This is a genomic window from Brasilonema angustatum (genome assembly GCF_059505445.1).
Map to the genome: position 1 here is coordinate 1 of NZ_JCACKO010000049.1, position 41,513 is coordinate 41,513.

Below are 41,513 nucleotides of genomic sequence, written 5' to 3' on the forward strand. Positions count from 1 at the left end.
TCGAGGTTTTGGGATTGAGATATTTATCCTCTTTTTTTGGCGAAGGTATTGCTATTTAGAGGCAGTTCTATATGCTGTCAACGCATTTGCTGTCCCTGCCATCTTGCAAAGACTACAAGACAAACAACTCCTAAGCCTCAGGGGTTCAAAGAGGGCTTGAGTGAACCTTTGGTTATTGCACCAATAGATTTTAAATACCACTGATAGTTTATGGCTACTAAAACACCACTCAAACAGAGTACCTATCGCTTAAAGCCAAGTTGCCTTTCCGTTGAAGAAGTCCTTGCACAGTCTTTTGTCAACTATCCCAGCGTCTAACCTGATGGCAGCACTTTCTGGCTATGGCACCTGCCTCAGTTTTTTTATCGGTTTGATTGGACTGGTGTTTGTCAGTATGGCAATGTGTTTCCTTACTTAATATTTGCTGTACCTTTTCGTGATCTGTGATTGGTTTATGAGAAAAAGAACGCGTTCGGCAGAGGACTGAAAGTAAATCCTAAATTTCAGCCTCTGCTTTCCTGGCAGATTTGGAACTTGACATCCTCTGTAACTTGCCGGAATGTGTGTCAATTTTTGTATCCCTGTTTTCATATCTTTTTTTTATCATTTTCCAAAGTAATAATATTTGATTAACTTTTAAAAATAATTTATTTTTAAAATTATCGGAAATAAAAAACTGAAATAGTAATTCTCTAATGGAGTCATTACTAACAAAAAATAAAAAAAGCCAATACATAAAAAATGATATACCCTCAAAATGAATTGCTGAAAAATAACTCTTTTTGGACTAAATGTCTTTTCATTTTTTTTAGAAAACTACCAAGTCTAGTAGTCCAACTGTTCAATTTTATCAAGTCAAATTTCACTATTTGATGAACTTATAAGCCTTCAAAATAAGTAAATTATTTAGTAATTGTTGACCTATAAAACCAAAGAAGGCGAACCAACGTAACAAGGATTATTAAAATGGGACATGCATTCTCCTCACTGTTATTAGCACTATCAGCTAATGTAGATAACCTGGCTGTTGGGGTAGCCTACGGAGTAAAAAGACTGAGAATCAGCTTTTTGGCTAACCTACTTATTGCTGTGGTTTCTGCTACTGGTACAGTACTTTCGATGTCAGCGGGAGCAGCGATCACGAAGTTTGTGTCGGCTGATATTGCTAATGCTATAGGCAGTGGTGCTTTAATTACCATTGGTGCTTGGGGTCTTTGGGGAACCTTCAAAGCACAGAGACAACAAAGCAATAACAAAGATAAATCCTCTGGTGATGAACTTTCCTACACGACATATGTTGACGATCCCAGCCGTATTGATACAGATCGTTCTCGTCGGGTGGAACTAAGAGAGGCATGGGTTTTAGCGTTTGCTTTAACTGTTAATAATTTGGCAAGCGGTATTGGTGCGGGAATGTCTGGATTAAATATTCCTCTGACAACAACTTTCACTTATGGCATGAGTTTACTGGCAATTACATGGGGATATTGGATTGGAGATCGTTTGACCTTTAGACTTTCTGGTCCTTGGTTAGAAGTCCTTTCTGGAGTATTAATGATTATTTTAGGCATCTATGAGTATTTGGCTTCTTAATTTTCTTATAGAAGCGATTATCCAATTTTGATTTCATTGTACTCAGATACAGGAGAAACAAAATGTTAGAGCAGTTTACTGCACATTTAAGTACGGACTTTTCGCTAAAAACTTTTGGAATTTTACTCGTACTAGTTACATTAGAAACCGTTCTCTCTGCCGACAATGCAGTTGCCTTAGCAGCGATCGCTCAAGATATTCCAGATCCACAACAACAACGCCGGGCGTTAAATTGGGGATTAATCATTGCTTTTGTGTTGCGGATTTCGTTACTTTTTACAGCAACATGGGTGATTCAGTTTTGGCAGTTTGAGTTGGGAGGCGCACTTTACCTTTTGTGGCTGTCAGGAAAGCACTTTTGGAACTATTTTTTCCCAGACACAGCACAAGAAGAACAAATTGCTGACTCTCCAAAAGATACAAATTGTGCATTTTGGCAAATTATTCTTTTGATTGCGTTTACGGATTTAGCATTTTCTCTCGATAGCGTTACAGCCGCCGTTGCAGTCTCAAGTCAAACATGGTTAGTTTTGACTGGTTGCATCATTGGTATTATCACCTTGCGATTTATGGCTGGTTTATTTGTACGCTGGCTTTCCGAGTTTACTTATTTACTTCATGCTGCTTATTTAACTGTGTTTGGTGTCGGTGTCAGATTGATGTTTAAAGCATTAATTCCAGACCATGTACCGCCTCAATGGATGATGTTGACGCTGATCGTAGTTCTATTTACCTGGGGATTTTCTCAGCGGGTTGTGCCAGGTGTTAACCCTGATGCAATATTACAAACCTATGAAAACGAAAGGAAATGATTTGAAGACAGTACAGATATTTCACTGTTTTAGAGGATGAAATTGTGAATGTATAATTTATGACGAACAGAGAAGGATCAAGTTCAACAAAAAAGCCAAAAAAAGATATTCAGGCGATTGTTATAATTGTTTTATTACTGTTAGCTTTGACTATCATATGTAGCTTTTTTCGATTGTCAATGCTAGAGAACGGGGAGTAGGGTTTCTTGTTATTAAGCCAGAAAAACAAGCAAAGGCGAAAGTGAATTTAGCTAAAGGTGAAGCCGAAGCACATCGATTAATCATGGAGTCGCTCACACCGCCAATTTTACAACGACAGGCGATCGCCAAGTGGGATGGTAGAATGCCTTGGATATCAGCAGGTGGTGGTGATAATACAAGACTCTTTCAATTAGAGTTAGATGAAATTGTCAAAGCAGCTCAGAAAAACCCTCAGCAAGAAAGAGTAGAATCTCGGACTGAATTGACTTCTGCACTTCTTAAAGAGAAAGAGTAAGAACTAAAATGGATGACTTCATCGGTGTCCTTTCAACTGGATTTGCTGCTTTCGCTGCCACAAATTTGGATGATATTGTCGTTCTGCTATTGTTTTTCTCGCAGGTGAATGCAACTTTCCGGCATCAGCACATTATTGTAGGACAGTATCTCGGTTTTACAGCTTTGGTGCTTGCCAGTTTATCCAGTTTCTTTGGTAGAAGGAATTACGGTGATTGGGTTGCAAAAATAGGGCGGAATGGTAAACGAAAAAACTCATTCCTCCTTAACAATTCGATTTTTCATAACTTGTATTTATCGTTTTGAGAAAAAATAAGATTTGCTTTCATTTAGTTGAAAGCCATAATATTGAACCCATGCGCTGTCAAGGTACCTGGCTGTTAAAAAAAATCACCAATTTGATTGACAATTGAACAATTTCCTGCACTGCCCTCACCTTTGAGAAGCAGAGAAGGACAAGGAAGAACAGCATTGAATCATAGTGAATAACGATTATGACTTGGCTAATTAGTACATTAATTATTGGGATCTCTGCCGCTTTTGCAACCACTTTTGACGACAATTTATACTTGACAGCTTTCTTCGGAAAAGTCAATCGCACCTTTCGTCCCAAGCATATTGTTCTGGGTGAATTTCTTGGATTCACTGCATTAGTGTTTGCAAGTCTCCCTGGTTTCTTTGGCGGTTTAGTCCTTCCAGAGACTTGGATTGGATTGCTGGGCTTGCTTCCGATTGCTATTGGTATCAGTAATCTCATGAGTCGAGAAGCCCAAGAAGAGGTCGTATTGGAGACAGTGTCAGTTGACTTCGGCTCTCCTGGCAAATCTAAGTACCATAAGAAATCACTACTGGAAACTTTACGCGATCCCCAAACTTACCGTGTTTCCGCAGTCACCATTGCAAATGGAGGAAACAACATTGGGATTTATGTGCCGTTGTTTGCCAGTAGTAATCTCCCAAGTTTGGGGGTGATACTGTGTGTTTGCTATTTCACAGTTGGGGTATGGTGCTGTCTGTCTTACTTCATGACTCGTAATCCTCTCATGGCTCCCCTTCTGACTCGTTATGGTCGAAAAATCTTCCCATTTGTCTTAATCTGGTTGGGATTCTCTATCCTGATCAAAAGTGAAAGCTATCGACTTTTTATCCCGTCTTGAGCCGTTTTCCAGTTGGGCAATTGCGCAAAGCCCACTGCTCAAATGCTCATCGCGCCTTAGCTGAAAACTTGCTACCTTTACCAAAAGGAGAGAAATTACATCAGTGAACAGTGAACAGTAAACAGTAAACAGTAAATAATGAACAGTGATAACTGATAACTGATAACTGATAACTGTTGAAAGTTTTAACTATTCTATGTCTACTATTTGTGTTGAAATTGAAACTATATTGAAACTATTTATTCTGACGATGCGCTATATCTAATTGATATCTGGAACCGTACAGTCACCAGGGTTCGCTAATACTGAGACAGTCTTTGCACCGGATGCGAAAAATGCCTTTTTACGTAACACCAACGTGAGTTCCGATGACATACCCCAGTATTTCTTAGATGCAAATAACCTACAGCAACTCCGCTCAGTACCGTTTCCAGGTGTACCTACCAATCCAAACACAGATCAAAATCTCAAATTCTGGTTTACTGTCGATCCACAGATGTTTGCCAAAGCTCGTCAAATTAATGTCGAGATCCTGAACTGTGCACCAGTCGATACGAGCGGTAAGTGTAACACTAAACCACTCGATCCCGCTCCTCGTCTAGATTGTGGGTGGAAACGGACTTAGTGGCCCTACTTTTGTCGATAATGCTGCCTATCGCAAATACGTCGCGACAAATTTAAACTTCGATGAACGCGGTAACAAGAACAACAATACTCAGGTGTTGGTTGCGGATATGGAAACCACAGCTTCGGCGATGGTGGCTTTTTCCAATCGCGTACCCTTTATTGCAGTACGGAGTGTCTCGGATCTTGCGGGCGGTGGTGAGGAATCAGCAGCAGCACAACTACAAACTTTTTTTGCAGTAGCGGCTGAAAACCAAGCGCGTGTCGTGTTGAAGCTGGTAGAGTTGCTGTAGGAGGAGTAATACCGTTTCACTTTAAGGTTTATACAAATAGGGAGCTCTGAGTTCTTAGCAGAGAGAAAGAATTACAGACCAATCATTTGTATCAGGCTTGATCGTGAAATGGTATAACTGCAACAAAGGTATCAACACAATGATTGATTTATTAGCGTGAGCTTGAGAGTTGTTTTTATTTACAAGCGCACCCTAAGTTCTACTCGCACCTTGGCATTGCGGCGTTGTATATTTGCTAAAGGAAGACCATAAAGTTGTGATATCGTGTCCGGCAAAATACTTGTGATATGTCATTGCGAGTGGAACGGAGTGAAACGTAGACGCGTTAGCTCCGGCCCCCTTAGGGGCTAGCGGCTTCCCGATAGCCCTCCGGGGAGAACCTTCGGTTCCGCTTCGCTAACGCCAGTCGCCTGACGCCACATTCTTCAACGGGGGGAACCCCCGCACAGAAGTGGCTCCGGAGGGAGACCGTCCCGCAGCGCTGGACTCACCGTAAGGCGTGGCGTCAGCCATAGGGTAGCAATCTCAAAGATTTAGCGTGAGGGGGAGATTGCTTCACTCCGCTATCGCTGCGTATGCCCTCCGGGCACGCTACGCTAACGCAATGACAACTATTCAACCGGACATGATATGACAAGGGTAGAACAAGAAATTTATCTCCTTGGGGGAAGGCGATCGCCTAGCGCTTTGCTCACATATCTTGCACCTGGAAATTTGAAGCGGAGACAGGCTTTGTTAACATAGCAGCACACAAAGAGATTTTTGTCATTTTTTATATGATTTTGCTGTTCTCAATACAGAGGGCATCCTACTTGGCGTGGCTAATCCTGGTTGTCCGCACTCAATGCTTGTGATACTTTTTGCCGTCGTTCCTGAAGTTTATTTTCAATCAGTTTGGCAAGAAGCCAGGAGATAGAGCGTTCTTGCTCTTGTGCCCATGCCTCCAATTCTGCTTTCAGTTCCGGGGAAATGTACGTTGTTACACCAGACAATAGAGTTTTGCCGCCCATTTCAAAATTTATGTATTGCGTAGATAGTACTTATCGTAGCACCTTACAACAGCTTTTGCTGTCTTAGCTTTTGCTAGCCTAAGCTATAGTATGCTAAAGTAGCAGTATTGAAATTTTATCTCTTTGTGTATGAATATTCCTAGCCTCTTCACCCAGCCCGTTGCTCAACGGCAAAGTCGTGGTGTTAGCGTCAAGTCTCAACGTGAAATTGAAATCATGCGTCAAGCAGCTTTAATTGTTGCAACTGTGTTAAAAGAGATTGCTCAAATAGTGCAACCTGGAATGACGACTGGTGACTTAGATGTTTACGCAGAGAAACGCATCCGAGAAATGAGCGCAACACCCAGTTTCAAGGGATACCACGGATTTCCTGGCTCTATCTGCGCTTCGATTAATCATGAAGCCGTGCATGGCATCCCCAGTCCTCAACGGGTGATTCGACGTGGAGATGTTTTGAAGGTTGATACAGCAGCTTGTTATCAGAACTTTCACGGTGATTCTTGTATCACTATTGCTGTGGGTAAGGTACACCCAAAGACAGAAAAGTTGATTCAGGTTGCTGAAGAGGCACTCTACAAGGGAATTGAGCAAGTCAAAGCAGGAGCGTATCTGATGGATATTGCGGGTGCTGTTCAAGACTGTATAGAGGCACACGGCTTCAGTGTTCTTGAAAACTACACTGGGCACGGGATTGGTCGCAACATGCACGAAGAACCTTCAGTGTTCAACTTTCGTACTCGTGAAATGCCAAATGTGAAACTCCGGGCTGGAATGACATTGACAATCGAACCGATTGTGACTGCTGGTTCTAAACAGACCCGTACTCTATCAGACCGTTGGACCGTAGTCACATTAGACAAATCCCTAGCTGCTCAGTTTGAACATACATTGCTTGTGACTGACAATGGATATGAAATCTTAACTGACCGCACAAAGGTTTAGTAATTCGTCAAACCAAGCAGATAGTTAATTGAGTTGGGGTGTAAGGGCATAAGGGTATAAGAGTGTAGGGAATAAAACTGTAGCAAAGGCCGGTTACTGCAACAGAGTGGCTCACGATTTCCTCAACTTACCCAGCCTACCGAACACGGGTTTTGTCCATTTCCCACCCAGCAAATCGTGCAGCAGAATGTAAAAACAGGGGATGAGAAACAGCGTCAACATTGTGGCGATCGCCATCCCAAAAAACACGACAATCCCCAATGGCTGCAAAAACTCCGAACCTTCGCCAATACCCAAAGCTAAGGGGAACAGCCCTAAGATAGTCGTGACTGTAGTCATCATAATCGGACGCAAACGTTGAGGAGCAGCTTTGAGAATGGCAGTGCGTCGATCGCAACCTTCCTCTTCTCGAATTTGGTTTGCCAGTTCTACCATGAGAATTCCCGCGTTCACCACAATACCCACCAACAGCACCGCACCGACTATCACCGTTGCACCAATAGCTGTTTTAGTGACGTAAAGTCCAAAAATCCCTCCAGCTAAAGCTAGTGGTACAGTCAACATAATAATTAAAGGGTCAATCAGCGAGTTGTATTGCACAGCCATGACGACGAAAATTAAGAACGTTGCTAGTGCGCCCATAGTTTTCAAAGAGTTTTGCAACTGCTGATTCGTTTCCTGTGCGGAACTTGGTATAAGCGTTACGCCGTCAGGTAACTTAATGCTCTTAACGACTTCATTTACTTGTGCGATCGCGTCACCTAAACTAGCTCCCTCGCTTAAGTTCCCTGCAATAACGAAAACTTGACGTTGGTTAATTCGCTGAACCTCTCCTGGTGCTTGACCCTCCTCAATACGGGCAACATCCAAAAGGCGGACTTGTTGGTTATTTTGCGTAAATAGCGGTAATCTTTCTAACTGAGAAGGACGCTCAATTGCTTCTTGATTTAACTCTACGCGCACATCAACTAAGCGGTTACCGCGTTGAATTTGCGTGGGAACTGAACCTTCAATAGCTGTTTGAATCGTTTCGCCAATTTGTTGCGCTGTCAGTCCCAAAGCTGCAACTCTTTCCCAATCAGGACGAATTTGTACTTCTGGTTGACGGGGGTCAGCATCTGGTCGGAATCTAGCGAGTGTAGCCTTTTCTTCTAAAGCTTGCAGCAGTTGCCTACCTGCTTGCTGTAATTTTTGTTCATCGTTACCTTGCAGAATAACGTCAACTTCTGAACCTTGAGATGGGGTATTACTCAAGATTAAACCCCGTACCTGACCAGGACTCAAGCGCAGCAAAATTCCTGCTAAATTGAGTTTATTAAATTCCCGATTCACCTTTTGGACAAACTTCTCAACATCTTTACCCTGTTTAAGATTGATAGTACTGCTGGCGCGCAAAGGATTTTCTGTTGTGTTGCTACCAAAGAGAAAACCACCTACGGTTGAGAAAACATAGTCAGTTTCTGGTTGCTTGATCAAGATATCATCTACAACCTGCATCACTTTCTGAGAAGTTGCTAAAGGTGTACCGGGAGGAAACTGCACTCTTAAATTGGCTTGTCCTGTATTGATGCGCGGTAAGATTTCTTGAGAGATTTGACCTGCCATGAATAAGGTGCCACCGCCTAAAATCAGAAAAACGATAGTGACGGCTATTATTCGATAACGTATAACGTTCTTTAACAACTTACCGTATAAGATTGTTGCATCTTCAAAACGATGATTAAACTGACGCAGTAGCCAAAACTCTCTGATACGACTAGACCAAGGAATTGCCAAAAGTCGAGAACACAGCATCGGTACGACTGTGACAGCGACAACCAAAGAAGCGGCGACTGCAAAGCCAATCGTCAGAATCATCTCATTAAATAGCAGTGAGATAAAGCCGCCAATGAGCAAGAATGGGACTACAGAAACCAAGTTGGCAGCAGTCGCAGCGATTAATGCAGATTCGACTTCTTGGGAAGCTGCAATTGTAGTCTCGATAAAGAATTTTGAATTGGGTTTTTTCCCCATTTCCTTATCTGCCAATTTCTCCGTCTCCTTTTGATTGGGAGTCATGGCTGTTTTTTCTGCAACGTTCTCCAAAATGACGACTGAGGTATCAATCGCTTGACCAATTCCTAAGGTAAGACCTGCTAAACTGAATACATTCAACGTCAAGCCGAATAGTTTCATTAAGGCGATCGCCGCCAAAGTACACAGCGGAATTGCCAAACTAATAATAAATGTTTGCCGTATTGATCCCAAAAATAACAGCACTGCTAGTGCTGCTAACAACGCCCCAGAAACTGCTGAGGTGATCACATCATTCAACGAATTACGAATGAAGCGAGATTCATCTGTTGTCGGGGTCAAAACCATATCAGATCGAATCAAGCCAGAACCTCGTAATTGCTCAATCCGTTTCTTAACGCCATCTACAACATTGATTGTATTGGCATCAGGCTGCTTCTGAATTGAAACTTTCACCGCTGGCTGACGGTTTAAATAAACAAAGATTCGCTGTTCTTCTGTACCGTCACTGACTTCAGCAAAGTCTCGTAGATAAACGCGGCGGGGAGGAGATGAGGTGGATGATGTGGATGAAGAGGATGAGGTGGATGAGGTGGATGAGGTAGATGAGGGGGACGAGGTGGATGAGGAGACTTGAAAAGAGAGATTGCTGATTTCATCTGCGTTTTTGAATCGTCCCACTGTACGAGTTAATGGTTCAGAATTTTTGCCTAAAATTCGACCACCAGATATATCTTGGTTTCTGGCTGTGAGTTGATTGAGTACATCAGTTAACCCAACACCCAAAGCTTGCAAACGGTTTAAGTCAACAAGTACTCGTACTTCTTCTTCAGCAGCACCAGAAATATCAACAGAAGCAACTCCTTGTACAACACTGAGTTCGCGAGACAGTTCCTCATCTGCAAATACCCGCAAATCTTTACCTTGTAAAGACTCAGATGTTAGCGCCAATTCGTAGATTGGTTGTTGGGAAGGGTCAAATTTAAATATACGCGGTTCTTCAATCGTATCTGGCAGTTGTCCTCTACCTCGGTTAAAAGCAGCAGTCGCATCATTTAGCGCCTGATCGATATCGCCTCCTGGCTGGAAAAATAAATCGAGGCTAACCTGTCCCTCACGAGTACGGGAAAAAACTTGCACGACATTCTCTGTAGCGGATAAAGTTTCTTCCAAAGGTCTAGTGATTTCATCTACTGCCACTTCGGGCGAGATACCAGGTGCTTCCAGCCGCACACCAATTCGCGGATAAGTAATTGATGGTAGTAAATCAACTTGGATGGTTGTCAGAAAAAATATCCCAACAACAATCACTGCTACGGTGAGCATAAGTGTGCCTATATGCTGGCGAATTGAAATGGCGCTAATACTAAATCCGCTAGTCTGGTTTACCTGCTGCATGATACTAAGTGGTGAGTACTGCTTTATGATTGTTGCTCAGAAAGAATAGAAAGACGTACAATACTGCGGTCTTTCAACGGTTTGCCACTACGAGTTACAAATCTTTCTCCTGGTTGCAAGCCAGATAAAATTTCTACATTGCCATCAGATCTTTCCCCAAGCGTTACGGCTCTCGCTGTCACCATTGCTTTATCACCTGTTTGAGTTACAACAAATACCGTCCCTTGACGATTGGAATTTGGAGATTGGGCAGAAGAGGAAGAAGCTGTTGTGTTCTGTTTTTGTTGATTTGCGCCTGTCCCCCCATCTCTTCCTTGAAGCGCTGTCTCAGGTATGATGACTCGCGCTTGTGTCTGGCTTTCAAAATTGATTCTTGCCAACAAACCACTACCAATTTTTCTATCGCTGTTAGGAATGACGACTTCAACTGGTATCAAACGAGCAGTTGTGTCCGCAGCTGGGGAAATGCGTGTGACTTGCCCAGTGTATGTTTGATTGCCAAAGGCATCTAAGCGCACTTTGACTGATTGTCCTAAGCGGATTTTCCCCAGTTCTAATTCTGAAACTTGAACTACGACTTTGACACGGCTAAAATCACCAAGTCTTAGGACTTCATTTCCTGCTTGTAGGAAATTTCCCGGTTCTGTCACTTTTTCTAAGACGACTCCAGTCACGGCTGATGTTAGCTTTGAATAAGAACGGCGTTCTTTTGCTTCCGCAACGACGGCTTGTTGAGCAACAACTCGACCTTTTGCAGCTGCGAGGGCTTGCTGTTCTGTGCGCACTGTCTGTTGTGCAGCACGAAGTGATTGGGCAGCAGTGAGGCTTTCAGTGCGTGCTTGTTCGGCTGTTTGTTGTGCGATCGCCCCCTCTTTCACAAGTTGCTGCTGTCTTTGTGAGTCTGCTTGTGCTTGCACCAGTTGTGCTCGCGCTTTTTCTACCTCAGCACGAGCATTGCTAATTCTGGCTTCTTCCCGTGCGACTTCTGACTTGAGTGCTGCCAGTTCTGCTTCTGCTTGATTTTGAGTAGTTCTCAGTAAGGCATCATCTATCTGTGCAATAATTTGCCCTTGCTTAACAGCATCACCTACATCCACATTCAACGCCAAAAGCTGCCCTTCGACTCGCGATCGCAGTGATACGGTGCGCAATGGTGTGGTCGTACCTGTATATTCTGGCTCTTTTTGCAACATACCACTACGGGCAATGGATGCATCCACAGGAACTGCACTATCGGACTCTTCCTTACCCTCACGACGCTGTGATTCAGCTTCTGCTGATTCGTTTGGAAGCGAACCGCAACCTGCACTCAGTAGTCCTATGCTTAGTACAGAAGTAATTAAAATGTTCTTTCTATTAGCTTGCATTTTTTTTGATGTTGGCTGTCTCAAAAAACAGTCTCTGTCTTTCTGCCTTTGGCTACGTGTGAATTTGTGTGGTACTTTGCGCTGCTGATTTGCTTACTTAATCATCTATACAGGCTCCTATCAGGCAGTATTGGGTTAGACCAATCGTTTAATTCTCTAAAATTTCATACTAATAAAAGACAAACACCTTATTTACCCCCTGCAATTTTGCTGGACATAGCGTTCTTTATGTTACTAATACAAATTTTATTAAGGTTACTATAACTTTTTTTAATTTTTCTTGACTCTGCCTAAGGGTTAGCTCTTTTATCCAGTTACCAGTTATCAGTGTCGTGTTCGGTTGGGGGGAGCAGCTTTCGGGTAAGAAGTAACAACCCGAAACGTGCCTTTCTAAAACTCCAACAACTACAAATTGCTAGTTTCAGTTGGGGTTCAATCCCCCTATGTAACTTATTCACTGTTCACTGCTTGAATTGGTCTCAAAGAAAAACTTTACAAATTTGAACAACTAAAAGAGGCTTATCAAAGGATTGTCAGCAGGACAAAAACTCATGTCTGCGGAAGCAAACCGTATTGCTATATAGACGATATTTTCTATCTATAAGTTTCAACAACTATAAAATATTTTTTAAATCATCAAAATTTTTATTTTCACTTTCTTACTTCAGATAGGTGTCGAAAAAATAAAAATCTTTTTTGTTTCCAACGTAGCAAAACTCGTTAGTCATTCTCGTAAGATCAAGATAATCTTAAGAAAAGTAAAGAAGTCTGGAGTTTAGGACACAGATAGTGTATCTATCTTGAGCAAATTGTAAATTTACTTTAAGCGAGGAACGATAACGGTGACATCACAGATCAAACTGACACAGACTGCTGACGAATCTCTACTGGCAGAGTTTTTTCAAGAATCAGTTGGTAAGTGGCGTTCAGAACGGCGCTACTACACACTACCAGATGGAGAAATTAAGGAAATGGTGAGTATGATCACCATTCGGTTTTTAACGCAGGGATGCGATGAATTGCAAAAGCTGGCTCAGATGCACGACCTAGCTGATACAGTTAGTTTGATTTGTGGTAGCCAAGTGATTTGGGAAAGTGAGAATTCTGTGACGGGAAAGAAAGAGTCTCAGGGTTCAACAATATTTGGTGCATTGGGGAATGTGTTGTATCGCGATCGCGGTTTTGCCACAACCAAACCTATCAGCGCCCAGTATTACTTCCCCAACCCGAAAACATTGTGTTTGCGAACTGAATACAACAATTCAGTGTTTGACGAAGAGTTAAAGCTAATTGGCAGCAAATACCGCACACGCCAATCTATTATGTCTCGTGCTGGAGAACAGGTGATGATTGGTCAATATTTGGAGAAGAGAGTGGAGAGTTAGAAAGAATTTCTCATGTTATTTGTAACTCAAACCCTGGCAAAACTTCTTCCCCAGAAAGGAGTGCTGGGGTTTGAACGACTTCTACAGCTAACCGGGATCGGTAAATCTCTACCTGCTCATCTTGAGGATTGATAAGCCAACCTAAGGGTAAACCATTTTCTAAATACTCCTGCATTTTATCTTGCAGAGGTTTGAGGCGGTCAGTCTCTGATCTTAGTTCAATCACAAAGTCAGGCATCAGTGGGGGGAATTTTTTACGCTGCTCAGCAGTTAGTGCTTCCCATCGTTCCAATTTTACCCACGCAGCATCAGGCGATCGTTGTGCCCCATTTGGAAGTCTAAAGATAGTAGAGGAGCTAAAAACTTTTCCCAATTTTGTTTGGCGGTTCCAAATTTCCAAGTCCGTAATCAGCCCTGCTTCCTGAGTTCCACTTTCTCCTCCTACTGGTGGCACAATAATTAATTCTCCTTTTGGATTCAGTTCTAGGTTCAAATCCCGGTTTGCCATGCAGAGTTGATAAAACTGCTCATCGGTTAAGTGAACAACTGGCTCCAGATTTAGCACAACTGTATTCATCGAACTGCTGCCTTTTGAAAGTTGATAATCTATATATATAGTTACAGACCACAAGCCATCTCCCGCTTTTATCATCCCACGAGCGATCGCTATATGCTAGGGCGTCTCCAAGGATGGGTGCACCGTTTTCGGTTGGCTGGGTTTTCACTCCTTCAAAACGATCAGCACCAAGGGCGAAACGTTTGAGGAAGTGCTTCATCAATTTTTGATATTTACCTTCTTCCAAGACATTTAGGACAAATTTATCACCCACTTGCATGAGTGATTCAATCGCCCTATCTTTAGCAACAGCTATGGATATTCCTATAGGTTTGAAGCTGGCTTGAGAAACCCAAGAGGCTAACATAGCACTGGATACATCACCTTGTGTTTGCGAACTGAATACAACAATTCAGTGTTTGACGAAGAGTTAAAGCTAATTGGCAGCAAATACCGCACACGCCAATCTATCATGTCTCGTGCTGGGGAACAGGTGATGATTGGTCAATATTAGGAGAAGAGAGTGGAGAGTTATACCAATTCTCTATGACTTTGCACTTTATTCGCCCTCAGTCTAGAAGACTGGGGCTATACAAACAAAGCCTGCCTACGCAGGCTATTAAATGCATCTTCATGGAGAAATGGTATTAGAAAGAATTTCTCATGTTATTTGTAACTCAAACCCTGGCAAAACTTCTTCCCCAGAAAGGAGTGCTGGGGTTTGAACGACTTCTACAGCGAACCGGGATCGGTAAATCTCTACCTGCTGATCTTGAGGATTAATCAGCCAACCCAAATGAAAATCCCAAAAATTAAACCGCCAAAAACCTTTGAATCACATCTTGACTAAGTTCATCAGTTGAACCAGAGGCAACAATAGCGCCTTTTTGCATAGCGTAATAGTAATCGGCCTGACGGACAAAGTGTAAGTGTTGTTCTACCAGTAAAACAGAAATACCTGTGGTTTCAACGATGCGACGGACTGCCGCTTCAATTTCGAGGATAATTGAGGGTTGAATTCCTTCGGTGGGTTCATCTAATACAAGTAATTGAGGTTGTCCCATTAAAGCACGAGCGATTGCCAGTTGTTGTTGCTGTCCACCACTTAAATCACCACCCATCCGCGACAACATGGTTTTCAACACAGGAAATAAGCTAAAAATTTCTTCAGGAATTTCAGCTTTTTTAACCTGTATCTGCCTAGCTTCTAACCCCAGTAGCAAATTTTCTTTGACTGTCAAACGGGGAATAATTTCTCGTCCTTGGGGAACATAACCAATTCCCATCTTCGCCCTTTGATCTGGAGATTTGGAGTTGATTAAATGACCAGATAAGTTCATTGTGCCACTGCGGGGTTTGAGTAAACCCATAATTGTTTTGAGTAAGGTTGTTTTACCTACGCCATTGCGTCCAATTAGGCATACCATTTGCCCATTTGGTACATTCAAATCTACGTTGCGCAGAATATGGCTTTCACCGTAGTAAACGTTAATGTTAGAGATGTTTAGCATTGGTCAACAAACTAGGGGTGTAAGGGTATAAGGGTGTAAAGGTGTAGGGGATCCCATCAATGAATTGAGGGGTTTACCCTGAGCGCAGTCGAGGGGCTTGAATCAAGGATACAGATCTTCTATTTCTCCATGAAGAAATTAAGGGGTTCACCCTCTTCCTCCTATACCCCAACACCCTTAGTTCCAGTCAATAGTCATTGGTTTTCGCCTTGTCCCCCCTATCTATTTTTGCTGTTGTCCTAGATATACTTCAACAACACGGGGGTCATTTTGGACTTCTCCTAAATTGCCTTCGCAGAGTACCGAACCTTCATGTAGGACTGTGACTTTGTTGGCAATTTGACGGACAAATTCCATATCATGTTCAATCACTAAAATTGAATGATTCTGAGCTAATGTTAAAATTAGTTCGCCGATGTTATAGGTTTCTTCATCGGTTAAACCTGCAACTGGTTCATCTACAAGTAATAAGTCTGGAGATTGTCCTACTAACATCCCAATTTCTAAACGTTGCTTTTCTCCGTGGGATAATAAAGCGGCGGGGATGTCTGCTTTAGAAGTTAAGCCAATGGTTTCTAATAAACCTTTTATAGTATTTTTTTCAGTACTATGAGAACGCCCAAACAATGTAAAAAAAACATTTTTCTTGCGGTTGCTGGTAATTTCTAAATTTTCCCGTGGTGTTAGGTTGAGATAAACTCTAGGTGTTTGGAATTTGCGCCCAATTCCCCGCCGTGCAATTTGATGTTCAGGCAGAGAACGTAGGTTTTTTCCTTTGAATAGTACTCGTCCTATAGTGGGTTGCACTTTACCTGTAATCACATCAAGAAATGTAGTCTTACCAGCACCATTTGGCCCAATTACTACTCGCAATTCACCCACTTCCATACTAAAATTTAGTTGGTTGAGTGCTTTAAAACCATCAAAACTAACAGTGACGTTTTCAGTTTCCAAGATTTTGGTGTTCATGTTGCACTTCTGTGTCTTCTTCCAAGCTGGGATATGTAGAAATTTGTTGAGGGCGTTTGAAAAGAGGAATGTTTTGACTACGCAACCATCCTACTAAGCCGTCAGGAAGGACTGTCACGACAATTAAAAATAGTGCGCCTTGGAAAAATAGCCAAATTTCGGCAAATTGTTCACTCAAAAAAGCACGGGCATAATTGACTAACAAAGTTCCCACAATTGCCCCGATTAATGTAGCACGTCCCCCCACGGCTACCCAAATTACCATTTCAATAGAAAAAGCAATATCCATTGCTCTGGGTGATACAGAACCACTTTGCAGGGTGTAAAATGCTCCTGCTACGCCTGCGATCGCACCCGATACTGTAAACACTAATGTTTTAAAATCTGTGGGGTCATAACCAGAAAATCTTACCCGATTTTCGTCATCCCGAATAGCTATCAAAAGTCGTCCAAAACGTCCACTTGTCAGGCAGCGACAAACTCCGTAGGTAGCGGCGAGAAACAATACTGTGAGAGTATAGAAAACAAATTTTGTTTTAGGATCACTGACGGTTGCACCAAACAAAGTTGTAAAATCTATCAGCCCATTAGTACCGTTGAAAAATTGTTGTTGACCATTAAAAAAATTGAAAAATACAATAGTTGCGGCTTGGGTCAAAATCGAAAAATAAACTCCCTTAATGCGATTGCGGAATACTAAATATCCCAATAATCCCGCCAGCAAACCTGGAAGTATCACCACAGCCGCTATTGCTATCGGGAAAGAATAAAAAGGTCGCCAAAACCAGGGAAGTTCGGTGATGCCATACAGCCCCATAAAATCAGGTAACTCACCAACAGGGACTTGCAGTTTCAGGTACATAGCGATCCCATATCCACCCAAACCAAAGAAAATACCATGTCCCAAACTTAGTAAGCCAGTATAACCCCAAATCAAATCAATAGCTAAAGCCACAATTGCCAGTGACAAAAATCGCCCCAACAAATTCAAGCGAAATTCTGATAGCACCACTGGCATAATTAAGATGAGGATGAGTGCAATCACCATCACCATCCCAACTTCAATTAATATTAACCTTCCTCCCTTCTTCATCCTCTGTGTCCTTCACGTCTATGTGTGAAATTAAACATCAACACTACGACCTTTTTGTGGAAAAATCCCCCCAGGCTTCCACTGTAAAAATAAAATAATCAGCATAAATACCATCACCTTGGCCATACTTGTGGTAGCAAAAAATGTCAATAAATCTGCCAAAGGCTTAATAGGAGTTAACAACAAAGCTAGAGTCCCAGAACCAATTAAAAAGTTAGCTGTGCCAATTCCCAAAGCAGCTACAATAGTACCTACTAAATTACCCACACCGCCAACAACCACAACCATAAAAGTGTCGATAATATAATTTTGTCCAGTATTTGGACCTACAGAACCGAGTAAACTAATCGCACAACCAGCCACCCCAGCTAAACCAGAACCCAAAGCAAAAGTGATTGCATCAACTTTTTGAGTTGGGATACCTAAACAAGCACTCATACTCCGGTTTTGTGTCACAGCCCGAATTCTTAATCCCCAGCTAGAACGTTGTAAGAATAGATAAATTCCTACTACACAAATTATTGTCAAAGCAATAATAAATAATCTGGCAAATGGTAATTGTACACCACCTAAAGATATGCCAGTTTGTAACCAAGTCGGTGCTGTTACATCTACATTTTGTGCGCCAAACCAAGGTTTAGTTACTGCTAGCTGATATGTTTGACTCAATAAATTACAAATTACTGTTGTTATCCCCAGCGATAGCAATAGTACTACCCACACAACCCAGTTACGAATTCTCTCTAAATTTGTGCGGGAATTTAAAAACCATAACCCACCAAAAAACAATAGAGAAAACAATACTAAGCCAATTACTAAGACCAAATTCGCACTACGGACAAACTGCTGAAAAATTAAACTTACTCCCCAAGTTGCTAGCAGAGTCTCTAGGGGTCGTCCATAGAGGTAACGAATCACACCTCTTTCAAGAATTAATCCGATAAATGCTGTGAAAATGAAAGCGATAATTAACGCCAAAAATATATAAATTTCAAACCAAAAACCGCCTAATTGTTTACAGCCATTCTGCACAACAAATGTTGTATAAGCCCCAAACATCATCAATTCACCATGCGCCATATTAATGACACCCATCAAGCCAAATATAATGGCTAATCCCAAGGCGGCAATTAATAACACAGAACCGATGCTAATACCATTAAATACAGCATCTAAGAAACCTGTTAACACTTATTTTTCTCCACCAGCTATAAGCTTGTTTTCTAGTAATGGGTCAATAGTCAAGAGTTAAAATTTTAACTATTAACTATTAACTATTAACTATTGACTAATTAGGCTTTTTTGTACTTACCGCCCTTAGCTGGATCTGACCAATCACAAGCAAATCCCTTAGTCTCTTTCACAAATTGATTCCAAGGAACTGGCTCAACTGGTGCAGGTGTAGCATAGATAATATTAAATAAACCATCATCTCTAACTTGACCAATCCGCACAACTTTGGATATGTGATGATTAGCATTTACTGTCACTTTTCCTTCAGGTGCATCTATAGTTTGACCATAAGCCGCAGCACGAACTTTAGCTAAATCAGGACTACCCGCTTTTTCTACTGCTTGCTTCCACAAATAAACGGCGATATATGCGGCTTCCATTGGGTCATTTGTTACCCGGTCTGCACCATATTCTTGTTTAAATGCTGCGACAAATTTCTTATTAGCAGGAGTGTCTACAGTTTGGAAGTAATTCCAAGCAGCGTAGTGACCTTTGAGATACTCAACACCAATTGCCTTAACTTCTTCTTCGGCAATACTTACAGACATAGAAGGGTATTTGTCTGGTGTTAATCCAGCACCTTTTAACTGTTTGAATAAAGCTACATTACTATCACCATTTAAGGTGTTATAAATTACTCCACCGTTGGGCAAAACTTGCTTAATTTTAGTAATGATAGGTGTAACTTCGTTGTTACCTAATGGTAAGTAATCTTCACCAACTATTTTTCCGCCTAGAGCTTCTAATTGGGCTTTAATAATGGTGTTAGCAGTACGAGGAAAAACGTAGTCTGAGCCTACTAAAAAGAATTCTTTGCCTTTATTTTTTAACAACCAATCAACAGATGGTTCAATTTGTTGATTTGGCGCTGCACCTGTGTAAAAAATGTTTTTAGAACACTCTTGACCTTCATACTGCACGGGATACCACAGCATATGGTCTTTACTTTCAAAGACTGGTTTAACATTTTTACGGCTAGCTGAAGTCCAACAACCAAAAACTACAGCTACTTTATCTTGATCAATGAGCTTAGTTGCTTTTTCTCTAAAAGTATCCCAGTTAGAAGCACCATCTTCAACAATGGCTTCAATTGGTTTACCTAAGATACCACCAGCCGCGTTAATTTCTTTGATGGCTAATTTCTCAGCATCGACGACACTTTTTTCACTAATAGCCATTGTGCCACTAAGGGAGTGTAGAACACCTACCTTGATGGTTTCACTATTAGCCGCAGCTACAGGAGAAGCATTGCTAGAGGTGGCTGGACTGTTCGTAGCGGTTGGGGTGTTATTAGCGCAAGCCTTCACAAAGATGCTGCTACCAATAGTTGCAGAACTGTAAATCAAAAACCTACGTCGATTAAATCGTCTACTCATATCTTGGTTAATTTCCCCTCAACGAATCAGCTAGCTCCCTGAAAGTTCACAAGCTCAAGCTTCAAACTGTGATATTAGTTTAATGTTTAATATTTAATCATTAAATTGTTATTTATAAAATGACTTTTTGTAAAATATAAAGACGTAGCACGCTACGTCTCTACATTGCTTACAATTCAAAATCACCGTAAGCGCAGAGCGCACGCCAAGAGCGAACGCGCAGCTTGTCCGTAAGGACTTAGGGCATAGTTCTAATCGCCGGCTTCCGGCGATCAGACTTCTCTCAGACTCAAAATTAATAATGATTCCCCGACTTACGATGATGCACAGCAGTAATTCCCTTAGCGTCTAGTACTTTCCCATTATCCACGGTTGCATAAACAAGCCAATGGTCACCTACTTCCATCCGGTTTTTTACGGAGCATTCTAAATAAGCTAAGGCATCATTCAGAACAGGAGATCCATGTTCACCTTCTTCACTTGCGACACCGTCAAATCGGTTTTGTCCTGGACCAAAAGGTTTGAGGAAGTGCTTCATTAAGCCGATGTGATTTCCTTCTTTCAAGACATTTAAGGCAAATTTACTACCAGAGTGTGTCAGTGATTCCACTGCTCGATCTTTTGCTACAGCAATTGTTAAACCAGGAGGATTAAAGCTTGCCTGCGATACCCAAGAGGCTAACATTGCACTGGATATATCGCCTTGTTTTGCTGTGAGGATACACAGTGAACCAACAACGCGCCCGACTGCTTGTTCTGTAGTTGTGGCGCTTTGGCTTGGAGTGCGCACTTTTTTAGCTTTCTTGAGTGCTTGAGCAAAGTCGGTTCCTGCTTCTTCACACATTTGTAGGGTGGGGTCATCAGGTTTAAACTTTACCCTGATGGTATCAAAACCAAATCGATAGCCAGCGTCTTTGAGTTTACCCTCGATAATATCAACTGCTTCGCCACTCCAGCCGAAAGAACCAAAGACACCAGCAAGTTTGTTGTTCGTCGCAGTGGAAAGCACAATACCCAAAGCGACTTGCACGGGAGTCGGTGCATGACCTCCAAGTGTAGGAGAACCAATGATAAAGCCAGACGCTTTTTCAACAGCAGCGCGGATTTCTTCTGGTTCAGCAAATTCGCAGTTAATTGATTCTACAGCAACCCCCGCTTTTGTCATACCACGAGCGATCGCTTGGGCAAGAGTCGCCGTACTTCCATACGCAGAAGCATAAATCAAGGCGACAGATGTCTCTTGCGATGCTTGCTCCTGACACCATTGGCGATAAAATTCTGTTAGTTCGATTAAGCTGTAGCGTACCAGAGCTCCATGTCCAGTCGCATACATCCTCACGGATAAGTCGCTAAGTTTATCAAGTGCTGTTTCGACTTGACGAGCATGGGGAGCGATGATGCAATCAAAATAATAGCGTCTATCTTCGTTAAAGATTTCCCAGCCTTCATCAAAAACTTGGTCGCCACAGATATGTGCGGCAAAAAGTTTATCTGTGTAGAGAATTTCTGTTTGGGGATCGTAAGTGCAAAGTAGATCTGGGTATCGAGGATTAGGAGTGGGGATAAACTCTAGATCATGACCTTTGCCCAAATCTAAAGTTTCTTCCCCGCGCATCACCATCACTGATAATTCTGGGTTTTCCAGTACGCCACGCAAATTTTTTGCTCCTGGGTTAGAACAAACAAAGGTGATTTGCGGTGCAAGTTCCAGCAAAGCTTTGAGAGTTGCGGCGCGATTGGGATTAATGTGACCAAGAATGACGTAATCAATTTCTTTGACATCAAAGCGTTGCTGTAACGCTTCCAGGAAAATTTCTGTAAATGTTTCTCCTGGAGGGTCAATCAGAGCGATTTTATCTCCTTTGATGATATAAGAATTTGCTGTTGTCCCTTTTGCCAAAGCGTATTCTATTTCAAATCTTAGGCGTGTCCAACTGCGGGAACGAAGCACAGTTGTGCCTGTAGCTATGGGGTAAACTTGAACGTCACGAGGTTTAGTTTCTGGCATAGGTCATATTTAATAAGGTTTAATATTGAACTGTGTGCCTTATGTAGAGGCGACTTTAGCTAGCATACCGGCGAGCTGAACAGGATGAGATAACATTGGGCTATGCCCGCTTCGAGGTAACTCAATTGCATCAACTCCAAGACGTTTGCGTGCAGCGTATCGACACCATGCGGGAGAAAGGCAACGATCTTCACCGCAGACGATATATGTACACTTTACATCTGGCCAAGCTTGTAGAGGACTAACCTCACTCATATATAAAAACTGCTGATTGCGCAACTTTGGAAATGCCCAATGCGCCACATCTGAGGTGCAGTCGTGAAAGAGAAATTCTCTGGCGACAGCCTCGTCTTGTAAAGAGGTTATCCTCAGTGCTGCCGGATTGAACATCTCTGGCTCATCGCGGAACTGCTCGAACTTCTCAGCTTCTGGCAGCTCATAGCCTATTGTTTTGAGGACATTGGGATCTACCTCGTCATAAAACTGGTCGAAGAGACTTACACCGATATGCGGAATCAGCCCAGCAATGAAAACAAGCTGACGCACTGGACGCTGGCTGGCAACCAGAGGAATAGCTAAGCCTGCCATAGAGTGACCAACCAGCACCACATCGTCTTCAAATCCTAGCAGTGCCTTGTTCACGACTTCGGCATATTTAACAATCCCAGCGGTAGGGTCTTCAATTGGGAGATCCACTGCTACCGTCTGATGACCACGCGCCTCTATCTCTTGGGTGAGTAGTTCCCAACACCAAGCGCCCAGGGAAGCACCGTGAACTAAGCACAAAAGACTCATAAGCAGTTATCAGTTATCAGTAGAGTGGATTAGTGTTGTTAATAATGATTTCCGACTTTACGGTGGTGGGCTGCTGTTAGCGCTTCTGGCTTACTTACTCGTCCTGCGTATACGGTGCTGTACACAAGCCAGTGATCGCCGCCATCCATCCGACTCATAACTTCGCACTCCATATATGCTAGGGCGTCTCCAAGGATGGGTGCACCGTTTTCAGCTGCCTGGGTTTTGACTCCTTCAAAACGATCAGCACCTGGGGCGAAACGTTTGAGGAAGTGCTTCATCAATTTTTGATAGTTACCTTCTTCTAAGACGTTTAAGACAAATTTATCGCCCACTTGCATGAGTGATTCAATTGCCCTATCTTTAGCAACAGCGATGGATATTCCTATAGGTTTGAAGCTGGCTTGAGAAACCCAAGAGGCTAACATGGCGCTGGATACATCACCTTTTTTGGCGGTGATAATATACAACCCACCACTGATTCTACCTAGTGCTTTATCAACGTCAGCACCTAAGGATTTCATCTGCTTGACCGAGCGATCGCGTGTCACCCACTGTGCTATGTCTGTTCCGGATTCTTCACACTGCTTGTAAGTGTTTTCTGTGGGTGTTTGTTTGATCCGAATTCCTGGAAACGCTGGTATTAAGCCCGAATTCCGGAATTTACTCAGCAACGGGTCAATTGGTTCGTCATCACCACCGCCTGATTCAAAAATGCCCACTCCTTGTTTTTCATGAACTGAGCCTAAAATAGTGCTGATGGCAGCTTGGATATTGGCTGCACCAGAAGCTGGAGGCATTCCAACAACAATACCATTACAACGACCTACAAGTTCCCGCAATTCTTGTAAGTCAATGCCTGCACGCAAGTCTACCATTTCTGTAGCGACGCCAGTTTTGGTGATACCGGTGGCAATTGCTTGAGCTAGGCGAGTTCCATAGCCGTAATCTGAAACGTAAAAGACTCCTATGGTAGTTTCTGCCTTCGCTTGTGTTTTGCTCCAAGTGCGATAACGCTTGGTGAGTTCGTCAACGTTATGGGATAATAGAGGTCCATGACCTGTGGCTATTATGCTGATTTTTTCCAGTTCATCCATCCGCTTGAGAGCAGACAGAACTGAACGGGCATTGGGAGCCATCAGACATTCGTAGTAATATTGATAGTCTGCTTCTATAGCTTTTAAGTCTTCGTCAAAGGTGCTATCTGAGCAATAGTGCATCCCAAACGCATCGCAGGTAAACAAAGTTTGGGTTTTGTGGTCAAAGCTAAAGATGGTATCGGGCCAATGTAAATTTGGTGCGGTGACAAATTCTAGTTCGTGTCCGTTGCCTAAATCCAGGCGATCGCCATTCTTGACAATTTTCCGCTCAAACGGACGATGCACCATATTCTCCAGAAATTGGATAGCAACTTTAGAACCGACAACTGTTATATCCGGCGCAAGTTGCAAAACATCTTTGACTAAACCGCTGTGGTCTGGCTCAGTGTGGCTGATAATAAGATATTGAATATCTGCTGGATCAACAAGATCTTTAAGGGTATCTAAGTACAGCTGACGAAACTTTTCGTGGGAGGTGTCAACCAGCGCTATTTTCTCAGCGCGTATCAGAAATGAATTGTAGGTAGTACCGTTTTGCAGACCGAACTCGATATCAAAGCGATCGCGATCCCAATCCAAAGACCGAATTGCTGTCGTCTCGGAGGCAATCTCGTCAATTTGAATGGTTAGCTTTTTTTTGGTTTTTTCGGTGAGCGCTACCATAACTAGTCTCCTTAGCAATTGAGTATTTATTACTCTGTCCCTATTGTGACATGTTTATTTTGTAAATTTTGTTTAAAATTTTTATCCCTAGGTTAAAAAAAATAAAAGTATCAAATAGTGTTAGTATGTTGTTGCTTACAAGCCCAAACGTTGGCTTAGCAAACGAGGATGTCACTAGCTAATAGCTCTTTGTGGCTAGCTTTGATGATTGGAAATTCCCGACTGCATTGGGCGTACTTTACAGGCGATACGCTTATTTATGCTTGGGACACAGACTATCTTCCAGCAGATGTTATCCAGCGACTGTCTCAATCTCAAACGTTGAAGGATTTATTACTAGAGATTTTCCCAAACGATGAAGCAACTGGGAAAAAAAGTCCTCACTCCCTCTGTTCCTCCCCTCCTCCTGTAATCCTAGCGTCGGTTGTTCCCAGTCAAACCGCACTATGGCAAAGTTATCCTAATGTTCGTATCCTTACCTTAGACCAAGTTCCTATAAAGGGAATTTATCCCACACTCGGAATTGATCGTGCGTTAGCTTTATTGGGTGCTGGGCAGAATTGGGGTTTTCCTATACTGGTGATTGATGCGGGGACAGCACTAACCTTCACTGGTGCAGATGCTAACCAACATTTGGTTGGAGGCGCAATTCTTCCAGGACTCGGCTTGCAGCTTGCTACTCTTGCTGGAAAAACAGGACAATTACCAACAGTGGAGTTACCCCAGCAACTTCCTCACAGATATGCTCTAAATACGCCAGAAGCAATACAAAGCGGGGTTATTTACACTCTAGTTGCTGGGATCAAAGATTTTATAGAGGCTTGGTGGCGGGATTTTCCGCAAGGGAATGTTGTGATGACTGGGGGCGATCGCACTTTGCTAGTAAATTATATGCGATCGCCGCTGAAGGCTCCTAAAGGAGCATCGCAGTTTCCGGAAATTGTAGATAGTTTGAATGTTGAAGCGAATTTGATTTTTTGGGGAATGCAAAAAACACTTAAGAATTATCAGTAGTAAATTTCAGCATTATTTTTACTATTAATAAAATTGCGAATATCCCCAGCCACATCTGAGCTACAAGACTCTGGTAAATTATCCTCTGCGTTAGCGACTATTTTCAACTTTGCATGAGGGATATATTGAGCGTATAACTGACTCATGGCTATAGCTTCTTTGTTGTCTTTTTCACCTTGTAAAATTAAAACCGGGACTGTTATAAAGGATAATTCGTCGTGTAGCAATTCTGCTTGAATTTCTAGATGCTGACGTTGGAAGAGAAGCTCACAAGCTGTGGGATATTGCAGCATCACCTGATTAAACTGCCAATCCTGTTCAATTTGTTGATCCAAACCAAAGATTTTCATGATCGGACGAAATAGTCGCAACAATTGAAACACCAGTGGTGGACGGTTTACTATCCGCTGCATATTTTCCCAACGCTTTTTTTGCCCTTGTATTTCTACACCCTCTGGCGCTAGTAACACCAAACCGTTAATTTGTTCTGGATACTTCAAAGCATAACTAGCTGCAATCCAACCTCCAAGGGAATCTCCAACTAAGTATACCCTTTGTTGCTTTAAAGCCCGTTTTAAAGTGTGTAGGAGTTGTGCTAAACACTCCACTTGTAAATCAATGGAATAATGGACATTCGGAAAATCTGACTCGCCAAATCCCAGTAAATCTGGCGCGAAGCAATGGAAATCTTGTGCTAGCATCTCCATAGCGGATATCCACTGGCTGCTATCTTTCCAAGTACCATGTAAAAAAATAATCGGAGTTCCTTCTCCAATTTCACGCCAGAAAAGCATTCCTTGAGAAGTCTTTATCCGGGAGTTACGGAATATAGAATGCATATTTAAGAATTTAATGTAAGCGTTATATTAAATATATTTTGATTTGATATTGACAGTTATTGCTAATACAAGACTGCGGAAATAAAGTGAAAATTCAAACTTAGCTAAAAGCTTGCGAGATCAGCTATATTTTTGAATTTTAAGATAAGTAAGAGCCCCTGCTTCCAGCGCTCTGAACTCCGATGATTTTGAATTGCCAAAGCTGTACTAGATTGTTACTATAAATTCATTTTATTTTCAGCGAACTACTAACTCTTAACTATAGCTCAATACGGTTCGGTTAAAGCAAAAAACACCAAACCAATGTAGATCAAGTTTCACTTACATTTTTTCTACTTAATTATTAGTCTCAAAAAACACTCTTGAGGGAGCGAAGAAGTGAGGAAGGTGTTTGTGTCATTCATAACGAGTTGCAATCGCTCCCTGTGGGGCTGTCTTAACTGAAGCGTATGGAATCATCATGAAAGTAGGTACATCAACATTGAAAAATGTAAAATAGAGTTTTGGCGATTATAGCTGTCGCCAACTCTATTAGGACATATAGCAAGGAACGCTTAACGCTTAACGCTTAACGCTTAACAGGGAGCAGGGGTGTGAAAGTCTGGTGATGTCCGTGTTTTCTCATTAGTTCATGTGCTAATCTACCGATGTAAAGGAATGTCTAACTATTTGGTGATAGTTTCCAGCCCTTACCCGCTGCACGTTAGCCTTGTGGGCGTGGGCTTGCGCTAACGCTCGATTCGTGCGCTTTGCGCTTAGGTAATGACATTTTACGTTTAATTAAGTTGAGCTACTTATGATTACGCTAACGTTGTCAAGCCATCTAAATAGTCTTGCAACTGGCGACTATGATCATGAGACATCTGTCCCGGAGGTAACGAATCCAGTGGAAAAGCCTGGATTTCCATGACTTCCAAAGTATCTTGAATTTCCATTTTTCCTTGGACTATTGCTTCAGCTACAATACAAATTGAATGAATTCTAGGATCACGATCTGGTGCGGAGTAGACACCAACTAAACGTCGAATTGATAGCAGTTCTAGTCCTGTTTCTTCCATCAACTCTCGTCGGATAGCATTAGGAACATCCTCTCCCCAGTCCACTATACCTCCAGGTAATGCCCATAAACCGTTGTCGCGCCGCCGGATCAGCACAATTCGACCATCCGGTAAAATAGGGATTATGCTCGTACCAGTAATGGGATGACGGAAGATAATACCCAGTACGGTTTGCCCAATGCGCCATAAGTTACGTGTGGACTGAACAGCCACTGCAAAAAAAGCAAGAATGTTCAATTTTAAAATCTTTGGCTTGTAGTGTAGAGTTTCCCCACCATTCACATTTTTTCAACTGAAATGTTGAGTTGCGTACGATACAACAATGTTTGTGGTTTGGGATTTCATTCTAACGATTAACGTAGAATTAATGTAGATTCTAGCATTTACTTAAACTCAGAGTCCTGTACGTCTGAATACATAGATTTCTGACTCCAGCAAATTTTTAACTTCTAGCAAAAACACTATACTTGCTCTAATGACAAGTAATTCTCATAATTTTGATTTCTTCTATTCCTTGCCTGAATAAACCAAGAGTTTTGCAATACAAGGATTCTATAGTGTGCTTTACCAAGTGTAAGCATCGCTATGATTTTACATATTATTAGTTTGTCTTTTAACTTATAATATGCTACACTAGCGTACCGTCTAAAATTATTAAGTTGCAAAACTAGGCTAAATTTATATAAGTAATACCAATACCTGTTATTGCCTACAATCAGCCTAGAAGTAGCTTTTTTGTTGTTTATTAATGAGGTGAACATGGCTAAGCGCCGTAATCCCAAGAAAGAAAAGGCGCTACGGAACCAGGCGTATGCCCGAAAGTTTCGTAAACGGACTACAACGGGACGTTTCCAAAGAAGGTTCCAACAAAGACCGCCGAAGAATGAAGAGGATGAGGGCGCAGCATCAATTGCTGCTGCTGAATAAGTTCTCTGTGAGAATTTATTTTGCCTGATCGCTTTTTAAGGTGTGAGGGCGTACATTATGTACGCCTTTGTAGGTTATTTAGCAGTCATTTGGGCGCGGGCGCTAAGGAGTGCGCCTTTGACTTGTGCAAAGCCTGTGCCACCGTAGCTATTACGAGCTGCAACCACTTGCTGGGGTAAAATTGCCTGGTAAATGTCTTCTGCAAATACTGGATGAAGTTGTTGCCACTCCTCCAAGCTCAAATCTTTGAGGAGTTTTCCGGCAGCAATACTGGTTTTGACGACTTTTCCCACAAGATTGTATGCTTCTCGGAAAGGAACACCCCGTGCAGCAAGATAGTCTGCTACATCAGTAGCATTAGAAAAGTCTTCTGCGACAGCTTCTGCCAAGCGCTGAGTACGAAATTCTAAACCTTCTCGAAGTAAAACTGTCATTGCTTCTAAACAAGCTTTGAGTGTGACGACACTATCAAATAAACCTTCTTTGTCCTCTTGCAGGTCTTTGTTGTAAGCCAAGGGTAGCCCCTTCATCATGACCAACATTGCCTGAAGATGACCAAATACACGTCCAGTTTTCCCGCGCACCAATTCCGGTACGTCGGGGTTCTTTTTTTGGGGCATAATGCTGGAACCTGTCGCGCAGCTATCGTTAAGAGTCACAAAGCTAAATTCCTCTGATGCCCAAAGAATGACTTCTTCTGATAGACGACTGAGGTGAACCATAATCAGACTAGCAGCACAGAGAAATTCGATCGCAAAATCGCGATCGCTCACTCCATCAAGACTATTTGCATAAACTCCCTCAAAATCCAAAAGTTTTGCTGTATAGTGGCGGTCTATAGGGAAAGTCGTTCCTGCCAAAGCACCGCACCCCAATGGTGAAATATTAACTCGATGAGAAACATCTCCTAAACGTTCCCAGTCACGTTGCGCCATATGAAAATATGCCAGCAAATGATGAGCTAAACTCAAAGGTTGGGCACGTTGCAGGTGAGTATAACCAGGAATCAGCGTTTCAACGTTTTTTTCAGCGATATCAAGTAATACTTGTTGAAATTCTCGCAATTGGTTGCGGATTTGTTGAATTTGGTCGCGGAGATAGAGTCTAGTATCAGTACCTACTTGGTCATTGCGGGAGCGAGCAGTGTGTAACTTTTTACCTAAGTCGCCAACAATTTCCACAAGACGCCGCTCAACAGCAAAATGTACGTCTTCTGCTTCGATACCTGGGTGAAATTTGTCTTGGCGATATTCCTGACGAATTTGCTCTAAACCTGTAACGAGTTGCTCTCCTTCTTCCTGAGAAATGATACCGGTGTGAGCTAGCATTTTGGCATGAGCTTGAGAGCCAGTGAGGTCATACTCAATTAATTCAATGTCAAAATTAATACTTGCATTAAACAGAGCGATCGCAGGATGTAGTGCCGATTCAAACCGTTGACTCCAAGTTTGTTGTTTTGTCATGAGTGTGGGAAAATTGTGAAGTTAACTAAACTCTCCAATTATGGTTGCCATCGGTAGAAATAGTGAGAGTTCTTGATCTTGAAAAGGAATAAACTCATACTTGAGATAAAATTCCCTTGCCTGAAAATCAATAGCATCGACTCTCACAGCATATACCCCAATTTCTTGAGAAGCACGAACACCACGGTAGAGAGCATCGGTTAACAATTCCCCTCCCAAACCTTGTCCTTTCACTGGATGATCTACAGCTAATCTCCCAATTAGTATCGCTGGAATTGGATAGGCAGGCATTCCACGTTGATAAGATTCCGGTAAAGACTCGTACTCAATGACACTGGCGCTGACAGTATAATATCCATCAATTTTCAAACTTTCCGATGCCGGAATTGCCACAAATGTTTTGGCAACTCCCTTATTATGATTTTGCCGCGCATATTTTTTGAGATAATCATTCAAAATCGGATAACCGCAATCAAAAGAATCTCTCTGATGTTTTTTTTCAATTGGTACAAAAGTCCATCTCGCCTCCCTATCACTTGTCATACTTCTTTCTATATTTGTGGATAGCAGATTTGAGTTTTCCTTTGAGTTCTGGCGGATTTTCTATTACTGACATAAACAAATCTCTGTCACGATTAGACAGCACTAGCCTTTCATTAGTATCTATATCTTGTTTAGCGGCGGGCAAAACATGAAACAGTGTATAAGCACTCAAAGAAATTCCTTTGAGACTTGCAGCACGTTCTAATAGTTCTTTTTGTTCTTGGGTGACTCGTAAATCGATGCGACAATCTTTTGCAGATGATAGTTCTGACATGACTAATTCCTAGCTTCAGCTTAGTCTTTATTTACAGTATAAGTAATAGTGGCGGACAATGTACACACAAAACGTCCTACTTCCTTAATTTATAAGCTGTACGCACAATTTGCCCCGCCAAGACTGCTGCACCAAAACCATTATCAATATTCACTACACCCACACCTGCTGCACAAGAGTTGAGCATTGTCAACAGTGGCGCTAAACCTCCAAAACTTGCGCCGTAACCAATGCTAGTGGGAACAGCGACAACAGGACAATCTGCCAAACCTGCAACTACGCTAGGTAAAGCGCCTTCCATCCCCGCTACAACAATCAAGACTGACGCTGATTCAATAACATGGCGGTTATTTAGTAAACGATGAATTCCTGCAACTCCCACATCCCAAAGACGCTGTACATGGAAACCAGAAAGTTCTGCAGTGACAGCAGCTTCTTCTGCAACAGCTAAATCAGCAGTGCCAGCAGAAAGAATCCCAATTGTGCCAGGATACTGTGGTTCAATGGTAGGAGGAGTAATTGCACAAATTCGCGCCAAGTTGTAGTAGCGCAAACCTTGAACTTTTGTTTCCAGTGTGGCGAAAACATCTGGTTCTATGCGCGTCGCCATCACCACTGAGTTACGCTGGCGCATGACTTCCATAATTTGAGCAATTTGATCAGGAGTTTTGCCTAGTCCCCAAATCACTTCAGGAAATCCTGTTCTTAAGGCGCGATGATGGTCAACTTTGGCAAAATCGCCTACAGGTTCATAGGCTAAGTGTCTGAGTTTTTCTAGTGCTGTATCTGGAGTTACGTTACCATTGGCAACGGATTCTAAGAGCGATCGCAAAGATTTATCATCTGTCATTTGTCCTTTGTCCTTTGTCATTTGTTAGTTGTTATTTGCTTGTTAATGGTTATAGGAGTTTGTAAAATGCAAATGTTGGTATTTAATATATACAGTAGTTTCAAGTCAACAAAAATTTCTGTTATATCAGGAAACAGCTTAACGCTTACGTTAAATCGCAATTGTCCTGTTTTGCTGTTTTACATACCCTAAAATTATAGAAAATATAACTCCAAAACAAATTTTTATCAGCGTCTTAATACCTGATTACATTCTCCGGGCAACAAAAATGACCGAGGATGAATTAAAGTTGGAGATTGCTATCATGCTCTACAAGCAGGAAAAAATTAGTAGTGGCAAAGCCCGTGCTTGGACTGGACTGACAGTGATTGAATTTCAACATGAACTTGCTAAGCGCGGACTCTCTATCAACTATGATGTGCAGGATTTCCAGTCGGATGTCAGAACACTGCAATCGATGGGGTTGCTGTGATTGTTGTTAGCGATACATCGCCTATTACGAATCGCTGCGGACATACCTTGAAATTTTTACGCCGACTTACTTATGCTGTGAATAACTGAGACTTATTCTGCAACTTTAATTTCATATTTATTCCATAACGCTCCTCTTTGAGAACCGAGAGCAGAGAATTTGACATTTTGTAGGCGATCGCGCACTGCTGCTAATGATAAAGGATTGACCAAGTAAATGAAAGGTAGATATTCTTGCGAGATACGTTGCGTTTCGGCGTAAATCTCCTTACGCTTGTTTTGGTCAAACTCCTGCGCTGCTTTTATATAAAGACGACCAATTTCCGCTTCCCATTCCGGAACTTCCCTTCCAATCAGCGGTTCTCGTCCTGGTAGTGGTTTTTGGTTGAAGACGTGCAAGCCACCATCAGGTGTCCAGACATTTGCTCCATCATGTGGTTCTGCTCCTCCAATAAAGCTTCCAACGTAAGATTCCCAATCGAAGGTATTAGAAAGTTTGTCTGTGAGGGTATTAAAAGTCATTGGGTTAAAATCAACTTGAATACCAATTTTACTTAAGTCTTGCTTTATTTGTGCCCCCATTGTCACACGGGTTTTATTTTCAACATTAGTTAACAGAGTGAAGCGTACACGATTCCCGTCAGCATCTAACAATTGGTTTCTGGTATTATATTTGAAACCGGCATTTAAGAGTAATTCTTTCGCTTTTTCTGGATTGTCATCATAAATTTTTACATCTTTATTTGGAGGAGTATAAAAGGGGCTTTGAGGGTCAATGGGCGAATTATGTATTGTCCCAATTCCTCGATATACGTTGATCAGCATTGCTTTTCGGTCAATAGTATGAGCAATTGCTTGCCGAAATCCCAATGTATTAAACCAACGAGATTTTATAGGGTTAATAAGAGGCTGTCCGTTTCGCCGACCTTTATTTAAATTGAAGGAAATAAAATTGGTAGTAAATTCTGGACCACCATTGTAAATCGTAAACTTTCCTCTTTTTTCTTCTCGCTTCAACAAAGAAAAGTTTTCCGGAGTCACCGCAACTGTATCTAATCCACCAGAACGAAATTGTAGAATCATCGTATCGGAAGATTCAATAATTTGCCAAATAATTCGCTCGGTATAAGGCAATTGATTACCTTGGCTATCTTTACGCCAGTAGTGAGAATTACGCCTAAACACGACACGTTGACTAGGAACGTAACGTTCTATTTTATAAGGACCATTAACAATAATTTTGGCAGGTTCAGTACCTGTTCCCCAAGTCGAGAGAAATAGAGGATTTCCCTTGGCATCTTGAGATTGAAGAGATGCTTCTAAGGCATGTTTTGGCAAGATCCCAACTGAATTTGTTGATGATCCACTTGTTGTATAGAGAAAAGGTGAAAACGGTTCAGGAAATGTAAATTCAACTCGACGATTATCTATTTTTCTTATTTTGGGGAAAGCCGCACTGGAACCGATTTTAAGTCCATCTTTCCAATCAGTAGGAATTTTGGGATTAAAAATAATATCTTGATAGGTGAAGATGACATCATCAGCAGTCAGTGGTTCGCCATCAGACCATTTTAAATTCTCGCGCAGAGTAAAAGTAATCAGTTTTTTATCATCAGAAATTTTCCAAGATTCAGCTAAGGCTGGCTCAATTTTGCCCGTCATACCGTTAAGGGTTGTTAGTCCTTCAGCGGTAAACAAAAAAACGTGAGGATACTCTTGATTGAAGGCGTAGTTAAAGGTTTTTGGATCACCTAAAGTTGTAGTAACCCATTGGGATGCTTGCGCCGCCTGAGTTTTAAAATTGGCTGGGTTGCAGCTGGTGAAAATGAGCTGACAAGTCAGCCAGAGAGTTAATATCAGAAAAATTGAAAGCCAGCGACGCCGAAATGGAAAAAAGACAAACATCATGAAACAGATACTATAGGAATCCGGTTTGATTTGGTGAACAGCTCGTCAGGGCGCTTAACAGGGAAAAAGCAATACAGGTATACTGAGTTTTTTTCAAAAATCAAATAGGAGTCCTATATAATCTTCTGGCAATCATACACCTTATAAAGCTTCCGCTGGGTTGTTAGTCCTTCAGCGGTAAACAAAAATTGGTTGCTTTTATATTTTGCAGCCTGAATTTAGCCCAACCTATACACAACTAGTTTTCTGTAACTTTGATTTCATGAATGTTCCAGAATGGCCCGCCAAGAGCAGAGTATTTGATACCTTGGAAGCGATCGCGCACCGCCGCCAATGAATAGACATTAACCAGGTAAATAAATGGTAGATATTCCTGGGAAATCTGTTGAGTTTTGGCATAAATCGCTTTCACTTTAGCTTCGTCAAACTCTTGTGTAGCTTGGATATAAAGCTTCCCAATTTCTGCTTCCCAAGGAGCCACCTCCCAACCTTGAATGGGCTTTTGTCCTGGTTGGGGTTTCTGATTAAACATATGTAATCCGCCTTTAGGTGCCCAAATATTGGCACCATCATTTGGTTCTAGCCCGCCAGTGAGTCCCATCAGAGCAGCTTCCCAGTCCAAGGTGTTAGAAGTTTTGTCGGTGAAAGCACTCCATGCCAATGGGGTAAAATCAACTTGAATACCGATTTTGCTTAAGTCTTGTTTAATTTGCGATCCGAGTGCCTCACGGATTTTATTTCCTGCATTGGTGACCAAAGTGAAGCGGACGCGGTTCCCTTCAGAATCAAGTAGCTGACCTCTGTCGGTATACTTAAATCCTGCTTTCAGTAGCAGTTCCTTCGCCTTTTTTGGATTGTAGTTATAAACTTTCAGCCCTTCTTTCGCCGAAAGGTAATAGGGACTTTGCACGGAAATTGGAGAATTTTGCACTTCTCCCAAACCACGAAAAGTATTGTTAATCATCGTTTGGCGATCAATTGCATAAGCTATAGCCTGCCGAAATTCTACAGTATTGAACCAACGCGACTTTACTGGATTGACCAACGGCTTGCCGTTCCTTTTACCTTTATTTAGATTGAACCAAACAAAATTAGTACCAGCGGCTGGGCCACCATTGTAAATTGTGAATTTACCTTGTTTTTCTTGCCGCTTTAGCAAAGAAAAGAATTCTGGCGACACTCCTACAGAATCCAATCCTCCAGAACGAAATTGCACCAAGGAAGTATCTGTCGATTCCACAATTTGCCAAATCATGCGTTCAATATAAGGCTGGGCATTACCTTTATCATCCTTACGCCAATAGTAGGGGTTGCGTCGAAGCACCACACGTTGACTGGTTTCATAACGCTCTAGCTTATAAGGACCATTGACAATAATTTGGTCTGGAGGAGTATCAATGCGCCACTTTGATAAAAAAGTCGGTTTTCCCTCTGCATTTTTCGCTTTTACTGATTCTTGCAACGCATGGGCAGGCAAAATTGGATAACCTGTATTCGGCAGGAAAGGTCTAAAGGGTTCCGGTACGCTAAACTCAACGCGACGTTCATCTACTTTTCGCACAGTAGGTAGCTTACCACTTTCACCTATCCTCAAGGTGTCTCTGACATCCGTGGGAATCGCTTCATTGAGGTAAATATCGTTATAGGTAAAGACCACATCATCTACTGTGAGTGGCTGACCATCAGACCATTTCAAACCCTCACGCAGGGTAAAAACAATCCGTAGTTTGTCATCAGAAATTTGCCAAGATTCGGCTAGGGCTGGCTCGATTTTACCAGTGATTGAATTTTGGGTGATTAGCCCCTCAAAAGTTAATCCAAGAAGGGTTGCTGTTGATGCATCTTGATTGAGTGGGAAGTTAAAGGTTTGCGGATCACTGAGCATGCTGCGTACCAATTGCGGTACTTGAGCCGCTTGGCTTTTAAACTGACTGGGATTGCAGCCATTGAGGGCTAGTACTACGAATAGACCTAATGAGGCGAAAATCCAAGCACGTTGGAAAAGTTGTTTAAAAATGCCGGAATTCATATACTACTTTTTGTCTACTTCTTTCAACTCGTATATATTCCAAGCGTATCCTCTAGGAGAGGTCAAAACGGCAGAGTATTTTACGCCTTGAATAGTATTGCGTACCGCAACTAAAGCCAGCGTATTAACCAAGTGAACAAAAGGTACATATTCTTGTGCCAAACGTTGTGTTTCATTATAAATAGCTTTACGCTTCGCTTCATCAAATTCTCTTGCTCCTGCAATGAAGAGGTCTTCAATCTTCTTTTCCCAATCGGAAGCTTCCCAACCTTCTATAGGGGGTTGTCCTTTTTGGGGTTTCTGATTGAAAACGTGGAAGCTACCTTCTACAGTCCAAACGTTGTAACCATCATGTGGCTCAATACTGCCACTCATCCCTCCTAAATAACTCTCCCAGTCAAGGGTGTTAGAAATTTTGTCTCCCTGGACACTGAAGTCAACATATTGTAAATCAACTGTAATACCTATCTTGCTCAAATTCTGCTTGATCATAGGTGGGACTGAGGGTCTATTACTAGCAGGCGCTAACATTGTGTAGCGCACTTGATGACCATCGCTATCCAGTAACTGACCTTTGCTATCGTATTTAAATCCTGCTCCTAGTAAAAGTTGCTTAGCTTTTTCAGGATTGTACTCATAAGCTTTGAGACCTTGTTTGGGAGACAAGTAGTATGGACTGGGAGCAAAAACTGGTGAATCTTGGGTTTCACCCAATCCCCGCAGTTGGTTGTTAATTATGGTTCGACGATCAATAGCGTAAGCAACAGCTTGTCTAAAAGCAACGTTGTTAAACCAACGGGACTTAATCGGATCGACAAGAGGTTTGCCGTTGCGACGACCTTTGTTAAGGTTAAAAGCAATGAAACTTGTGCCAGTGTCAGGTCCTGCATTTTGGATGCTAAAGTTACCCCGTTTTTCTTCACGCTTGAGCAATTGGAAGGTTCCAGGACCAACTTCGAGTATATCTAAGCCTCCAGAACGAAACTGCATTAAACTAGTGTCGCCATTTTCTACGATTTGCCAGACAACACGCTCAATATATGGCTGCTGATTACCTTGTGCATCCTTACGCCAGTAGTATGGGTTACGCCGAAATACCAATCGTTGACTGGGTGCGTAGGTCTCAAGAGTATAAGGTCCATTCACAATTATTTTCTTGGGGTCTGTGTCTATTCCCCAAGTGGAGAAAAACACTGGTCTACCGTCGGCTCGATTGGTTTCTACTGCTTGGCGTAAGGCGTGTTCTGGTAAAATTGCTAGTTCTGCTGCAACTAATGCCAGAAAGGGTACATAGGGTTCTGGCATGACAAATTCTACTCGACGGTTGTCGAGTTTGCGGACTTTGGGAAAAGCCTTACTGATACCAATGCGGAGATTATCCTGAGAGTAGGTGGGAATGCGCTTGTTCATATAGATGTCGTTGAACGAGAAAACAACATCATCAGCTGTTAATGGCTTGCCATCCGACCACTTCAATCCCTCACGTAAGGTAAAGACATATCGCAGCTTATCCTCGGAAATTTCCCAAGACTGGGCTAAAGCAGGCTCAATCTTTTTCGTGACTCCGTTTAAAGCAGCTAAAGGCTCATAGGTAAAATTAAAGATATTGGGAGTCGTTTGGTTGAGAGCCGCGTTAAAGGTTTGAGGATTACTCCCAGTAGCGATAACCAGCTGTGGAACTTGTGCGGCTTGGGTTTTAAACTGACTAGGATTGCAGCCATTGAGGGCTACTACTACCAAAAGACCCAGTAAAGCGACAATCCAACTACGTTGGAAAAGTTGTTTAAAAATACTAAACTTCATAAATCTTAATGACTACTGTTACTTAATTTAGTAGTCCTTTCTAGGACTTTTAGTTCGTGAAGATTCCAGAGCAAGCCGTCTAAAATCGATATTCGGATACTGCTGCTTGGATTCTAAAATTTGCTGGATTACAAGGTACGACAGCCCGGAGCGCTAAACAATGCAAGCAATACTACCACCAACAATTGACGCAAGATAAGATAAAACATAAAGTTGTATTTCAAATACAGTCCGAAAACTGATATTGTATCTAAATTGAAGAATATTTTAATGCTGCTGTTGCAGTTATTTACGCCAATAAAGCCTGCTTATGCAGGCTTTTACGTAAAAAAGCAAGCCACAACAGACTTTGTTTAGCTATCGCCACAAACTTGTTGCAGTGTGGAAAAAAATTCTGGGTAAGATACCGCTGCTGCTTCTGCACGCTGGATAATCGTTTGACCAGAAGCTTTGAGAGATGCGATCGCCAAACTCATCGCAATCCGGTGATCTGTATGACTATCAACCTCAGCACCCGATAGAAAGGTTCCGCCAGTAATTTCCATACCATCAGGTAATTCTGTTACCTTTGCCCCCATTTTGTTGAGTTGCTGTGCTGTGACAGCAATGCGATCGCTCTCTTTGACCCTTAACTCAGCAGCGTCTTGAATGATTGTTGTTCCTTCAGCAAAAACCGCCGCCACTGCCAAAATTGGTATTTCATCAATCAACCTAGGGATAATATCACCAGAGATAGTGCAACTTTTCAAACGACTGGAACGCACTCGTAAATCAGCGACTGGTTCCCCAGCCACCTCCCGCTGATTTTCTTGTTGGATATCTGCCCCCATCATCGCCAAGGCTTCTAAAATGCCTGTGCGGGTTGGATTTACTCCAACATTTTCAATAACCAGTTCAGAATCTGGTACAATTGCCCCAGCGACTAACCAAAAAGCTGCGGAACTTATATCGCCTGGAACAATCACTGTTTGCCCGTAAAGTTGAGTAGGCCCAGTGATTGTCACACTGTTCGTTTGGTGGTCTGTAACTAAATTTGCCCCAAATGCCCGTAGCATGCGTTCGCTGTGATCGCGTGAAAGTGATGGTTCTGTGACAATCGTTTTTCCCTCTGTCGTCAAACCTGCAAGGAGAATGCAAGATTTTACTTGGGCAGAGGCGATGGGGGAATTGTAGTGAATAGGTTTGAGGGACTTTCCTTGAACTGCTAAGGGTGCAAGTGTATTACCTTTTCGTCCCCAAATTTGAGATCCCATTTCTTGTAATGGTTTGATAACACGGGACATGGGACGCGATCGCAAGGAACTATCACCTGTCACGGTAAAAAAGCGCCCAGCATGAGATGCCAAAAGTCCTAGCATCAGGCGTATCGTTGTTCCAGAGTTACCAGCATCTAAGACATCAACTGGTTCTTGTAAGTTTCCTAAACCGATGCCTTTAACCCGCACCAATTCCGTATTCAACTCCGAAATTTCTGCCCCCATAGCTTGGAAACAGCTAGCTGTGCTACGGGGATCTTCTCCCAAAAGTAGACCGGAAATCTGGGTTTCGCCTTCGGCTATTGCGCCCAGCATCAAAGCTCTATGGGAGATAGATTTATCACCTGGAACACGGATGCGACCTTGTAGAGATAGAGAAGCAGCAGGCTCAATAATTAAGTTTTGAGAAGCGTTCTCCCTCTTTTCTACGGTTATAACAGAAGCTGACATTAAGATAAACTGGCGTTGACTGCGCTAGTATCGTATCGCTTTCTTTGCTCCTCCTGCTCTACTAATCTTTATCAATTTCTTCTTGTAACTCATCTCATTGATTGGCTTTCTGCCCTTATCGCTGCCATGCTTACTCACCATCGCAAGCCCGTGTACCTATCACTTATTTCCACAGATCTACCAGTTTGGTCTGTTGTGGAAACTGCCGCGACACTCTACCAAAAAGATCGCGACAGATTCCACCTACTTTTGTCAGCACCACCTGTAAAAGACTCTCAAAACGTAGACGACTCTCTGCTGACAGACAACACACTTTGCCAAGAACAAAGTAGCACTCAAGTCCCTAGTGGTCCGCGAGTACTATGGCTGGAGATTTCCCCTTACAGAGTGACTATGACTATGCAAGGAAATGGTCAGTTAAGTTATCGTCACTTTTGGGAACAGGGAGTTTACGGCATTACTCGCTATTGGTTACCTGTTGAATCATTACAACCTAGCGAACCCATTCGTTTACGAAATTTCACCCGCAGCCTAACACTCGACGGACACCCCTTACCAAAGCATCTACGAGTGGAGTACGAATTGTGGGCAGGAAAAATTCAACTAGGATCTTACGTCCTTAGTTTAGAAATAAAACAGTAAAGGTAAATAATAAAAATCCTCCTTTGCAATTATTTCTCCTTTGTTAAGGAGGATTTTTATCAGTTATCAATTATCAATTATCAGTTATCAGTTATTACTGTTCACTGTTCTGTGTGAGGCTGTAAGTGTTCTTTAACCAAAATAACTAGGTTCATTTCCAGGTTTCCACTTAATATTACAACCAATACTGGGTATTTGGTTGGCTGTAACTCGTTGACCTGACAATACCGCGTCAATAGCTGCGCGTAGATCTCTACCTGTTACAGGTTTGCCATTACCAGGGCGACTATCATCTAATTGTCCTCGATAAACAAGTTGACGCCTGTCATCAAAGAGAAAGAAATCTGGTGTGCAAGCTGCTGTGTAAGCTTTTGCAGTTTTTTGGCTTTCGTCGTAACAAAAAGGAAATTTAAAATCAAGTTCTATCGCCATTGCCCTTAAAAATTCTGGATCATCATCTCGATAATTGTTGACATCATTGCTGCTGATGGCAACAATTCCTAAACCATTATGAACGTAATCTTTTCCCAACTGCGCCAATTCGACCTTCACGTGCCTTACAAACGGGCAATGCTGACAAATAAACATCACAAGTAAAGCTTGTTTATCAGCAAAAGTCGAAAGCGAAATCGTTTCTTGATGTACCACATCCGATAGATGAAAATCTGGCGCTTTAGTACCTAGGGGTAACATTGTTGAAGCAGTTAAAGCCATAATCCTAATATATTTTTCCGCAAGACTGAATCATATCGATTTCAATATACCAATTGTTTGTAATTAATAAAACCTTTTCACAGATGATAGTTTCTGTGTATTGTTAATATATTTTGATTTAAGAAACATTTTTTCAAGTTAACGGAAATGACGTGACTGTGGTTGATTTTGAAGCCTATATGGGGAACGAGGCGCATTACTTCGCAAAAGGAGCAAAGGAATACTGAGAATTCCAAAAATAATGACTACTCCAGCCATTACCCAAACAGTAAACTTACTAGGTTGATAGTTCCCTTCTTCAATTTGGGAAAAAACTTGGTTATATCGCCACACTGCTAAAAGTAAAGTAAGAATACCAAATATTACCAAACAAATACCCAAATTTTCTGAGGTGAAAAAAGGATGTGGTGCTGGTTCGTGTTGCTGTTGAGTCAGAGAGAAATTAAGCTGGCGTATAAATAGACCAAATCTAGCAATAGCAAAACCAAAGCCAATTAGTGATATGGAAGTGCGTAGCCAAGCTAAAAATGTCCGCTCGTTTGCTTGATGCTCCCTTTGACGATCAATTTTGGGCATTTTGCTCATAATCTACCAGTTTTTTCCTGTTTCACCCACAACAGAACACTACCGTATTATGTCCTCATAAATACTCCCTCTGACGGGTAGCTTTTACAGAGGTAGAGAAAACACAGCTGTTGGTAGAATCTGAGATCTTGCACCATTATCAATCACCGTAGGGTGGGCACTGCCCACAACGTAAAAATAAGGTTTTGAGCGAACTCTAGGCAGTGCCCACCTTACAAAAATTGCAATAACGCAACTGCTGCAAGATGTGAGCGCCCAAAGGGCGCGATTACACGCCCACAATAAATGAAAGAA

Annotated in this window: 36 protein-coding genes and 5 pseudogenes; 14 read left to right on the forward strand and 27 right to left on the reverse strand. The window is 42.1% G+C overall.

Features of this window, described 5'->3' with window-relative positions:
- Positions 1-966: 966 nt before the first annotated feature.
- From ytaF to AC5JM2_RS11115, 7 genes and pseudogenes are all read left to right on the forward strand, one after another.
- Positions 967-1,593 carry a sporulation membrane protein YtaF gene (gene ytaF, locus AC5JM2_RS11085; RefSeq protein ID WP_495834937.1) on the forward strand — a complete coding sequence of 209 codons (627 nt, stop codon included), beginning with the start codon at positions 967-969 and terminating at the stop codon, positions 1,591-1,593.
- Between the two features lie 62 nt (positions 1,594-1,655).
- Positions 1,656-2,405 (forward strand): TerC family protein, encoded by a 750-nt coding sequence (locus AC5JM2_RS11090; RefSeq protein ID WP_495834938.1) that lies wholly within the window; start codon positions 1,656-1,658, stop codon positions 2,403-2,405.
- A 202-nt stretch (positions 2,406-2,607) separates the two neighbouring features.
- A pseudogene (locus AC5JM2_RS11095) lies at positions 2,608-2,901 on the forward strand (prohibitin family protein); the annotation flags it as partial.
- Between the two features lie 8 nt (positions 2,902-2,909).
- Positions 2,910-3,206, forward strand: coding sequence for a cadmium resistance transporter (locus tag AC5JM2_RS11100; RefSeq protein WP_495834939.1), 297 nt, complete (start codon positions 2,910-2,912; stop codon positions 3,204-3,206).
- A 188-nt stretch (positions 3,207-3,394) separates the two neighbouring features.
- On the forward strand, positions 3,395-4,057 hold the full coding sequence (locus tag AC5JM2_RS11105; protein ID WP_495834940.1) for a cadmium resistance transporter: 663 nt from the start codon (positions 3,395-3,397) through the stop codon (positions 4,055-4,057).
- A gap of 265 nt (positions 4,058-4,322) precedes the next feature.
- Positions 4,323-4,682, forward strand: coding sequence for a hypothetical protein (locus AC5JM2_RS11110; protein WP_495834941.1), 360 nt, complete (start codon positions 4,323-4,325; stop codon positions 4,680-4,682).
- Positions 4,663-4,974, forward strand: coding sequence for a phosphorylase family protein (locus AC5JM2_RS11115; RefSeq protein ID WP_495834942.1), 312 nt, complete (start codon positions 4,663-4,665; stop codon positions 4,972-4,974). Before AC5JM2_RS11110 ends, AC5JM2_RS11115 begins: the two co-directional genes overlap by 20 nt.
- A gap of 821 nt (positions 4,975-5,795) precedes the next feature.
- On the opposite strand, the gene AC5JM2_RS11120 is transcribed toward AC5JM2_RS11115, so the two are convergent.
- Complete coding sequence (locus AC5JM2_RS11120) at positions 5,796-5,984, reverse strand: ribbon-helix-helix domain-containing protein (protein ID WP_495834943.1); 189 nt, start codon at positions 5,982-5,984, stop codon at positions 5,796-5,798.
- 129 nt (positions 5,985-6,113) lie between these two features.
- On the opposite strand from AC5JM2_RS11120, the gene map reads away from it, so the two are divergent.
- A complete protein-coding gene (gene map, locus AC5JM2_RS11125) occupies positions 6,114-6,926 on the forward strand; it encodes a type I methionyl aminopeptidase (protein ID WP_495834944.1) in 813 nt (270 codons plus the stop codon).
- A gap of 111 nt (positions 6,927-7,037) precedes the next feature.
- Here the strand turns inward: map and AC5JM2_RS11130 are convergent, their stop codons facing one another.
- Entirely contained in the window at positions 7,038-10,337 is a 3,300-nt protein-coding gene (locus AC5JM2_RS11130) for an efflux RND transporter permease subunit (RefSeq protein WP_495834945.1), read from the reverse strand.
- Between the two features lie 23 nt (positions 10,338-10,360).
- The gene (locus tag AC5JM2_RS11135; protein WP_495834946.1) at positions 10,361-11,704 is read right to left on the reverse strand and encodes an efflux RND transporter periplasmic adaptor subunit; all 1,344 of its coding nucleotides are present in this window, start codon (positions 11,702-11,704) and stop codon (positions 10,361-10,363) included.
- Positions 11,705-12,546: 842 nt separating this feature from the next.
- On the opposite strand from AC5JM2_RS11135, the gene AC5JM2_RS11140 reads away from it, so the two are divergent.
- Entirely contained in the window at positions 12,547-13,089 is a 543-nt protein-coding gene (locus AC5JM2_RS11140) for a phycobiliprotein lyase (protein ID WP_495834947.1), read from the forward strand.
- Between the two features lie 10 nt (positions 13,090-13,099).
- Here the strand turns inward: AC5JM2_RS11140 and AC5JM2_RS11145 are convergent, their stop codons facing one another.
- Together AC5JM2_RS11145 and AC5JM2_RS11150 are read right to left on the reverse strand one after the other, a co-directional pair.
- Complete coding sequence (locus AC5JM2_RS11145; RefSeq protein WP_495834948.1) at positions 13,100-13,666, reverse strand: Uma2 family endonuclease; 567 nt, start codon at positions 13,664-13,666, stop codon at positions 13,100-13,102.
- Positions 13,617-14,033: pseudogene (locus tag AC5JM2_RS11150) on the reverse strand (flavin reductase family protein); the annotation flags it as partial. The gene AC5JM2_RS11145 and the pseudogene AC5JM2_RS11150, both read right to left, overlap by 50 nt.
- On the opposite strand from AC5JM2_RS11150, the pseudogene AC5JM2_RS11155 reads away from it, so the two are divergent.
- Positions 14,028-14,159 (forward strand): annotated as a pseudogene (locus tag AC5JM2_RS11155) (phycobiliprotein lyase); the annotation flags it as partial. The pseudogenes AC5JM2_RS11150 and AC5JM2_RS11155 sit on opposite strands and share 6 nt — an antisense overlap.
- Before the next feature lie 147 nt (positions 14,160-14,306).
- Here the strand turns inward: AC5JM2_RS11155 and AC5JM2_RS11160 are convergent.
- The 9 genes and pseudogenes from AC5JM2_RS11160 to AC5JM2_RS11200 all read right to left on the reverse strand — a co-directional run.
- A pseudogene (locus AC5JM2_RS11160) lies at positions 14,307-14,441 on the reverse strand (Uma2 family endonuclease); the annotation flags it as partial.
- A gap of 16 nt (positions 14,442-14,457) precedes the next feature.
- Positions 14,458-15,156: an urea ABC transporter ATP-binding subunit UrtE gene (urtE, locus tag AC5JM2_RS11165; protein ID WP_495834949.1), complete on the reverse strand. Its 699-nt coding sequence runs from the start codon at positions 15,154-15,156 to the stop codon at positions 14,458-14,460.
- Positions 15,157-15,378: 222 nt separating this feature from the next.
- Positions 15,379-16,125 carry an urea ABC transporter ATP-binding protein UrtD gene (gene urtD, locus AC5JM2_RS11170; RefSeq protein ID WP_495834950.1) on the reverse strand — a complete coding sequence of 249 codons (747 nt, stop codon included), beginning with the start codon at positions 16,123-16,125 and terminating at the stop codon, positions 15,379-15,381.
- Positions 16,100-17,218, reverse strand: a complete 1,119-nt coding sequence (urtC, locus tag AC5JM2_RS11175; protein ID WP_495834951.1) for an urea ABC transporter permease subunit UrtC — start codon at positions 17,216-17,218, stop codon at positions 16,100-16,102. Before urtC ends, urtD begins: the two co-directional genes overlap by 26 nt.
- A gap of 30 nt (positions 17,219-17,248) precedes the next feature.
- Complete coding sequence (locus AC5JM2_RS11180) at positions 17,249-18,409, reverse strand: ABC transporter permease subunit (RefSeq protein WP_495834952.1); 1,161 nt, start codon at positions 18,407-18,409, stop codon at positions 17,249-17,251.
- A 101-nt stretch (positions 18,410-18,510) separates the two neighbouring features.
- Positions 18,511-19,827, reverse strand: coding sequence for an urea ABC transporter substrate-binding protein (gene urtA, locus AC5JM2_RS11185; protein WP_495834953.1), 1,317 nt, complete (start codon positions 19,825-19,827; stop codon positions 18,511-18,513).
- 295 nt (positions 19,828-20,122) lie between these two features.
- A complete protein-coding gene (locus AC5JM2_RS11190) occupies positions 20,123-21,835 on the reverse strand; it encodes a diflavin flavoprotein (protein ID WP_495834954.1) in 1,713 nt (570 codons plus the stop codon).
- A gap of 39 nt (positions 21,836-21,874) precedes the next feature.
- Positions 21,875-22,630, reverse strand: a complete 756-nt coding sequence (locus AC5JM2_RS11195) for an alpha/beta hydrolase (RefSeq protein ID WP_495834955.1) — start codon at positions 22,628-22,630, stop codon at positions 21,875-21,877.
- Positions 22,631-22,668: 38 nt separating this feature from the next.
- Positions 22,669-24,393, reverse strand: a complete 1,725-nt coding sequence (locus AC5JM2_RS11200) for a diflavin flavoprotein (protein WP_495834956.1) — start codon at positions 24,391-24,393, stop codon at positions 22,669-22,671.
- 168 nt (positions 24,394-24,561) lie between these two features.
- On the opposite strand from AC5JM2_RS11200, the gene AC5JM2_RS11205 reads away from it, so the two are divergent.
- The gene (locus AC5JM2_RS11205; protein WP_495834957.1) at positions 24,562-25,407 is read left to right on the forward strand and encodes a pantothenate kinase; all 846 of its coding nucleotides are present in this window, start codon (positions 24,562-24,564) and stop codon (positions 25,405-25,407) included.
- On the opposite strand, the gene AC5JM2_RS11210 is transcribed toward AC5JM2_RS11205, so the two are convergent.
- Together AC5JM2_RS11210 and AC5JM2_RS11215 are read right to left on the reverse strand one after the other, a co-directional pair.
- Positions 25,401-26,246 carry an alpha/beta fold hydrolase gene (locus AC5JM2_RS11210; protein WP_495834958.1) on the reverse strand — a complete coding sequence of 282 codons (846 nt, stop codon included), beginning with the start codon at positions 26,244-26,246 and terminating at the stop codon, positions 25,401-25,403. The genes AC5JM2_RS11205 and AC5JM2_RS11210 overlap by 7 nt on opposite strands.
- A gap of 800 nt (positions 26,247-27,046) precedes the next feature.
- Positions 27,047-27,541 (reverse strand): NUDIX hydrolase, encoded by a 495-nt coding sequence (locus AC5JM2_RS11215; RefSeq protein WP_169262935.1) that lies wholly within the window; start codon positions 27,539-27,541, stop codon positions 27,047-27,049.
- Between the two features lie 522 nt (positions 27,542-28,063).
- On the opposite strand from AC5JM2_RS11215, the gene AC5JM2_RS11220 reads away from it, so the two are divergent.
- Entirely contained in the window at positions 28,064-28,231 is a 168-nt protein-coding gene (locus tag AC5JM2_RS11220) for an Asl3888 family RNA-binding protein (RefSeq protein ID WP_169265640.1), read from the forward strand.
- Between the two features lie 74 nt (positions 28,232-28,305).
- Here AC5JM2_RS11220 and argH read toward each other — a convergent pair whose 3' ends face one another.
- The 4 genes from argH to larB form a co-directional block, all read right to left on the reverse strand.
- Positions 28,306-29,694: an argininosuccinate lyase gene (gene argH / locus AC5JM2_RS11225; protein WP_495834959.1), complete on the reverse strand. Its 1,389-nt coding sequence runs from the start codon at positions 29,692-29,694 to the stop codon at positions 28,306-28,308.
- Positions 29,695-29,715: 21 nt separating this feature from the next.
- Positions 29,716-30,237, reverse strand: a complete 522-nt coding sequence (locus tag AC5JM2_RS11230) for a GNAT family N-acetyltransferase (RefSeq protein ID WP_495834960.1) — start codon at positions 30,235-30,237, stop codon at positions 29,716-29,718.
- A complete protein-coding gene (locus tag AC5JM2_RS11235; protein ID WP_495834961.1) occupies positions 30,227-30,511 on the reverse strand; it encodes a type II toxin-antitoxin system TacA family antitoxin in 285 nt (94 codons plus the stop codon). The genes AC5JM2_RS11230 and AC5JM2_RS11235 overlap by 11 nt, the downstream gene beginning before the upstream one ends.
- A gap of 76 nt (positions 30,512-30,587) precedes the next feature.
- Positions 30,588-31,361, reverse strand: a complete 774-nt coding sequence (gene larB, locus AC5JM2_RS11240; RefSeq protein ID WP_495834968.1) for a nickel pincer cofactor biosynthesis protein LarB — start codon at positions 31,359-31,361, stop codon at positions 30,588-30,590.
- A 238-nt stretch (positions 31,362-31,599) separates the two neighbouring features.
- On the opposite strand from larB, the gene AC5JM2_RS11245 reads away from it, so the two are divergent.
- Positions 31,600-31,833 (forward strand): UPF0175 family protein, encoded by a 234-nt coding sequence (locus AC5JM2_RS11245; protein WP_495834969.1) that lies wholly within the window; start codon positions 31,600-31,602, stop codon positions 31,831-31,833.
- Positions 31,834-31,925: 92 nt separating this feature from the next.
- Here AC5JM2_RS11245 and AC5JM2_RS11250 read toward each other — a convergent pair whose 3' ends face one another.
- The 4 genes from AC5JM2_RS11250 to aroA all read right to left on the reverse strand — a co-directional run bounded on the left by AC5JM2_RS11250 (position 31,926) and on the right by aroA (position 39,278).
- Positions 31,926-33,740 (reverse strand): ABC transporter substrate-binding protein, encoded by a 1,815-nt coding sequence (locus AC5JM2_RS11250; RefSeq protein ID WP_495834962.1) that lies wholly within the window; start codon positions 33,738-33,740, stop codon positions 31,926-31,928.
- A gap of 238 nt (positions 33,741-33,978) precedes the next feature.
- Complete coding sequence (locus AC5JM2_RS11255; RefSeq protein ID WP_495834963.1) at positions 33,979-35,769, reverse strand: ABC transporter substrate-binding protein; 1,791 nt, start codon at positions 35,767-35,769, stop codon at positions 33,979-33,981.
- 3 nt (positions 35,770-35,772) lie between these two features.
- Positions 35,773-37,572, reverse strand: a complete 1,800-nt coding sequence (locus tag AC5JM2_RS11260) for an ABC transporter substrate-binding protein (RefSeq protein ID WP_495834964.1) — start codon at positions 37,570-37,572, stop codon at positions 35,773-35,775.
- 353 nt (positions 37,573-37,925) lie between these two features.
- The gene (gene aroA, locus AC5JM2_RS11265; protein ID WP_495834965.1) at positions 37,926-39,278 is read right to left on the reverse strand and encodes a 3-phosphoshikimate 1-carboxyvinyltransferase; all 1,353 of its coding nucleotides are present in this window, start codon (positions 39,276-39,278) and stop codon (positions 37,926-37,928) included.
- A gap of 126 nt (positions 39,279-39,404) precedes the next feature.
- Between aroA and AC5JM2_RS11270 the strand changes: the two genes are divergently transcribed.
- Positions 39,405-39,920 (forward strand): hypothetical protein, encoded by a 516-nt coding sequence (locus AC5JM2_RS11270; RefSeq protein ID WP_495834970.1) that lies wholly within the window; start codon positions 39,405-39,407, stop codon positions 39,918-39,920.
- 132 nt (positions 39,921-40,052) lie between these two features.
- Here the strand turns inward: AC5JM2_RS11270 and AC5JM2_RS11275 are convergent, their stop codons facing one another.
- From AC5JM2_RS11275 to AC5JM2_RS11285, 3 genes and pseudogenes are all read right to left on the reverse strand, one after another.
- Positions 40,053-40,634, reverse strand: coding sequence for a thioredoxin family protein (locus AC5JM2_RS11275; RefSeq protein ID WP_495834966.1), 582 nt, complete (start codon positions 40,632-40,634; stop codon positions 40,053-40,055).
- 138 nt (positions 40,635-40,772) lie between these two features.
- On the reverse strand, positions 40,773-41,219 hold the full coding sequence (locus tag AC5JM2_RS11280) for a YidH family protein (protein WP_495834967.1): 447 nt from the start codon (positions 41,217-41,219) through the stop codon (positions 40,773-40,775).
- Between the two features lie 84 nt (positions 41,220-41,303).
- Positions 41,304-41,513 (reverse strand): annotated as a pseudogene (locus tag AC5JM2_RS11285) (hypothetical protein); the annotation flags it as partial.

Excerpts from the sequence above, each read along its gene's own strand:
- ytaF (WP_495834937.1), top strand. The coding sequence starts at position 967 with ATGGGACATGCATTCTCCTCACTGTTATTAGCACTATCAGCTAATGTA.
- AC5JM2_RS11090 (WP_495834938.1), top strand. The coding sequence starts at position 1,656 with ATGTTAGAGCAGTTTACTGCACATTTAAGTACGGACTTTTCGCTAAAA.
- AC5JM2_RS11100 (WP_495834939.1), top strand. The coding sequence starts at position 2,910 with ATGGATGACTTCATCGGTGTCCTTTCAACTGGATTTGCTGCTTTCGCT.
- AC5JM2_RS11105 (WP_495834940.1), top strand. The coding sequence starts at position 3,395 with ATGACTTGGCTAATTAGTACATTAATTATTGGGATCTCTGCCGCTTTT.
- AC5JM2_RS11120 (WP_495834943.1), bottom strand. The coding sequence starts at position 5,984 with ATGGGCGGCAAAACTCTATTGTCTGGTGTAACAACGTACATTTCCCCG.
- map (WP_495834944.1), top strand. The coding sequence starts at position 6,114 with ATGAATATTCCTAGCCTCTTCACCCAGCCCGTTGCTCAACGGCAAAGT.
- AC5JM2_RS11130 (WP_495834945.1), bottom strand. The coding sequence starts at position 10,337 with ATGCAGCAGGTAAACCAGACTAGCGGATTTAGTATTAGCGCCATTTCA.
- AC5JM2_RS11135 (WP_495834946.1), bottom strand. The coding sequence starts at position 11,704 with ATGCAAGCTAATAGAAAGAACATTTTAATTACTTCTGTACTAAGCATA.
- AC5JM2_RS11145 (WP_495834948.1), bottom strand. The coding sequence starts at position 13,666 with ATGAATACAGTTGTGCTAAATCTGGAGCCAGTTGTTCACTTAACCGAT.
- urtE (WP_495834949.1), bottom strand. The coding sequence starts at position 15,156 with ATGCTAAACATCTCTAACATTAACGTTTACTACGGTGAAAGCCATATT.
- urtD (WP_495834950.1), bottom strand. The coding sequence starts at position 16,125 with ATGAACACCAAAATCTTGGAAACTGAAAACGTCACTGTTAGTTTTGAT.
- urtC (WP_495834951.1), bottom strand. The coding sequence starts at position 17,218 with ATGAAGAAGGGAGGAAGGTTAATATTAATTGAAGTTGGGATGGTGATG.
- urtA (WP_495834953.1), bottom strand. The coding sequence starts at position 19,827 with ATGAGTAGACGATTTAATCGACGTAGGTTTTTGATTTACAGTTCTGCA.
- AC5JM2_RS11190 (WP_495834954.1), bottom strand. The coding sequence starts at position 21,835 with ATGCCAGAAACTAAACCTCGTGACGTTCAAGTTTACCCCATAGCTACA.
- AC5JM2_RS11195 (WP_495834955.1), bottom strand. The coding sequence starts at position 22,630 with ATGAGTCTTTTGTGCTTAGTTCACGGTGCTTCCCTGGGCGCTTGGTGT.
- AC5JM2_RS11200 (WP_495834956.1), bottom strand. The coding sequence starts at position 24,393 with ATGGTAGCGCTCACCGAAAAAACCAAAAAAAAGCTAACCATTCAAATT.
- AC5JM2_RS11205 (WP_495834957.1), top strand. The coding sequence starts at position 24,562 with ATGTCACTAGCTAATAGCTCTTTGTGGCTAGCTTTGATGATTGGAAAT.
- AC5JM2_RS11210 (WP_495834958.1), bottom strand. The coding sequence starts at position 26,246 with ATGCATTCTATATTCCGTAACTCCCGGATAAAGACTTCTCAAGGAATG.
- AC5JM2_RS11220 (WP_169265640.1), top strand. The coding sequence starts at position 28,064 with ATGGCTAAGCGCCGTAATCCCAAGAAAGAAAAGGCGCTACGGAACCAG.
- argH (WP_495834959.1), bottom strand. The coding sequence starts at position 29,694 with ATGACAAAACAACAAACTTGGAGTCAACGGTTTGAATCGGCACTACAT.
- AC5JM2_RS11230 (WP_495834960.1), bottom strand. The coding sequence starts at position 30,237 with ATGACAAGTGATAGGGAGGCGAGATGGACTTTTGTACCAATTGAAAAA.
- AC5JM2_RS11235 (WP_495834961.1), bottom strand. The coding sequence starts at position 30,511 with ATGTCAGAACTATCATCTGCAAAAGATTGTCGCATCGATTTACGAGTC.
- larB (WP_495834968.1), bottom strand. The coding sequence starts at position 31,361 with ATGACAGATGATAAATCTTTGCGATCGCTCTTAGAATCCGTTGCCAAT.
- AC5JM2_RS11250 (WP_495834962.1), bottom strand. The coding sequence starts at position 33,740 with ATGATGTTTGTCTTTTTTCCATTTCGGCGTCGCTGGCTTTCAATTTTT.
- AC5JM2_RS11255 (WP_495834963.1), bottom strand. The coding sequence starts at position 35,769 with ATGAATTCCGGCATTTTTAAACAACTTTTCCAACGTGCTTGGATTTTC.
- AC5JM2_RS11260 (WP_495834964.1), bottom strand. The coding sequence starts at position 37,572 with ATGAAGTTTAGTATTTTTAAACAACTTTTCCAACGTAGTTGGATTGTC.
- aroA (WP_495834965.1), bottom strand. The coding sequence starts at position 39,278 with ATGTCAGCTTCTGTTATAACCGTAGAAAAGAGGGAGAACGCTTCTCAA.
- AC5JM2_RS11270 (WP_495834970.1), top strand. The coding sequence starts at position 39,405 with ATGCTTACTCACCATCGCAAGCCCGTGTACCTATCACTTATTTCCACA.
- AC5JM2_RS11275 (WP_495834966.1), bottom strand. The coding sequence starts at position 40,634 with ATGGCTTTAACTGCTTCAACAATGTTACCCCTAGGTACTAAAGCGCCA.
- AC5JM2_RS11280 (WP_495834967.1), bottom strand. The coding sequence starts at position 41,219 with ATGAGCAAAATGCCCAAAATTGATCGTCAAAGGGAGCATCAAGCAAAC.